This is a genomic window from Pedobacter gandavensis (genome assembly GCF_032677645.1).
Taxonomy (GTDB): domain Bacteria; phylum Bacteroidota; class Bacteroidia; order Sphingobacteriales; family Sphingobacteriaceae; genus Pedobacter; species Pedobacter gandavensis_A.
In genome coordinates this window covers 1-57,671 of the sequence record NZ_JAVTSB010000006.1, presented here as the reverse complement: position 1 = coordinate 57,671, position 57,671 = coordinate 1, and the positions used below count along the sequence as shown (strand labels likewise).

Below are 57,671 nucleotides of genomic sequence, written 5' to 3'. Positions count from 1 at the left end.
AGAAAGACGCTTTCAAAGAAATCATGCCAGACTTGTTAAAAAATACCACAGACGACCTTTCCAAAGCGAAAGCAGTCTATGCTTACATCGCGAAAAACATCAAATCCAATGGATACATCGGCATATACAGTGAAACTGAGGTCAAAAAAGCCTTAGAAACCCATTCGGGTAATACCGGAGATATTAATCTGGCCTTGATCTCGGCCCTGACGGCTGCAAATCTCGATGCTGAAGCCTTGATTCTCTCTACCCGTAGTAATGGGGAACTAAATCGCCTGTTTCCGGTGATCAGTAGTTTCAATTACGTGGTGGTGAAGCTTAATATCGGTGAAACCAGCTATTTATTGGATGCTTCAGTTCCTTTATTACCTTTCGGTATGCTCCCTTTAACCTGCATCAATGGGCAAGGAAGGGTAATTAACTTAAAAAAACCTTCCTATTGGTATGAGGTCAGCTCAGGACAAAAAGACTATACACGTTATAATTTTATCGCTACCTTATCAAAAGATGGTAAGATCAGAGGAGAATTGACTACTTTTTCTTCCGGTTATTCCGCATTAAAGAAAAGAAAGGCCATAGCAGATGCCAATTCCATCGATGCCTACGTAGAGAAGCTAGATGAGAAAATGCCAAAGATCAGCATTACTAAGCATGAAATTGAAAACCTTGACAGCCTTAATTCTACTTTAACAGAGAAATATGAATTGCTCATCGATTCTTATGATGGCGACAATATGTCGAAGTTATTCTTTAGTCCGTTTTTCATTAACCATACCAGCAAAAACCCTTTCAACCTCAACGAAAGGACTTATCCCGTGGATTTAGGAAGCAGCACAGAATCCAGAATTACGATTCAACTGACCATTCCGGAAGGTTATGCGATGGCTGATCAACCGAAAAACATGAACATTGGTCTGGCTGATAATGGGGGCCGCTACCTCACCAACACGGTGGTAGAAGATCAGAGGATTACCTTTACGCAGCTCCTGCAATTGAACAAACCGATCTATGATCCTTCAGAATATTTATCTTTAAAGGAGTTTTATAGCCAGATTATTCAGAATCAAAAAACAGACATCATCCTTAATAAAGCGAAATAAAATGAAGAAGCTGATGCTCCTGGTGTCCTTATTAGGGCTAACTATTCCCTGTTTTTCTCAGTCGGATTATGCCGTTGATCAAATACCGGCCATTTTAAAAACCAATGCAAATTCTGTGATCCGTGATATGGAAACCAAAGTAGAAATGCGGGACATTGATCAGGTGCTGATCAGCGTTAAAAAGGTGATCACGGTATGGAATAAAAATGGTGACCCAAGAGCACAGCTAGTTCTCCATTACGACAAAAGCACTGTCATTCAGCGCATAAAAGGACAGATACTTGATGAGTTTGGCAAACTCATCTATAAATTTTCACAAAGTGATTTCAACGATGAAAGTGCCGTCAGCAATGGCAGCCTGTATGTAGATTATCGTGTAAAATACTATAGTCCGCATGTGATGAACTATCCTTATACCGTGGTGTATGAATATGAATCGCGAAATAAACAAAATCTAATCCTTCCCCAATGGGAGGCTAATCCCTATCCTGATCAATCCGTAGCCAGCAACAGGTATATTTTTATCGCTAAACCTGAGGATATGGTCCGGATTAAGGAAAGTAATTATCCGGGGAAAGCAGCAGTGCTGAGTACCGAAAAAACGAAAAGCTATACCTGGGAACTGAGCAATAAACCAGCAAGGAAAAAAGAACCTTTTGCCCCTGACCCGGAAATTGATAATTACCTAACTTCCGTAAAGATTGCCGCGCAACAGTTCAGTTATTATGGTCATAAAGGCAGTTATCAAAATTGGGACGAGCTCGGAAAATGGGTCTATGAGGAGCTGATTAAAAACAGACAGGAGCTACCTGAATCTGCCATACAGGAGGTAAAAGAACTGGTTAAGGGGATGACTGATGATCAGGAAAAGGCTAAAAAGATCTACGAATATGTGCAGAAAAAGACCAGATATATTAGCGTACAAATAGGAATCGGAGGCTTTCAGCCAATGCCGGCCGCTGAGGTTCAGCAATTGTCTTATGGGGATTGTAAAGCCCTCGTAAATTACACGCAAACACTTTTGAAAAGTGTGGGAATCCCCGCTTTGTATTGTGTAGTGAATGCCGGAAACGCAAAAAAGGACATGGACCCTGATTTTGCAGGCATGGAACAAGGCAATCATATCATCTTAGCTGTTCCGCTAAAAACGGATACGCTCTGGCTGGAATGTACAAGTTCAGACGCTCCTTTTGGTTTTCTGGGTGATTTCACCGACGACAGATTGGTTTTCGCTTGTACGCCTGAAGGGGGCAAAATACTCCGGACGCCTAAGTTAAGTACAGCGATGAACCAGTTACAAAGCCATGCCGCGCTGCAAATCGACAGCCTTGGCAACATCAGCGGCCAGCTTAAAACGGTATCGATGGGCTCGCAGTATGACAATTACAACTACCTGATCGGCCAGACCAGTACGGAACAACTCAAGCTGCTAAAGGATAAATATGATGTCGACAATATTAATTTCAGTGGCTTTAAACTGAGTCAGGATAAGAGTTTAACGCCTGGCACTACGATATCTTTTAACCTGGAAATCCCGAGATATGTGGCCAAAAACAACAACCTGTTTTATCTCGAGTTGAACCTTTTTAATAAAAATCCGACTGTTCCTGAAGTGAAAAACAGAACCTTAAAAGTTTATGTGAATAGAGGTTATACGGATGAGGACGAGCTAACTTACCAGCTTCCGGCAGGATTTAAACTGGAGGCAATGCCGCTAAACAAAGAAATCAAGACTGCATTTGGCAGTTATAACGCAACGGTTAAATTAGAAGGAAAAACACTAACCTACAAAAGGAAGATTATCATAAAAGATGGGACTTATCCTGCGGAGCATTATCAGGAATTCAGCACCTTTATGAATGACATCAACGCTGCTGATCGTAGCAGAGTGGTTTACAAGCTCTAATTAGCTGAGGATAATCAGGCCCAACCCAATTCCGATGATCATAATGAGGTACATCAGGATTTCTGTAGTCGCAAACTTCTTGTATTTTTTCCAAAAGGATTCTTCTTGTTTCGGTATAGACATGGTTGTTTCGCTGGATTAGCCCTGCAAATATAAGCTTTTCCAGGCGCAGTATATGGTCTGTCATTTTCAGATTTGGGTTTTAACCTTATTTTCCAGTCTGGTAAAAAACGTGGATTACTTAACATTCGATTAATATTAAACTCATTATTTTGCGCCTCAAATCAAAATAATGAAAACAAAACATCTACTTATCTACAGTTCACTGGTTATCTTAACTTTAGCTGGTTGTTCTAAAAACACTATACCCGAAGCGATTGAAGCTCCAATAGTAAATGTACCCGCAACGTACAAGATCACAGAGGATTTCGAGAATGGAACGAAAGGCGCCTACCTTGCTGCCAACATTAGTATCGCTACCGGTACCTGGAATCTGGACAACGCTTTAATTGGCAATACACCTGAAGATCTTAAGAGCGGAATGAAAAGTGCGCGCCTGAAAGCCGGTACGCTAACCATGAATTTTGATGTCTCCGGTTTAAAAACCTTATATATCAGTCACGGAAAATTTAATAAGGATAAAGACTTCAGCTGGCAATTATTGATGTCAGAAGATGGAGGTACAACTTTCAACCAGTTGGGGAAAGACATCGAGGAAATAAACACTAAACTGGTTACTGACTCCTTTAAAATCGACGTTAAAGGAAAAGTGCGCTTCCAAATCAAGAACAAAAATACAGCTAGCCGTATCAATATAGACGACATTGTGTTTAAAGGCATTGGTGAATCGGGTATAATAGTAGGTACCCCGGATACTGATCCGGGCGAAGAACCCGCTACCCCTCCTGCTGCTGCTCCATCAAGAGGCCTTGTCGTTGATGCCGATGCGCAACCTTTGACCGGGGACGATAGCAACGCGCTTTTCGGAAATCCTTCCGCAGCAAATGGACTGAGTGCCGATAATTTCCTATTGGATATGCGTTATTATGTTCAGTCTTATAGCAGCAGTCGCGGGATCCCAAACTGGGTAAGCTGGCATTTAGATCCGAAAACCATTACTAAGGTTTCTGATAGACTAGATAACTTTGCCGGTTTCAGTGGTCTGCCTGCTGATTATTACCAGGTATCCAGCAATAGCTATTATAATTCAGGTTTCGACAGGGGCCATAATTGTCCCTCCGCCGACCGTACCAGCTCAACCGCAGCAAATGGTGCAACTTTTCTAATGACCAATATGATTCCGCAAGCACCGAATAACAACCAGGGGCCATGGGCAAAATTTGAAGAATATCTACGCCTTCAAGTCGTTTCAGGAAATGAGGTCTATATCATTATGGGCAGCTATGGAATTGGTGGAATTGGCAAGTCCGCGACTGTCAGCACAACCATTGATAATGGTAAAGTAACTGTTCCGGCGAACGTGTGGAAAGTAGCGGTGATTATCCCTAACGGCGAAGGTGACGCGAATCGGGTAAACACTTCTACAAGAGTAATTGCCTTGAATACGCCAAACATTAATACCATTGACCCGGATTGGAAAAAACATATTGTGACGGTTAGAGATATCGAAAAAGCGACAGGATACAACCTGCTTTCTGGATTGCCACAACAAGTGCAGGATGTTATCGAAATGAAAAAAGACGCTGGCAATTAAGATTAAACGCTGTTAGCCAGTCCTTATTCATTCAACAGAATTTACAAGCGGTTGTTCCTTTTTAATTGCCCCAAACAATTAAAAAGGAACAACCGCTTGTCGTTTATATAGGGGGGAGGTGATTATTTAAATACCGTCGTATCCTGTGCTAAAATGGGTAAGGTATAATTCCCAAAATCCAGACTTACCTTATTGAAACTGCTTTTCAGTTTAGCCTGGTCTTTTTGCTCCACACCGGTCTGATACAGGTAAAGATGTTGCAATTCTTTAAGCCCTTTTAGCTGAGTAATAATGCTCTGGGCGGTCACTTTTGTCCCTACCAGGTTGATCACCTGCAACTTCGGAAGTCCTTTAAGTAAGGCTAAGCCTTTATCCGTTATTGTAGTATGGCTCAGGTTGATCTTTCTCAGGTTTTCCAGTTTGGCAACAATTGCCAGACCTGCATCCGTAACAGAAGAATTGGCGAGGTTAAGCCATATCAGTTGTTTTTTCAAAGCATCCAACAACTTCAACACCTCCGGATCTGCCTTTGCAGTCACAAAACTGGCCGACAAATAATTGCTGTTACTCAACACCGGAATCACCACGACTCCTGCTTTCTTTAATTGCTCAATTGCAGCCGGATCGGCTTTCCCGACTTCTTCCTCCGGAATATCAGCAGCTACCTTTTTCTTTGAAACCGCGGCTCCGGTCTGAAAGCTCATTAACACAGGTTTTATCTCTTCCGGTTGTTTTAAATCTGCTACTTTCTTATCCGCAGTAGCGCCTTCATTGATCCACCATTGCAACAACGAAATTTCCTCAGCTGTAAGCTGTGGCTTTTCTTTTGGCGGCATATGATCATCATTAGTGATTGGCAGCAACATTCTTTTTATCAATTCACTTTCATTTGCCCTGCCAGGAACCAGGCTAGCGCCATCTTCCCCACCTTTCAGCATAAAACTGATATTGTCCATCCTCAGTTTACCCTTTTGTTTTTCGGAACCATGACAGCTATAACAGCGGTTTTGCAACAGTGGCTGTACCAAATGCGTATAGGCAATTGCTTTCTGCACATCGGGAACCGGCGGAATGGCGACTTTAGTGCTTTCCCCTTTCAGGGCAGAAGTCATATAATCAGAACCATGGGTCAGCGACCCTCCATAATGCCCGGTCAGCGTGATCAGGATAACCAAAGTTGCCGAGGTCAGGTTGAGAAACAGTTCTTTTACGCCCTTCCTGTACATCAGATAAAGCAGCACTGAGATGATAGAAACACTAATTCCCATCCAAAAATGGAGGTCTACCAGCTCTCCGTCATAATCACCACTTTCAGATAAAAGGTATCCGCTGCCGGAAGAAAAAATCGCTGCCAATGCTCCTAACAAACAGATCACAGGGATAGCAGGCCTCAGAAAAACGAACTTCGGGTTAATGGTTAGCAGTTGAAAAAGACAACCCAACAATAAAATTCCTATAGGCAGGTGGACTAGTATCGGATGAAAACGGCCAATAAATTCAGGTATAGTTAAAAGGATCATACTGCTTATTGATAGCGTTTACGTAATAGATTCATCATGAATACGTTGATTCCCCATTGATCAGCAACAGGCTGTCTGGTATAAGGTAAGGTAGGCATATAATCCGCCGGACCAAACTCCGTCAAAATAGTCATGCGTTCTCCTTTTCTTTTCTTTCTCTCCACCACCTGATCCCACCAGGCCAGGTGTGCATTCAAAGCATCACTCCATTCAGGTGCTCTGGGATCGCTCACCTGTGGTCCTTCAGAATGACCAACTCTGGAATGGATATGATCTACCCGATCCAAAACCATCGCAATTGTTTCTTTTTGATTGCCCAGCAAACTTTCATGCACGACACACCAATGGGAAATGTCTAAAGTAATCCGCAGCTCCGGACACTTTTCAATAAAATTTCTGGCTATTGGTGCCGCGTATAGCATCCTTCCGCGATGCGTTTCATGGTAAATTGGCACGCCCGAAGACTTTGCCTTTTTAACTGTATAATCGATAATCTGTTTATTCTGCTCAAATGTAAAGTAATCCTTTCCTGAGTGACAATTGATAAAAAGTGGTTTCTGGAAACTATTGTCGATGGCAGCATCTATATACTTGATAAATGAGCTCAGGTGCTGATTACTATCGTGTTCTCCAGCCCCACAAAGAAAGCCGAACTGTAAATTATTCTTTTTTAAAGCCGCAAACATCCTTTCCTGAGTTTTCAAATCGCTTCCTGGCCAACCCAGTTCTACCCCTTCATAACCGTCCTTTTTCGCCAGGTCACAAAAATCTTCTATGGAACCATCATATCCCCAGGAAGTTGCCATAAAAACCAATTCATAACCAGGTTTGGCCTTCACAAATGGAAGTTCTGAGGCTTTAATTTCGGCGAGTGGGACAAGCATGCCACCGGCCGCTGCTGTAACTGTTGTTTTTAAAAAATGTCTTCTATTTTGGTGCATTTAGTTTGTTCGTTATTTAATAAATTCTAGGCAACTATATCTCTGATCACCTTTCCCGCAACATCAGTCAGTCGGAAAGGTCTTCCCTGGAAGGGAAACGTAAACTGCTCATGGTCGAAACCCAGCTGGTTTAAAATGGTGGCTTGAATATCAAAAGGATCTACTTTACCACTAATCGCGCTATAGCCGATTTCATCGGTTTCGCCATGTGTGTACCCTTTTTTGATACCTCCACCGGCCATCCACATGGTAAAAGCTTCCGTATGATGGTCTCTTCCGTTATATGGAGCTTGCACCCCATTCCTATTTTCCATCATTGGTGTACGTCCAAATTCACCACCCCAAACTACCAGCGTATCTTCCAGCATTCCTCTTTGTTTAAGGTCTAGTAAAAGCGCGGTAATTGGTTTATCGGTACTGCGACATTTGTTTTTGAGACCGATATTCAAGGAATTGGCAGGTCCGTCGCCGTGCGCGTCCCATCCCCAATCAAATAGCTGGACAAAGCGTACCCCTTTTTCTACCAGCTTTCTTGCCAGCAACACATTGTTTGCAAAACAAGCTTTCCCTGGCTGTGTGCCATACATTTCATGAATATATGCAGGCTCATTGTTAATATTCATCACTTCCGGAGCAGAGATTTGCATGCGGTAAGCCATTTCATACTGCGCTACACGCGATTGTATTTCCGGATCATTATAGGTGGCATATTCTTCTAAATTCGATGCGTTTATGGCGTCTATCGATGCTTTTCTTAAATCCCGGCTCATGCCATGCGGATCTTTAATGAACAATACGGGATCGCCTTCGCTCCTACACTGCACACCTTGATAAACGGAAGGCAGGAATCCACTTCCCCAGATGCTTTTGCCGGCATCCGGAAAACTTCCTCCACTGGTGAGTACCACAAAGCCGGGTAGGTTTTGATTCTCGGTACCCAATCCATAAGTTGTCCAGCTGCCGATGCTTGGTCTACCCAAACGGGCACTTCCGGTATGCATCAGCAATTGCGCAGGCGCGTGGTTAAACTGATCGGTGGTCACCGATTTCAGGAAACTCACCTCATCCGTCATCGTAGAAAAATGCGGCATATTATCACTTACCCAAGCTCTGCTCTGTCCATGTTGCGCGAAATTCGCCTGTGGCCCTAACATTTTAGGCACACCGGTGATGAAGGCAAATTTCTTACCTGCCAATAGAGATGGCGGACAATCCTGTCCATTCATTTTCATCAGTTCAGGTTTAAAATCAAACAACTCCAATTGTGAAGGTGCACCAGCCATGTGTAAATAAATCACGCTTTTTGCCTTTCCTAAAAAGGGTGGTGATTTTGGTAACAAAGGATGCGCAGCATCATATAAAACAGGATTATTACCTTTGGCACCGAAACTACAGCCGCCAAATAAGGCGCCCATGGCCAGGGCTCCCAATCCCATAGCGCTTTCTTTTAAAAAATGTCTTCGGGTTTGCGCTCCTGCCTGGATCTCATTCGCTTCTTTTACCAGACGGTAGGCGTTTAGTTCATCTCTAGTCATATCTTTTAGTTTTTTGTGACTACCTCGTCAAGGTTTAACATTGCATTTGCGACGATTACCAGTGCGGCATTCTCCGGACTCTTATTCTCAGTGGCACCCATTAGTTCCGTAACCTTAGCAGGATTCACTTTATAATCTGCTAAAGCCTTACGGTATAACTCATTAAATATCTTCAGTTTTTGCGCTGGAATTGGCCTATACAACATATTCTGATAACCAGCAGCGATTTGTTTCAGGACTTCCTTACCCCCTTCTTTTTGCATCCGCGTGGCGAAATGTTTCGCCAGATCGATGTAGACGCCATCATTAAGCGTCACCAATGCTTGCAAAGGTGTATTGGTACGGATTCTACGCGGTGCACAAGCTACACGCATTGCACCATCAAAAGCAATCATGGAAGGATAAGGAGAGGTTCTTTTCCAATACGTATAAATCGCCCTTCTGTATTGATCTTCTCCGGTTGCATTGTTCCATTGATCACCGTTATAAGGAGAGCTCCAGATCCCTTCCGGCTGCCATGGCGTAACCCCTACCCCATACATTTTAGTACTCAGCATACCGCTGATAGAAAGGTGCTGATCGCGTAATTGTTCTGCGGTTAACCTCATTCTTGGGCCGCGGGCATACAACTTATTGAAAGGATCTTTCTCCTTGATCTCATCGCTTAATCTGGAATCCTGTCTATAGGTTGCACTCATCACCATCTCTTTGATCATTCTTTTTACACTCCATTTATAGTCGTGCATCAACTCCCAGGATAGGTGATCCAGCAGTCCTTTATGGCTCGGGGTCATCCCTTGCGTTCCCATATCTTCCAATGTTTCCACAATTCCGGTCCCGAACAGCTGTTCCCATAACCTGTTGGCCATAGTTCTGGAAAGTAATGGGTTTTTAACGTCTGTTAACCACATGGCCAGTCCCATTCTGTTTTTTGGGGCATTTGCAGGCATAGCATACGACAATGTTTTTGGTACGCCTGGCTGCACTTCTTTACCATGCGAAGTCCATGCACCACGCTCAAAAACGTAAGTTTTACGTAACCTGTTGTCTGGGTTTTCTACCATTACCGGGATCGTCCTTACATTGGCATTTAGTAATGCCCAGAAAGTCTGTTTATTTTCCGCATAACCGGGTTTGTTTTTCCCGGGAAACTGCTGACCGAAATGAAACCAGTCGAAAGTGACAACCACCTCTTCTTTATTCGTCGCCGTAGGATTATAATAGCTCAGGTAAACATCATGTACCCCCTTTTGCGTCTTAAAATCTACCGGAAGATTTTGAGCACCCTGGGTTGCCGGAACATTCCATTCGGCAAATACCGGCCCATCACTTCGATCTAAACGCAATTGCATTTTACCCCCGGTTTTCCCGGAGTTGTAGCGGTAGATCAATTGATCCACCTGCTCCAGGTCTACCTTTTCAATCCGGGCAACTGCATTGTTTCTAAAGAAAAGTGCAATATTGTTGTTCCCGATCACTGCATTCACCAACTTATCGGTGGTGGTAGAGTTAATACTCGGTTGCCCGGTTTTCAGGAATTTATGCAGCTCTTTTGATTTGCTTTCTGAGGCATTTTGTTTGACCCAGCTGGTTAATGAGGTTAATTTGTTATTCAACGAATCATTGTATTGTCTCAATAACGGATATTCTGAAGCCAGATCTTCGTCCCTGGAATTGTTAAAATAGGCCATGAATTTATAATATTCATCGTCTTTAAAGGGATCGTAAGGGTGACTATGGCATTGTACACAAGCAAAAGTGGTACTTAACAAGCCCTCCCAGGTGGTATTTACCCGATCCATCACTGCGGAAACTCTGAATTCCTCATTATTGGTTCCACCCTCATCGTTACTCATCGTGTTTCTGTTGAAAGCAGTAGCGATATACTGGTCGTCGGTTGGGTTTACAAAGAAATCTCCGGCAATCTGCTCCGTGATAAATTCATTGTAAGGCTTATCCGTATTAAATGCGCGGATTACCCAATCGCGGTATTGCCAGATGTTTCTATTCGCATCAGATTCGTATCCTTTGGTATCCGCATAACGCGCTACATCCAGCCACATGGAGGCCCATTTTTCGCCAAAACGAGGGGACGCGAGTAAAGAATCTACTAAAACTTCGTAAGCTTTATCGGCATCTTTTCCCTTAAAATACTGCTGAACCAAAGATTCTGAAGGAGCCATTCCGATCAAATCAAGACTTACCCTTCTCAATAGAGTAGGCTTATCTGCTTCTGCTGATGGTTTCAGTTTTTCCTCTTCCAGCTTTGCCAGAATGAACTTATCGATATTATTTCTCCCCCAGTCTTCATCCACATCAGGCACTTCAACTTCTTTGACTGGCAAATAAGCCCAATGGTCGCCCCATTTGGCACCTTGTTTTACCCACCTGGTGAAAATATCAATCTCCTCCTCGCTTAATGCCGTATGTTTATAAGGCATTCTCAATTCCGGATCTTTGGAAGTTAGGCGTTTGATCATCTCACTATCCTCAGGATTTCCGGGGATAATGGCTGGCTTTCCGCTTTTGGTTGCTGAGAGGGCTTCTTTTTCGAATAGAAAACTGAACCCGCCTTGCTTTTTCACACCTCCGTGACAGGAGATACATTTCTTGTTGATGATCGGTTTTACCTCCGTATTGAAGTCGACCGTTTTTTCATAGGGCATCAGCAGAACTGCCGAAATGACTAATACAAATAGTATGCATAGCACCCACAGTTTCTTATTACTTAAGAACTTCATGGTTAATTTTGGTTTGGTTTATTTGTGTTAACTAAAAATACCACCAATTATTAGGGCTAACAAAACTTTTTTTGGCTAAAGCTGACACTATATTGTCTAAAATATTAGATTTTGGTTAAAAAGTTGCAAATTTAACAAATGCAACCACTTCTACTTGAAACCAACACCGTACAAAGGCATACGATTTTCGTTAAGGAAATCAATGTCAAAAACCTGAGCAACCCTGTTCATTTCCATAAAGAATATGAGATGGTTTTGATCACCAAAAGCAAAGGGAGAAGGATTGTTGGCGACAGTATTGAGAATTTTGAGGAAGGAGATCTGGTACTGATCGGCCCTAACCTACCACACGTGATGTACAATGACAAGTCCTACTATGAACCAGATAATAAGCAACCTGTATCTGCTATTGTGACTTATTTCAGAATGGATTGGTTAAATGAGGAGTTTATAAATTCCAAGGAAATACCACAGCTCCATGAATTATTGCAGGATATCGGACGTGGCATCCGTGTATTTGGCGACACTCAAAAACAGGTAATCCTCCTGTTGAAGGAGTTACTGGCCAGTAATGGATTGCGGAGAATTATCCATTTATTAAGCATTATCAATCTGATTTCAGAAACAAAAGAATATAAATGTCTTTCCAGTATCGGTTATACCAATCCACACAATCAGAAAGATATGCAGCGAATCAATAAGATTTACGCACACATCATGGACAATTTCACGGCAGACATCTCCCTGGAGACTGTGGCAACGCTGGCGAATATGACACCTTCGGCCTTTTGCAAGTATTTTAAAGGACGTACGCAAAAAACCTTTACCAATTTTGTAAACGAAGTTCGGATTGGGCATGCCTGCAAACTGTTGTTCAATGATCAGCTAAGTATGACAGAAATCTGCTTTCTATCCGGCTTTAATAACCTGACCAATTTCAACAGAAACTTTAAACAATGCACAAAAGTCAGTCCTTCGGAATTCAAACGGAACCTAAAGATTTAATAGATTAGCTGTCCTGTAAGAGCGCACTTCGTCCCCCATCTATCAAATAAGTGGTTCCGCTACTAAAAGCTGCATATTCACTGGCCATAAAAACACACCAGCCACCGATCTCTTCCGGTGTGCCCAGACGCTTTACCGGATGCAAATTAATGGTCCGCTGTTTTTCTTTTTCAGGCTCCGGAAAGGAATCAAACCAATCCTGATTTCCTGGTGTATCAATAAATCCGGGGGCAATTCCTACCGTTCTTATTTTTGGCCCCCATTCTATAGCGAGGCTCCTGACCAGACCGGTTAAAGCAGTTTTACTCACATTGTAAGGAAAACATCCGGGTATGGTTGCCGAAGCATGATTGGAGGTCATGATGATGATTAGCCCGTTATTTTGCTCCAGATAAGGTTTACACAATTTGGCTAATCGCCAATGCGAAGAGAGGTTCAGGTCCATATTTTGCTGCCATTCCGATTCCTCACAATCCAGGGCACCTTCAAAGAAGTTTTTCCCGGCATTAGAAACAAGAATATCTATGCGGCCGTTAAATTGCAACAGCACCTCTTTTAAAAAAGCTTCCATTTCGAGAGGTTGGGTAACATCGGCCTGTTGATACCATACACGGGCACCTTCCGCTTTAACCGCTTTTATAAAACATTTCGCCGCTGCACTATCTTGTTGCTCCATTGCACAGCCTGCAATAGCACATCCGGCTTTTGCCAGCATCTTCGCAACGCCAAAGCCGATGCCAGAAGTGACGCCACTGATCAGGGCAACTTTCCCTTTAAGATTGATTTCAAACATAGTTATCCTATTAAACCTAAACTCCTGATTAAACGTAAAAACCTGGTCTGGGCAGCACTATTCCCGGATGCTTTTCCATTTCTTCTTCAACCAAATCTACGCCAAGTCCGGGACGATCTGATAAATGCAAATGCCCGTCTTTAATCATGTCTTTAATCGGGTAGGTAATCACGGTATCCCTCCAGGGTACATCGTTAAACATAAACTCCTGACGGAAAAAATTAGGTACCGAAGCACAAACATGCGCAGAAGCCAGGGTAGACAATGGGCCATTGGGATTATGCGGAGCCAGTAATACATTATAGGCCTCCATCATGGTTGCCATGCGTTTCATTTCAGAAGGGCCACCGCAGCGGGTAATATCTGGCATGATGAAATCGCATACGTTTTTCTCCAGTAACGGACGGATTCCATGTCGGGTATAATGACGTTCTCCCACACAAATAGATACGTTAGAGGGAATTCTATCACGCATGGCTTTTAGGGTATCCGCGCTTTCCGGCCCTGCTGGCTCTTCGTACCAGGTGATATCCAGTTCGGATAAACGCTGCGCCATTTTCACGGCTACACGATAATTGAGCATGGCATGAGTTTCGATCATAATGTCGAAATCAGGCCCTACAGCCTCCCTAACTGCCTTACTTAAATCAAAAGCGAGGTCTTGCTGTTTGGTTGTCAGTTGAAGGTTACTCGAAAGGTCTTCTCCATACAGGTAGTTCGTATGCGCAAAGGGGTCGAATTTTAAACCGGTAAAACCGGCTTCTTTTACTTTTAATGCTTGTGATACATAGTCGGCGATGTTATGACCACCACCAGTAAACCAGTAATTTGCATAAAGTTGAATATCCTTGCGAAAAGCTCCACCCAATAATTCATAACAAGGTGTTTTCAATACTTTTCCTTTTAGATCAAGCAAGGCCATATCGATGCCACTTATGGCACACATACTGGCACCAAACGGGCCCATCCAGTTGAGGTCGCGATACAGCTTAGTCCAGATAAAATCGGTTCTCATTGGATCTAATCCAATAATGCGTTCGCCCACATGTTTTACAGCATTGTAAACAATCGGACTTCCCGGCCAGTTGGTCGCTTCCCCTACTCCGGTATGCCCGGTATCGGTATATATTTTCAAAAGCGTCCAGTTGTATTTAACGCCTTCTACCAGCCAGACTTTTACCTCAGTAATTTTCATTTCAACAGCGTTTTAGGTTTATTAATGGTTCTTAGGTTTATCAATTAGTTTAGGCTTACTAAACATAATGGCCGTAAGATTAGTGAAAATTTCCGATAGCCACCCGAATTACCAGCTATTTTCTTGTTTTAGGGCTTAATGAAAATTGAAACCCGTGCAGGTATGGGGATTAAAGATAACAAGAGCAGGCCGTATCGAGAGTTGTAATACGGCCACTCTGTTTTTAATTAAATTGGGGGGTTAATTAAATTCTTAGATTACTGATCGAGTCCTCAAAACTAGTGACTCTCCCTGGTTATTCTTTACGGGAAACCGTAAAACGATCAACAGGAGTACTATCCAATACCATGTCCAGCACCCCACCTTTGTTCAGTTCCTCAAATTTAAGCGACAGCTCAGTCAAAGGACGCCCATTAAGCGTTCCGCTTTTGATATAAGGATGATTTGGATCCTGTTGCTGAACTTTAATCAGGAAATCGTTTTTACGTAAGGTCTTAGGAAGTTTAATTCTTACCGTTTCAAACAATGGCGCACCGATTAGAAAAGAAGGTTCAGCAGCAGTCAGTCCTTTTACATCAAAAAGACCCATTGCAGCCAATACATACCAGGCACCTAACTGTCCCTGATCTTCATCCTGACCATAGCCATAACCATGGATGCCATCCGTCCCATAAAATTCATTGCAAATGGCCCTCACCCATTTCTGACTCAGATCTGCTCTTCCGGCATAATGGAATAACCAGGAAATATGTAGGTTTGGCTGATTTCCGTGGTTATACAACCCTTCAATTCCTGCAAAGGCATCAATATGCTTTCCTCCGCCAAACAAGTTCTGCCGGGAAATGGTAAAAATACTGTCCAGTCGATTGCTAAAAGTTTCTTTTCCAACCAGGCTAACCAACTCTTCCGGAGCATGAGGTACATAAAAAGTATACTGCCAGGCATTGCCTTCCTGAAAACCCCTCCAGGATTCGAAAGGATTAAATTTATCCAGAAATTTACCTGCTGCATCCTTAGGTCTGATAAATTTGGTAGCTGGATCATAGAGTAATTTCCAACCTTTGGAAAGTTTAGACAACTGTTTATAATCTGCCTGTTTGTCTAATGACTTCGCAAATTGTGCCGCAGCAAAAGAAGAAAAAGAATATTCTAAGGTATGAGAAGCCCCAAAAGGAGAACCTTGGGTATTGAGTTCCGGATTACCGCTCTGGTCTTTTACATAAGGAGAGTACCCCTTTTCCACAAAAACACCTACGTCGAGTTTCCCTGCTCCGGGAATACGGCCGGTAGCTTCCAGTTCATTTTTTCGTACCGCCTCATAAGCCAATGGAACATCATAATTGCGGATGCCTACATTGTAAGCAGCGGCAATGGCCAGTCCGGTGAAATTTGTGCCCACACCAGATACGTATTTACTATTCGCAATACCATCACCAAGCCAACCCGCATCTTTGTAAACTAACAACTGACTTTGTACCCAGTCATTATAATATTCGGGATAGGCAATCGCCCAAAGCTGAGTCAGGTTCCAGAATGCACCCCAGATTGCATCTGTATTGTAATGATGGTGCACAGGCTTGCCATTTTTCAATAAGGGAATCTGACCAATGCTGCCATCATTTTTAGGATAAGCACCATTCACATCATCCGCCAATCCTCTACCTAAAAGTGCGTGAAACAATCCGGTGTAAAACTTAATCCGATCTGGCAGCAGTCCGCCTTTAACCTCAATCCGACCCAATGCCTTGTTCCAGTTTTGAATCGCCTGATCTTTTGCCTTTGCAAAGGTTAGTCCAGTGGCTTCCTTTGTCAGATTCAGTTTCGCATTGGCTACAGAAGTATAGGAAAGACCGGTTTTGATGCCAATTTTCTCCCCTTGTTTTGTTTTAAACCTCAGGTATACGCCAGCTCCCTTTCCTTTTATCGTTTTTTGTCCTTCAAACTGCTGCTGGTCGATAAATGTGCCATAAGCAGAGGGCGTTTTATCCAGTTCCGCATAAAAATACATGGTCACATTTGCCCCTTCCTGATATTTCTGAACATAGACTGGTTTAGTAACCACATATCCATAGATATAACGCCCATCATAAGTTACCTGCGCATCCAACACCGGTCCGCTTTCGCCCATCTTGTGGCCAATGTCAAAAATCACATTGGCAGAATCCGTTTCCGGAAAAGTATATTGATGAAATCCCACCCTTTCGGTAGCCGTGAGTTCCGCTTTGATCCCATAATCTTTTAATAATACCCGATAATATCCGGCTGTAGCAAACTCATCGGCCTTATCAAAAGAAGAACGATATCCGGAGCTTTTATCCTGCAATTTACCGGGATAGGTTTTCAATTGACCAACAGTCGGTGCAAATACAATCCCACCAATCTGAAACTCATGGAAATTGGCAAAACCTTCTATGGAACGATGGCGGTCGTCGTAGCCTACCGCCTCCCATCCTGACGCGTTTCCTTCACTTCCATTGGTACTTGGCGCTAATTTGGCCATCCCAAATGGAACCGCAGCAGGTGTATAGAAAAAATACCGGCTATGCGCAGATCCGATATTCGGTTTCACATATTGAACCAGATCCTTTTGTGCATACAGTACTATTGTTTGCAGACTAATTAAGGACAATAAAAGAATTTTTTTCATCAGGGTCTAAGGTTTAGGTTCTACTCCTGCGAAGGCAAATCGCAGCAGCCAGGCACATTAAATGTACATACATAGTTTTCAAATATATTTGAAATCCGCCTGACTTTCAAATAATCGGGATAATAAACAGCTGTACAACTCATAGCCAGCTCAGGAAAGATAAAAAAACAATTGTTTAGGCGTAATATTTAAATTTCACTATACTTGTATGTACATACATTCCAGAACCAAACTCATGAATAGACGAAGCCTGTTAACCTACTGTGCCCTTTTCCCTCTTTCCCTGACTGCTTTTTCCCAGCAGCCACTGTATAAAGATGCCAGTCAGCCTATAGAGATCCGGACTAAAAATTTGATTCATAGAATGACCCTTAAAGAAAAAGTAGGTCAGTTATTGAGCCCGCTGGGATGGGAAATGTACGAAAAACAGGGAAACAAGGTCAAAGTATCTCAAAAGTTCAAAGACCTGGTTGCCGAAAAACAGATTGGCATGCTTTGGGCAACTTTCAGAGCCGACCCATGGACACAAAAAACACTGGCAACAGGTCTTAATCCCGAAATGTCGGCCGAAGCTGCAAATGAATTACAGCGATATATGTTAAAGAATACGCGTCTTGGGATTCCGATATTTCTGGCAGAAGAGGCGCCTCATGGTCATATGGCTATCGGTACTACCGTATTTCCAACGGGCATAGGACAAGCTGCGACCTGGAACCAAAACTTATTAAAAACCATGTCCGGAGTCGTTGCCAAAGAAGTCCGCCTGCAAGGCGCTCATATCAGTTACGGTCCGGTGTTAGATTTATCACGTGATCCGCGTTGGTCCCGTGTAGAAGAAAGTTACGGTGAAGACCCGGTATTAACAGGAAAGCTCGCCACGGCTATCATTACTGGTTTAGGCGCAGGAAAACTGGCTGATCCTTACAGTACCATAGCCACACTCAAACATTTTGTAGCCTATGCCATACCTGAAGGAGGGCATAATGGAGCCGCTGCCAGTGTTGGAGAACGCGAACTTCGGGAGTATTTCCTTCCCCCTTTTCAAGCTGCGGTAAAAGCCGGCGCCAGGTCTATTATGGCCGCCTACAACTCCATAGATGGTATTCCCTGTAGTTCCAACAGCTTCTTACTAACTGATATTTTAATTAAAGAATGGGGATTTAAAGGTTTTACCGTTTCTGATTTAGGAAGTATTGAGGGCATCAAGGGAAGTCACCGTATTGCCAGGGATTATACCGAAGCAGCTACACTTGCGATTTCCGCAGGTTTAGATGCAGATCTGGGCGGAAACGCTTACCCGAACTTGATCGCAGCAGTAGAAAAAGGAAAAGTGGAAGCGCGTTTTATTGATACCGCAGTCTCCAGGATCCTCCGCCTGAAATTCGAAATGGGCTTATTTGAACACCCATTTGTAAATACACAAAAAGCTAAAAAAGAGATCAAAACGAAAGAAAGCATCGGGCTATCCCGTCAGGTTGCCAGAGAATCGATCATCCTGTTAGAAAATAAAAACAGTATACTCCCACTGAAAAAAGGTTTGAAAGTTGCCGTAGTTGGCCCTAATGCAGATAATGTATATAATATGTTAGGCGATTATACCTCCCCACAGGCAGAAGGAAGCGTGATTACCGTATTACAAGGTCTCCGCTCCAAGCTATCGGATGCACAGGTTACCTATGTTAAGGGTTGTGCGATCCGTGATACTACTAATACCAATATCCCTGAGGCTGTCTCAGCTGCAGCAGCATCAGATGTAATCATCGCCGTAGTAGGTGGCTCTAGTGCCCGTGACTTTAAAACGGAATACGCCGCGACAGGTGCCGCAATTGCCTCTATAGAAACGGTCTCAGATATGGAAAGTGGGGAAGGTTTCGACCGCGCTACGCTGGATTTATTAGGCAAACAAATGGAATTATTACGGGCGTTAAAGAAAACCGGAAAACCACTTATTGTGATTTACATACAAGGCAGACCATTAAACATGAACTGGGCTAAAGAAAATGCAGATGCCTTATTGTGTGCCTGGTATCCTGGCCAGGAAGGTGGTGCTGCGGTTGCAGATGTGCTGTTTGGAGATTATAATCCAGCCGGGAGATTACCAATTTCAATACCCCGAAGTGTCGGACAAATTCCTGTGCATTACAACCGAAAAAGTCCATTAGATCACCGTTATGTAGAAGAGGAAGCGACCCCGCTCTATGCTTTTGGCTATGGTAAGAGCTATACCTCCTTTGCCTATGACCAATTAAATATTAGCAAAGCAGATCCGAATGGCAATTATAAGGTATCCTTTACCTTAAAAAATTCCGGAGCTTATGATGGCGATGAGGTTGTCCAGCTTTATTTAAAAAATCAATTTGCATCAACCTCACAACCCGTTAAACAATTGAAGAATTTCGACAGGATTACCCTCAAATCCGGAGCATCAAAACTGGTAGAATTTGTCCTGACCAGGGATGATCTGTCTGTCATTAATAAGGATATGAAAAAGGTATTTGAGCCTAATAGTACCTTCACTATCCTGATCGGATCAGGCGCTGATCAAATTCAACTACAAAAACAACTATAACCAAACATGAGAAAACATACACTTTACATTTTATCCGGTGCCTTTTTAGTATTCGGATGCCATTCGGAGGGAAAAGCGCAAAAACAGCAAGACCTCGCTGCCCAAATCCTTGCAGATTCCTCCTTAACCATGGTCGATAATCTGGCAAAAGGCATCATTAAAGAGGGCTTCAATGCTGGAAGCGGTTACTCTCAGATCTGGGCACGTGATTTTAATACCCTCATTGAAACTTCTCTGGATGTTCGTTCCAAAGAAGATGTTCGGGGAGCCATCCTGATGTTTTTTGCACTACAGCAGAAAAACGATGAAATGGTAGACGGTTATGTAGTCAAAAAGGATTTCACCTGGAACGATGATACCCCATATTACTCCGATGCAGCACCAAACCATGTTGGCTTTAAAAACACGGTCGAAACTGATCAGGAAACCTCATTAATCCAGTTAGTAGGAAAATATATTCAAAAGACGGGAGATGTTGCGATATTAAAGGAAGAAGTAGCCGGTGTCTCGGTACTAGCCAGAATGGAAAAGATGATTGCTTACCTGTTGCGCGAACGCTACAACAAAAAATACGGTTTACTTTGGGGAGCGATGACTGCCGATTGGGGCGACGTACAACCAAACGACACCTTTGGTTGCGACTGGAACGAACTGTCTAATGAAGCCATTGATGTGTACGACAATGCCATGTTCATGATTGCCCTGCAATATCTGATCAAAGTTGTGCCAGACCAACAGAAAACAAAGCAATGGGCCAAACTAGAACAAGACCTTCACAAAAACGTAAGAAAACACCTTTGGGATACAAAAAACCAGAAGTTCATCCCACATATTTATCCTGGAAAATCACCTATCCCCGCTGGATTTGATGAAAACGCGATCCATTACCATGGTGGCACCGCAGTTGCCATAGAAGCCGGATTGCTTTCTAAAAAAGAGATTGCAACAGTGAACAAGCAAATGGTAGAAAACGTAAAACTTTCGGGTATGCCTAGCATTGGTTTAACCATCTACCCGACCTACCCTGCTGGCTTTTTCACAGGAGGAATGGCCAAACCATATGTTTATCAAAATGGTGGTGACTGGACCTGGTTCGGCGGAAGAATGATCCAGCAGCTCATCGCCAATGGTTTTGTAAAGGAGGCCTATGAAGAGGTCCGTCCGATGATTGATCGTGTAGTCAAAAACCAGGGCTTTTACGAGTGGTATGGCAAAGGAAATATCCCTGACGGATCAGGTAAGTTTAAAGGATCTGCAGGTGTATTGAGCAAAGCAATCCTACAGTTCAAGGATTGGGCAGCCGCAAATCAACAGAAAACTAAATAAATACGGAACACAGTTATTTAAAATCTACATAATAGGTTAGTTATGTTTGTCGGACAGTAGTAAGCCCAGGCTTACTGCTGTTTTTTTACCCATAAAAAACGCCACTAACAAAACCCCTTATTTGATGACAATTCCGGCCTGCACCTGCTTCGGAAGCTTATATAGCAAAAACAACACCGCCAACAAAGCCAGGATATTTACCCCGGTTGCGCTCATATAAGCATCTACAAAAGCTGTTTTACTGGTTTCCGTTCCTAAAAAAGAGAAAAAAGTACCGCCTGTCAGGCCAATGCCCAGGGCAATTGCGGTCTGCTGAATCGTCGAATATAAGCCTGAAGCAGATCCGGCAAGATCTCCCGGAATACGCTGCAAAGCCAGCGACATAATAGAAGGCAATACGGCGCCACATCCCATGCCGTACAACAGCAACAGCGGATAAGAAAAATACCAGTCTAAGCTTGCCATATTAAAAAGAACCACATGTAAAACCAGGGCCGTCATCATCAGTAACACCGCTGCCTGGATTACCTTTTTCCCATGTTTACTGATCAACGAAACAGAACCTACCGCGCCCAAAACATAACCTATTCCCTGAGCAACAAATAATAAACCCGTCTCAGACGAACTCACATTTAAGCCATCCTGCAACAACAATCCTGTAATTAAAAAGTACGAATCCTGAGCAATGAAATAGAATAAGGCGATAAAAAGACCTATTGTAAAATCTTTATAGCTGAATAAACTGATGTTGATTAAAGTACTTAAACCTCTTTTCATTTTAACCTGTTGATCTTTCACAAACCAAAACAACAGCAGGAAAGAAGCCACTAAAAGTCCGATGCTCCATAAAGGCCAGCCCAGTTCCCTGCCTAGGATCAAGGGATACACCAGGCATAAAAGCGCCAGACTCAGCAATACCACTCCGGAAAGATCAAAACTGCCTTTGCGCTCTGTTTTACTTTCCTTTAAAAAAAGAAAGGCTGTATAAGTTGCAGCAATTCCCAGGGGGATATTGATCAGAAAAATCAGTCTCCAGCCATCCAGAGCCTTAAGCAGCTCATTTGAAAAATGTATATCCGGTAAAAAACCACCCAGAAACTGCCCGATTACAGAGGCAATTCCGGCAACACTACCGTAAAAACCCAATGCCTTAGCCCGCATGGTTTGGTCAGGATAAAGTAACTGAATATAGGCCAGACTCTGGGGCACCATAAATGCCGCACTTACCCCTTGCAGGGAACGCGAAATATTGAGTTGCAGGGGCGTTTGCGCGATGCCACACAGTAAGGAAGCAATCGTAAAACAGCACATAGAAATCACATACACCTTTTTCTTACCATAGAAATCTCCGGCTCTGGCACCCGTAATCAGAAACACGGCATAGCCCAATAAATAACCGGCAATCACCAACTGAATATCTGCATCTGTCGCATGGATATCTTTTTTAATGGTTGGAAGTGCTACATTTACAATAAAAATATCCAGGACGGATAGAAAAGCTGCCGCGGAAAGAACGTATAGAGACCGTTTGTTATTAATTTGACTGATCATAATTTAAGGAGAATTGAACAAGACAATACGCCTTGTTGTGGCCTCAAATATCCCCCGACTTGTAAACAACGGCAAGTAGTTAACAAAATGATACTTAGTATGGAAAACAATACCAATGCTTATAACCAGGAAGTTGTAAAAGACGAATATTCAACAAATAACTGTGCCGTGACAAATGCGCTCAAAATCATGGGCGGTAAATGGAAGATGGTATTGATAAAAATCATAGCGGACGACTGCGTCTCGAGGTTTGGCGAACTCAAAAGAAAGATGGACGACATTGCACAAACCACACTAACGATACAACTCCGGGAATTGGAGCGCGATGGGATCATTTGCAGGAAAGTTTATGCGGAATCTCCACCCAGAGTGGAATATAAACTCACTGAAATCGGAATTACCTTACTTCCGGTAATCCAGGTTTTAACCGATTGGAATGACAATTATTGCAACCTAACCAGATAATCAAAGCATCAGCTGGCAACCCTAAAAAACCGCTATGAGTATTCTACAATACCCATAGCGGCCTGTACTATAGCTTATTTAACAACTGTTAAATTCTCTTTTAACACCAATTCTCTACTCGAAGAGCCGATCATGATTCTAAAATCACCCGGTTCTATAACCCTCTTCATTTCCGCATCCAACATCTTCAGCATATCCGGTGTGATTTCAAAGGAAACGGTTTTAACTTCCCCTGCTTTTAAACTCAGTCTTTGAAAACCTTTCAATTCTAAAACCGGTCTGGAAACACTGCTCAACAGATCACGAACATACAATTGAACCACTTCATCACCATCATAAACACCCGTATTCTTCAACGTAAACGTAGCGGTTACCTGCTCCGACCCGGTCATACTTTTCTTACTCAATTTCAGATCCTTATACTCAAAGGTGGTATAACTCAAGCCAAAACCGAAAGGAAAAAGAGGCTCGCCACTTAGGTTATTGTAATCATCGCCCCTACCTGTTGGCTTATGGTTATACACCAGCGGCAATTGCGATTCATGAACAGGATAAGTAATCGGTAAACGCCCAGCCGGATTATAATCTCCAAATAAAGTCTCCGCCACTGCATTTCCCCCTTCTTCACCCGGATACCAGATATTCAATACCGCAGCGGCATCTTTAAGCCAGGAATCCATGGTTATTGCACTACCACCAACCAATAATACCACCACTGGTTTTCCGGTTTTCTGCATGGCCTGAATCAGCTGTTCCTGATTTCCAGGCAAACTCAATAGCGCGCGATCCTGAAATTCTCCTTCCTTTATGCCTGCTGTAACTACAATCACATCTGCATTTTCCGCCAGTTTAACCGCTTCGGCCAATTCCTTAGCCTGCTGATCAGCAACATCATAATTCCAGATCAATTTAATATGCGCATTACCTTTAGGCTCTTTAAACTCTATACGGATATCGTAAGATTTATCCTGATCAAAAGAAAAAGGAACCAACTGTGTATGGTAAGATTGCTTTTCCCATTGATCAATTGACAACTTCCCATCCAGATACAACCGAAAACCATCATTTCCTTCCAGACCAATCTGATAAGTCCCGGATTTTGGCGCTTTAATCCTGCCTTTCCATCTGATGGAATACTGATCTGTTGCCAGGCGTTTATCCGGAGAAAAAAGCGTCCACATAAAATCTATCTGCGGGTCTGTTTTAGCTAAAACAGGCGTACCAGTTAAGGTAAGGTTATCAAAATACTCGCCGAAAAGCCCCTGTGCAGTATCCGCTTTTAAGAATTGCGGAGCAACCGGCACATATAAAACCGGATTACGGCTACTACCCTTACTATAAGTCACATTCACCTTTCCGGCTCCTCTTTTCTTTAAGCCATCCACAATATTAACCGTACCATTTCCAGATCCGCTATAGCCACCTAAACGCCCCTCCACAGCATCTTCTCCGACTACCAGTATATTTTTAACGTTTTTAAGCGGTAAAACCGACTTTTCATTTTTCAGCAACACGAATGATTGTAAAGCGGCCTGTTTTGCAATTGCCTTGTGACTTTGATCGTCCACCGCTTTTTGAGCATCCTTTTCAGACACATACGGATTTTCGAAAAGTCCGAGTTCAAATTTGGCAGTCAACACCCTCGAAACTGCATCGTCTATTCTTTGTTGCGGAATGGAACCATCCAGAAAAGGACTAATAAACAACTTATAGTGATCAAATTCCGTTTGAAAAATCACATCCAGTCCTGCGATCATCGCTTGTCTGGTTGCCTCATCATAATCTGCGGCGGTATAATGCAATACATTGGCACCACCAACAGCCCCGGCATCAGAAATCACAAAACCTTTAAAACCCCATTCTGTCTTTAATTTTTGCGTCAGCAGATAGCTGCTGGAAGTAGCAGGTGTCCCATTTACCGTATTGTAGGCAGTCATCAATGAGCGACTTTTCCCTTGCTGGATCGCCGCTTTAAAGGGTGGAAAATAAACCTCCTCCAATAAGCGTTCGTTAAAATGAATCGGGTAACTGTCACGTCCGCCATCGCCAACATTGGCCACAAAATGCTTAGGTGTGGTGATGATATTCTGACTTTCAAAGGCCCCGATAAAAGCCAGTCCCATCTGAGAAGAAAGGAAAGGATCTTCGCCGTAAGTCTCTTCTGTCCGCCCCCAACGCACATCAGAGGCAATATTGATCACAGGAGTTAAAATATCTCTGATTCCCCTTACTTTGGTTTCCTGAGCAATCGTACCAGCCACCTGCCCCATCATCGTTGGATTAAAACTGGCAGCAAGCGCAATGGCCTGCGGAAAAGCAGTAGCTCCCTTTCTCACCAAGCCGTGAAGCGCTTCATCAAATGCAATAATAGGAATCCCCAAACGGCTTTCTTTAACAAAATAACGCTGTATCGCATTGATCTTTTTAGCCAGGGTATAGGCATTTTCTTTGCTATTGTAAGTCATCATTTGTCCGGCACCGCCACCACCCTGGGAAACCGCACTCACCTGCAATCCGAAAATACCGTTTTTATAGCGGTTCTTATCTACCCCGTCCAGGTCACCGGGAATCATGAACAACTGCCAGAATTTCTCTTCGGGAGTCATCCGGGATAATAAATCACTGACCCTTTTCTCAATCGGCGCAGCAGGATTTTTATACAAAGGTTTAATTGTTTTTTTAGGAGCAACTGCGAGTGTGTCATTTGCTGATGCAACACTAAACAGGCCAAGCAGAACAGGCAACAATGCCACTCTAATCATTATAAACTTCATCAATCAATTTTAAATATTAAAAACACAGGAAAAATAAAACACACCAGGACTAGTCAGCTGGACTAAACTCAAAAGACAATGCCGCTTGCTCCAGGTTAAGACCCGCTGGAAGCACCACGGTAGTTGCACCATCCACTGTATTCCATTTCAGTTTTTTGCCATTAGCAACCATCGTCATTGCCGTACCTTTTTTAGGTGAATTTCCAGTCCAGCTAACCGTACCAGCCGGTTTCTCCCCCTCCGTCAGACAATAAATCGCATAGCGTTTTTTTCCGTCTTTACTCTGGGTAAACCAGGTTTGTCCGCTGTGGTAGTTTTTAGTAATCCGGGTATTATATATAGCCTTTCCATTTTTAGAAGTCCATTCCCCGATATCATTCAATTTAGTAACTACCGCATCAGGTAAAGTACCATCCGCCTTAGGCCCGATTCCTAAAAGCAAACTGCCGCCTTTAGCTACAATTTCTACCAATTTATGAATCACCACATCTGCGGTTTTATACTGATCATTGTTCACAAATCCCCAGGCACCGCCTAAAGTCATGCAGCTTTCCCATGGATAATTTAACTGCGTATCCGGAATCTTTTGTTCCGGTGTCTGGTAATTTTCATACGGTCCATGCACGGTTCTGTCTACCATTAATAAGCCTGGCTGTGCCTTTCTAGCCATCCGGGCGATGTTAGGCATATCAATATCCTGGCTCCATTTTGGAATATTGGCACCCCAGGAAAGCACTTCTTCATTGACCGTTTCCAGTGGTCTTACCCAGCCGCCATCCAACCATAAAATATCGACGCTGCCGTACTTCGTCATCAGTTCTTCCAGCTGATTGTAGGTAAATGATTTATACTTATTCCAGCGCCATGGGTTCTTATTGATGTCATAATTGTTATTACGGTCAGCAGTGGCATATTTAGACCACCAGTAATACTGAGAATGCCAATCTGGTTTAGAGAAATATGCACCAATCATAAAGCCTTCTTTCCGGAAAGCATCAAATACATATTTGGCAACATCAGCTTTCGGGTTACCTGCAAAAGGGCCTTTAGCGATACTAAAATCAGATTCTTTCGTATCAAACATGGCAAAACCATCATGATGTTTCGTCGTAAAAACAAGGTATTTCATGCCCGCATTTTTACCCGCTGTAGCCCATTGTTCGGGATTGAATTTTACCGGATTAAACTCCTTACTTAAACCCCAATACCATTTTTTATAATCATCATAAGAAGTTGTGCTATCCCTGTCGATCCAGTCTTCAGAGCAAATCGACCAGGATTCTATCATCCCCGGAACAGCATATAATCCCCAGTGTACAATCATCCCAAATTTTTGATCCTGCCATTTATTCAGTTTCTGTTTTACCAGCGGATCTTTCGGCCATTCATAAACCGTTGATTGCTGATGCACACCATTTTCTTGTGCCATTAATTTGGTGAAAGCACAAACCAGCAAAGCCGCAATTACAATTCGTTTCTTCATTTAATTTATATAGTTTAGGTTTAGGTTCTCCATATCTCCATCGTGTCTGTTGCTGCGGATCAGATCATCAGCGCCAAAACACTCATAAGCAAGAAATTTCCCGTTAAGATACACGCAATAGCTTAGATTTCATACTGGTAGATTAAAAATCAACACACAATACTAAAACTATTTAGTCATAGCACAGGCTAAACTCAACAAGCGGGTTTAGCCCGTAAAATTAACCTTACCTAAATGGTAATTTTAAAAGGATTCAGTAGTTTAGGCCGATCAATCTTTTTATTACAACACAAAGAACCAAATGGAAAGCAGAAGAGATTTCATTAAAAAAGCAACACTATTAACCGGCGCACTGGGCATGGCAGGAGTTTTACCAGCCTCCATACAAAAAGCAATGGCCATAAACCCGACCCTGGGAAGCACTTATCTGGATGCAGAACATGTGGTATTTCTGATGCAGGAAAACCGGTCTTTTGACCATGCCTTTGGTACCCTAAAAGGAGTAAGAGGTTTTAACGACCCTCGTGCAATCGCCTTACCCAACCAATATCCGGTATGGCTGCAAAGCAATAAAAAAGGAGAAACTTATGCCCCTTTCCGCTTAAACATTAAAGATACAAAAGCCACCTGGATGAGCGCCCTTCCCCATTCCTGGGAAAATCAAGTCGACGCCCGCAACAATGGCCGCTACGATGGCTGGCTGGAAGCGAAAAAATCCGGCAATAAAGAATATGAGGATATGCCTTTAACCATGGGCTATTACAACCGGGAAGACATTCCTTTTTATTATTCCCTGGCGGATGCCTTTACCGTTTGCGACCATAATTTTTGCTCTATTTTAACAGGAACAAGTCCTAACCGTTGTTTCTTCTGGACCGGTAAAATCAGGGAAGAGCAAAATGCAATTTCAACAGCACACCATTCCAACGGCTATATCGATGGTTCAGAACGCGTATCCTGGAGCACCTTCCCGGAACGTTTATCGAAACATGAGGTCGATTGGAAAATCTATCAGAATGAACTGAGCGTAGGCGTTGGTCTGGAAGATGAAGAAGACAGCTGGTTGGCCAATTTTACCGACAACGACATGGAGTTCTTCAAGCAATACCATGTTAAAAGGCATCCGGAACATTTGATTTACCTCCGCAAAGCGAAAACTCAGCTGGAAAACCAATTGAAAGAAAAAGAAGATCCTAAACTTCAAAAGAAACTACAATTTGTCACCAAAGAAATCGAATTCCTGGAATTGAACCCACTCGAAAAACTGAGTCCGGAGCAACAGGATTTACATAAAAGAGCTTTTGTCACCAACAGGAATGATCCGGATTTCCATACCCTGGAGTCCCATACCTACAACGACAAAGGCACCGAAAGAACCGCTAAAATCCCGAAAGGCGATGTATTGCACCAGTTCCGCAGCGATGTGGATGCCGGCAAACTACCAACCGTTTCCTGGCTCGTTGCCCCATCCAATTTCTCCGATCACCCGGGAGCCCCGTGGTATGGTGCCTGGTACCTATCAGAAGCCATAGACATTTTAACCAAAAACCCGGAAGTATGGAAAAAGACCATTTTCGTCCTTACTTATGACGAAAATGACGGTTATTTTGACCATTTACCTCCATTTGTAGCGCCCAATCCAAATGATCCGGCCAAAGGAAAAATATCCAAATCATTAGACAGTAGCGCAGAATATATTTATAAAGGCGAAAACAGTAAAAGAGAAAGTGCCGTCGGACTCGGCTTCCGCGTACCTATGGTGGTGGTTTCCCCATGGTCAAGAGGCGGTTATGTCAACTCGCAAACTTTCGACCATACCTCTTCCATTCAGTTTCTGGAACATTTCCTATCCCATAAAACCGGTCAGAAAATCCACGAAGACAACATCAGCTCCTGGAGAAGAAGCCTTTGTGGCGATTTAACCTCAGTTTTCAGACCCTATAACGGAGAAAACATCCCATTGCCAAAAACAGTAGAAAGAATGCCGTTCTTGGAAAGTATTCACCAGGCCAAATTCGCTAAACTGCCGGATAACTTCAAAAACCTGGATCAGGCAGCCATTGCAGGAATCCTGAAAAACCCAAAAGGAAACCCCAATTTACCGAAGCAGGAACCGGGGATTAAACCGGCAAATGCCATCCCTTATGAACTATATGCCCATGCAGCGCTCGATCCTACCAACAAGCAATTAAAGATCGATTTCCATGCCGGAAACAAGTTCTTTGCTGATCAGGCAAAAGGCGCTGGTTTTATCGTTTATACAGGAGATAAAAACTGGGATTTCACCGTAGATGCAGGGGATACGATAGATTACCACTGGCCATTAGCAGATTTTGAAAAGGAAGCTTACGACTTAAAAATCTACAGTGCGAACGGTTTTTACCGCAGGTATACCGGTAATGCCAATGATCCGGAAATCGAAATCGCTTTAAAATATCAGGCTGAAAAAGGCGGCACTAAACCGAATGGAAATGTGATGCTACACATCAGACGCTTAACCAAAGGCAACCCGATTAAATTAGCGATCAAAGACAACAGCTATAAAAAACCGGTGATCAATGCGGTGTTAAACAAGAGTCAGGAGGAAATATTTATCCCAATCGACCTTAAATCAAGCCATAGCTGGTATGATTTCACTGTAACTACGGATAAAAACCAAGCCTATAGCCAGCAATTTGCCGGCCATGTAGAACATTCCAAAGAAAGCTTTACAGACCCATTAATGGGGAGTATATTGTAACCAAACAGCCCATACAAAAAGCCCTTAGATCAAATGATTTAAGGGCTTTTTACTGGGGTTATATATTTTATTGATCGGTATTAGGGGTACAATCAGAGTTTAATGGAAAGTTCCAGGTGTCCTCCCAGACCTAATTCTACAATTTTCTTTAGCGTTGAAAGACGAACTTCCTTTATATTATTCTCAATTTTTGAGATATAGGATTTAGTTGTTCCAACTTTAGCCGCGAGCTGCTCTTGTGTTAAGCCCTTCTCTATACGAGCTTCATGAATTAATGCACCAATTTTAAAACTCTCATAACCAACCTCTAGTACATCACGTGTCTGAGTGCCTGCTTCACCGTAGTGTTTATCCTTGAACTGATCCAAAGTCATGATATTACTTTTTGCCGCTTTCATATTCCTCCTTTATTTTAATTGCCCTTTCTATTTCTTGTTTGGGTGTTTTTTGAGTCTTTTTTTGAAATCCATTCGCCAAAACCACCAATTTTCCCTGGTCAAAAAAACAAAATATCCGAAAGATATCACTCCCTTGTTGAATACGGATTTCAAAAAGTCCATCCGTATTTTCCAGATGCTTGAGATACGTCTCAGGAACTCTTTGAAGCTCCTCAATTAAACCCAATGTCCAGATTATTTTATCTTTTACTTTATCTCTTTGTTTCACAAAAAAATCTTCAAAGTAGTCTTTGTAAAAGATTACAGTTCGGTGCTTAGTTTTTTCAACCACAATACAAATATACAAAAGTTGCCCAAAAGTGAAACACAAATTCTTAACTTATTACTATACAGTTATTTTCCTACCGGAATTAACCGCACATTCTTCAAATTCATCACCCCGATCCCTGGTTTCGTCAAAGCCTTCACAGAAACGGTATTTACTCCTTTCTTCGCCAGCACGACCGTACCCAATTCCCAATCCTGATACTCATTCCAGGTAGCACCTGTTCCTTTTACTACCCCAGACAATGTACTGTTTCCGGCAGTCAGATTAATCGTTGAACCCGCAGATACATCCGTACAAGCCCTGCTTAACACCACCTTATATTTACCTGGTTTTGCCGTATTAATTTTCCAGGAAACCCGACCATCGAGCTCAGTCCAGCTGTATAAAGTAGCCTGTTCGCCAACAGAAAGCGCCACACTACCGGCCAATACCGCATCTCCGGCATTCAGCTTATACGAACCATCTCTTTCCGCAAAAATCCCTTGCGAAGCCAAAGAAACTCCTTCTACCTCCAATTGTATCACTGTTGCCGCATTATCTTTGAACCGTTTATCGCTAACATCCACAAAAATACCACGCTCATTAACTTCCAAAGGCAAAGCCGTTTTTGAAGCATCCCCAAGGAAAAACGCTTTAGGCAGACTTCCGGCATTCGGCGATAACGGAATATGCAGCTTATTATCCTCCGGCCAGTTGAACACATGCAGGAAAAACTTGCCGGGCTTAGTGGTAATCCTCCCCCAGTTTACCCTGCCAATGGTATTCGCTCTGGAACCATAAATCGCCTCCCCGTTTACGCGCATCCAGTCGCCGATTCCGTCCATTAAAGCGATACTTTTTTCCGGAATCGTACCATCCGCCATAGGCCCCACATTCAATAGGTAATTCCCTCCTTTAGAGATAATATCGATCATATTGATCACCAGTTCCGACTTAGTATGCCATTTCTGATTGTTCTTACTATAGCCCCAGGTGCCGTTCATGGTCATACAAGACTCCCAATCCATCCCTTTAAAACCGGTCTCCGGAATAAACTGCTCGGGAGTTACCAGATCACCATGCGCCCTGGTAAACTCACTATTGTGTTCAAATGAATATAAACGGTTGTTCATAATGATATTTGGATGGCGTTTTTTGACCATCGCCACCAAATCCTTTGCCCCCCATTTTTCCCCCTGAATTTCCGTAGAACTATAATCCCACCAAACCAGATCAATAGGTCCGTAATTGGAAAAGATCTCTTCGGCTTGTTTGTGCATATAGGCTACGTATTTCGAATTGTCGCGACCATCATTTTTCACACCTGCCGGTGCCGGCATCCCATGCTCCACATAAGCATCCGGATGGTGCCAATCTACTAAAGAAAAGTAAACCCCAACCCTTAAGCCCTGCTCATGTAAAGCATTAACGATTTCTTTAAAAAGATCTCTTCCCGTCACATCCATCCCATCAAAAGTTGTCGTTTTACTATCATGCAAAGCGAAGCCCTCATGGTGTCTGCTGGTAAAAACCACATAGCGGCAACCTGCATCTTTTGCCGTTTTCGCCCATTCCCTTGCGAAATCTTTTTTCGGTTTAAACAGCGGAATCAGCTGGTCCGCATACTCCTTAGCAGGCACATTTGCCATACTCTGAATCCACTCTACACAACCCTCATAATCTTTCCCGTTCCATGCTCCGGCGGCCCCGCTATACAATCCCCAGTGAACGAACATCCCAAAATGGGCATCCCTAAACCATTCCATTCTGGCATCCCTCAAAGATTCCGGTTCATTCGCATTACTCGCTAAACCACCATCCTGCTGTGCAAAACTGGCGGCACCTGTCAGCAGCAAACTGCCCAACAAGCAACTTTTCAAAAATTTAAGCTTCATTTCTATGTGTGTTTCTGGTAATGAATATATTTCTCTGGTCAATAAACGGGTATCAAAATCTGACACCCGCTAAACGTATTCGGATAAACAACAACTATCTTCCACCAGGCACAATTGACCCCGGCAGCAACACTTTAAAAACATCAATTGCCCTGGGGTCCGGCTTATAATACGACTGATAATAGATCACCGTCCCCGCTTTCCAACCCGAAATTACCGTCTGCTCTTCTTCCGGTTTCAACACCACCATTTCCGTCTTCCCATCCATGGCCGTGAAAGTAATTTCCGTCTTCACATTTCCGATATCCGGAACCTCCCAGTAAATATTTACCGCCTTGGAATCCGCATTATAATCAGTCCGGTTGACCGGCCTGTTGAACAGATTCTCATTATAAATTGGCCCGTAAACAATGGCATTATTCTCTTCCACATCTACCGACCTATTCCCCTTATTGTCAAAAGAATTGATCACAAACGTATAACTACCCTCAGAAAGATTGTTGATCAATGCTTTCACCGTGTCTTTCGGACTGTGGGAAACCTCCTTAATCACCATAGAATCCAGTCGGTTATTCCAGTACACCACATATTTCGACACCCGTTGATCCGGACTGGAAGGCCAGGTGAGCAACAACCGCTTGTTCCCTCCATAATGAGCCACCGCCGTATCTATACCCGGATAGATCTTCTCCCCTTTGGGGATAAAAGATTTGTATTCATCCCCCTTATCGCAGGCGCTGAAAACCACAGCGATGGTGATCAATAAATAAATTATTCTTTTAATCATGATGTTATGCTTTTATAAAAATCCATATAATTAATTACCGCCCCAGAACGTCAGTTCCATCATATGCAGCTTCCCTGAATTGGACCAATTCTGATGACATTCAAATCGGATATAACGAACATCCGGTCCACCAACAGGAAAGATATACTCCTCTCCGGCTTTCGCATAAGCCACATCATCCGCAGTATTGGTACCTAGCGGACTCTTAGAGGGCTTAATCGACTCACAATCCATTAATTTCACCCAGCCATTATAAGACCCATCCTGATTAGGATTCACACTTCCCCACATCGTCCATAACCTAGGATTTCCCCATTGATACAATAAGTCATCATGCCTTTGCCACATTTTAAAACGACTCAATTTAGTCACTACCCCCAAATCAAAAGTGATCCTGATGGGCATCGGAATCCCCTCAATAGAATGATATCCAGTATCGAATTTATTGTCCCAAAGTCTGGAAACCACCCAGCCATATTCCGGCGCATTATCTCCCGGCAGACTAAACTCCCTATACTTCGTTTTATCCAGTAGTTTTTCGAAAATCGGGTTAAGTTTCACCCATAGCGTGTCCGAATAATTGTTGTATTTATCGCGTACAAAAACCCCGAAATCTCTGGATAGCGTATCAAATCCCCTGGCCACTATATTGCCTTCCTCCGCAGAGGTATACAGCGTTTCTGCAGGGTAAAACTCATTATTTTTATTTTTGGTAATGATAGAAATCGCCACATTAGATTTCGTTTCATTGGTAAATGCAGTACTGGTACCTCCGAAATCACGCAACAGCTTTAAGCTGGCAAAAACATCACGGAATGGCGGTGTTTCTGGCTTCACCACCACAACTACCGGATCCGATTTCTCTTCTGAAGAACTGACCGCATACAATTTAACCGTATACTCACCCTCCGTATTAAACCCATCTACAACCAACTGATTGTTATAAACAGAAGACTTCGCCTGTCTGGTTTTATGCGTTACTTTATTAATCTCGTACTCCGCCATAATGTACAATGGAGTTCCCACACCAACTTTAGGAAGCACATAAGTAATAGTGGCACCTCCTTTAAAGTTATCGATGGTCACATTGGTCACCTGACCAGGTTTACCAGCAGCAGCATTGATCGGCATCTGCGTCTCTACTTTAGCACAGGAAGCCAGTAAAAGCAAGGCTGATAGCAGCGAAACAGCCATTGAGCTATATTTTTTGTATTTCATTTTTTATCGAATTAAATAACCTTACCAACCTGGATTTTGCACCAGGTTCTTATTTGCAATGATTGAATTTTCTGAGATCGGGAATAGGTAATCCCGTTGCTTAAATACTCCCTGATGCAATACTTTAACCCGGTAGTACGTCTGATCAGTCGTTCCAAGTATATTCCAGCCTGTAAAAGGTTGATTCAGATAATCAGCTGCCGTTTTCCAGCGGCGAATGTTCCAGAAACGTTTCCCTTCCAGGGCCATTTCTATTAAAGATTCCCTTTGCAACGCAATCCTAAGTCCTTCCTTTGTACCCGGTTTTCCAGCTCTGATCGAATGGGCCGCATACGACGCAACAATCCCATTTAAACCCGCTCTTTTACGTACCAGATCGATGTATTTATAGGCCTCAGCCGATGGTCCCTCAGATTCATTTAAGGCTTCCGCATACATCAGGTACAATTCTCCCAGGCGCATTACCGGCCATGGGTAACTAATTACCGTATAAGCACGGGTGTCCGGATTAATGGAGTTGGCATAATTCACTAGTTTTTTAGGAAAATAACCACTCGGATTATAATTGGTAGAGTTGCCAACACCTGCGGTTTGTCCTAGCTTATGCTGTACATAATAAGGATTTTTATCGTCCAGCTGACCGCTACCATACCACACACCACCATCAAAACCAAGATCTGCATAAAAGCGGTTCTCCCGGTCAAAGTTGATTTCAGCAGTGCTTACGCCTACCTTAATATTATACCGGTCACTTTCTACCGCGACCCTCAGCTTCGTTAACCGTTGCGCGTAATTAAAAGAAGGATCTTCTTCAATAGGCACCCCATTTTTACTATAAAAAAGATCCGCCATTTTGATTGGAACTGCCAGATTTTGATCTATACTTTGTATAAATCCTACAGGTGAAAGCTGTGCCTGTGCATTTTTCTGGAAACCATGACCATCATCTGTGGTATACGAATTTGAAGCAGCCCATATGATTTCCGAATTCCATTTTTCCGTTACCGCAGCACGAACACTCATCTGAGTTTTCGTTTCTTCCGACAAATCATAGGTATTGATCCTTGGTTTGTAATAATAAAGCGCCAATCCATTTCCGGCACAATTGTCGATTGCAGCTTTACAAGCAAACTTTGCTTTCTCCCATTTCTCCGGCATAAAAGTAGGATTGAACAACTGAAGACCCCTTTTATCTTTAAAACCAGCATAATCCGGATTGCCGTTAAACAACGGACTCGCCATTGTCACCAATACCTCCGCTTTCACACTCAGGGCAATCCCCCTGGTGATTCTCCCCAATTCAGAAGCCTCACTCATCAATCGATTTGGAAGATCAGGACTCGCTTCATCCAATAGGGAAACAATGTAATTTGTGACCTCATCCACAGGATCTCTGTACACCAAAACCTCTTCTATAGAACTGGAAATAGGTTTATTAACCTTGATGATCGGAATAGGCCCATACATCCTCAACAACCAATAATGGTAATAGGCTTTCAGAAATTTGACCTCCGCAATCCACCTTTTCTTCTCTAAATCGCCCAGATCATTCACTTTATTGATATTCTCAAAAAACACATTACAATTCCTGATGGCCTGAAAATAAGGGACACCTTTAGTCCCGCCATCCCAGTAATTAGCATAGGGAGAAACGATATTTTGTGATCCAGTGGGGATAGCGAACAGCTCAGTATCCAGGTTACCAGAGAATAATGCCGGATAAATCACCGCAAATTCATCACTAGCCATAATACCTGGATTTAGTGCAGGGTTCCCTAGTTTCGGCAAAAAACTATAGCAGGTAAAAAGGTATTTTTCGGCTTCATCCCTACTCCTGAAAGCATAATCAATAGTCGCCACATTATCCGGAACTACATTCAGGTACTTCTTACAGGAAAACAGGGAAATCAGCAGAACTAAGGAAAACAAGTATTTAGTGTTCTCAAATTTTTTCATGTACGTATTGTTATTCATCATACAATGGATTAGAAATTGACATTTAAACCAATATTAAAGACCTTTTGCAAAGGATAGCCCAGGCCATTACCACCCATTTCCACATCCCAGAGTTTGAAACTGCTGATGCTGGCCAGATTTGTTCCATTCACATAAATCCGAAGGTTATCCATCTTTAGCTTTTTGATAAATGATTTGGAAAAGGAATAGCCAAATTCTACCGATTTTAACCTTAAGAAAGCACCGTTTCTCATAAACCAGGAACTGGTTTGGTAGTTATTATTGTTTAGGGCGTTGCTGATAGATAATCTAGGCCACATGGCATATAAATCTCTGTTCTCTTCCGACCAGTGACTTTCTGCATAGGCTTTTAGCAGTGCATTCTCCCCATAATTACTTTGCGCAATATCTACAAATGGGGCTGTCGCTTTGGAATCAATCCAAAAAGATTCTCTTCCGATCCCTTGTGCAAAGGCCGATAGATCAAAGTTTTTATACTTCGCTGTAAAACCAAATCCGTAAACAATTTCAGGCGAAGTTGGTAGTCCCAATGGAACTGCATCCTCCTGAGTTACCTGCCCGTCGCCATTTACATCCGTATATTTAAGATCACCCGGCCCATAAACACCGAAATTCTGTTTGGGCGAATTGGCAACATCGCCATCATCAATAAAAAGACGCTCGGCAATATATCCCCAATTCTGACTCACCGATTTACCGATGCGGCTCCGGTATGGAGTCAGCGAATAATCAGGCTCTTCAAAAGCGGTAATTTTACTGGTAGAATAGGTCATATTTGCCCTTACGGTGACCGATAAATCGGTACTGATCATCTTGTTGTAATCCAGCGACAAGTCCACACCGGAAGATTTTGCCGCACCAACATTGGCATAGGTAACAGAAGCAAGCCCCATGGTCGTAGGAATAGAATTTCTGGCCATTAAAATATTGGTTCTATTCTGACGCCAATACTCAGCCACTATATTCAGGTCCCGTTTAATTTCGATTTCCATCGCAAGGTTGGTCTGTTTCGAGGTTTCCCAGGTAATGTCATCATTCCCATAAGCAGAGATAGAAACCCCCGGTCTGTAATAAGCATATTGATCAAAACCGAAAGAGGCACCTCTTCCGCTGTCATTTAAACTAACATTGGAAAGGTAAAAAAAGCGCTGATTTGGAGAACCAATGGCATCATTTCCAACCAGTCCGTAAGAGCCTCTGAACTTAAGTTTGGTAATGGTATTGGCCATCCCTTCCCAGAATTTCTCATTAGAAACCATCCATCCTGCGCCAATAGTCGGGAAAAACCCAAACTGCCTGCTCACATGAAAACGTTCCGAGCCATTGTATCCAAAGTTGAACTCCACAAAATAACGGCTGTCATAACTGTAGGTTGCCCTGCCGGAAACGCCAAGATTCCGATGCGGTAGCGAAAGCACCAGCTCATCTTTACTCACATCCAGGTTTTCCTCAATCGTGCTAATCAAACTTGCCGATACGGCACTTTTTCCGAAAGCACGGGAATAATCCATCGCAGCCAGGAGGTAAAGATTTGCGGTCGCATTACGTGTTGCCCCCGGATAGCTTAGATATTCCGTCGGACCAGCCTCTCTGTTTAACAGGTTTAGGGTATAGGTTTTTGTATAAGCATCCCAGGAGCCTATATTGTAGAAAAACGGATTGTAACTTCTGGTTACCGAGAAGTAAGAATACCGGTTGGTACTTCCTATCGCACGAAAGGAAAGTCCTTCTGTGATGGCATCCATTTTTTGGTTCAGTTCGAGTTGCGCCAACATCCTCGAAGAGGAAGACTGCCGGTAGCCCTTCACCATATCCGCATAGGGATTAATAAACTGTCCCCTGTCGCCGGAATTACCGAACAGAATATGCTGGGTAAACCGATTGGCGCTATCCGCCGGATAAAAAGCCGGAAATGCTGTAGGACTTGCCTGCATAATCTTGTTATACACACCCGTTCCACCATCAATCGGCCCCTTATAATCATCAAAAGTTCCGGATAACCTCACCACCAACTCTGTGGTCGGAGAAAGATTAATGTTCACATTAGACCTTAACAAATAGGTATTCAGCTTGATGTTATTATTGAAGTTGCTAACCTTCGGGACTTTTAAAATCCCGTTATCTCTGTTAAAACTCCCCGACACATAATACTGTGCAACCTGAGCACCACCACTTACACTCGCATTTGCACGCTGGTTCATCGTGTTCTTTTGTAGTAACATCTCCTGCCAGTCTACCACCGGATAAAGCAAAGGATTTGTACCCAGAATGGTATTGTCTATTTGCGTCTGCGTATATTTTTCTGTCAGATTTCCACGGGTAAGTTGCGCCTCCCTGTACATTTGCATATAGGTAACCGGATCTGCCAGTTCGAGATCTTTTGTAGCCGTAGAAAGGGAATTTTCCAGACGTACATTCACCTTTGCCGGACCAACTTTACCTTGTTTGGTGGTTACCAGAATCACGCCATTCGCACCCCTTGCGCCATATAAAGCCGTAGCACTCGCATCTTTCAATACAGAAAAGCTGGCAATATCATCCACCTGCATCCTTGCCAGATCTGTTGGCGTTAGCTCGATGTTATCGATTAAAATCAAGGGCACATTGTTGACGCCAAAAGTCGTAATCCCACGGATAAAGAATTGCGCGTTATCTGCTCCGGGTTCGCCGCTTCGCTGATAAGCAATCACACCGGCAATCTTTCCGGCTAATGCCGTAGTCAGGTTACTCGATGGCACCTTTAGTTCGGAAGGTTTGATGGTCGTAATCGAGCCAACCACATTTGATTTCTTCTGCGTACCAAAAGCCACCACCTGTACCTCATCCAGATTCGCTTTATCTTCTGCCAAGGTCACGTTGATGGTCGCCTTGTTTGCCGGACGTTCTATCGTGATATAACCCACCATTTTGAAGACTAAAATCGCGTTTCCGGGCACTTGTATGGAATAACGCCCGTTGATATCGGTGCTGGTTCCTATGCGGGGCTTTCCTTTCACAAATACAGACACGCCCGGTAAACCCTGTTTTAAACTATCTGTAACAGATCCCTGGATCACCGTATCCGCTTTGATTTTAGTTGCCACACGTACCGGTGTAGTTTCAAAAGGGAACCCCTCCTGAACGGTAACGGCTACCATCTTTTGCGAAAGGTTAAAAGCAAGTCCGGTTTTTGAACTTAACTCCTTTAACAACTCTACGATATTCCGGTCTTTTTCTTCAATAGTGATCGATTTCACCTGTTTGATGTCCTTCGGACTATAGGCGAACCGTAATCCTGAAAGTGACTCAATTTTGGAAAAAACGTGTAGAATAGGCTTATTGTCGAAGCCAATCGAATAGGTCTTCTCCTTCTCCGATATATTGGCCTGTGCAGTCGTAGTCATCACAATAGAAGGATAAATGAGCACAGTCAGCAATATCGAGCAATAAAAGAACCCTCTTGAACAGAGTAATTTTCTTTTTTTCATACAGCTTGGTTAGTTTATTTGGTTGGTTGGTTGGTTGGTTGGTTGGTTGGTTTACTATTTCTTTTTAGGGTCAGGGCGGAAAACAATTTTATTATCTTTCAATTGCCAGTCCAGCTGATTGATGTAACTGATGGTATTCAGAATACCAGCCAGCGGTACTTTTGAATAATCCCCCGTTATGCGCTTAAACTCGCAATCACATTTACTGAGGTCAATTTCTACCCCATAAAACAGTTGAAGCTTACGGACAATGCCAGCCATATCTTCATTGTTCAGGATCAGTTGCTGTAAAGACATTTCTTCCAGTTCCTTTTCATTAAACACGCCTTTTTTGCCGGTACCCGTTTTATTATTTACAACCAGAGAAGTCCCTGGTTCAAGCATCATAGATTTATGCAGCTCCGGTTGTTTAACTTTTACGCTTCCCGTCATCAGGTACACGAAAGATTCCTCATTATCTTTGAAATCGCGAACGAAAAACGAAGTACCTAAAGCGGTGGTGGTGATGTGCTCACTATACACCACAAATGGCTTATCCTTCAAAGGAGAGATTTTAAGGTAAACCTGGCCAGATACGGCGATCTTCCGGTCTTTCGCATTATAATCTCCAGCGATTACCAATTTACTCCCCGGATACAGGAGTGCTACTGTTCCATCTCCCAGGGTAACACTTTTACGGTTATTCAGTAAGGTGGAAATAGTTTTACCTGTTATAGATTCAAAAGCAAAATGTTGCTGTTCCTGTTTAGAGAAAAGGATTAAATACCCGCTCACAAGCACTAAAGAAGCCGCGATACCCATTTTAACGAGCGCATGGAAAGAACGCAGTTTCCTAACCTTCATCTCTCTTTGCTCCCGCTCATTCTGCTGATCAAAACTTAATTTGAACTCCAGAAATCTGGCCTCCACATACGCTTCCGGCAACTCGCCGGTCAACAATAAAACATGCGTTTTAGCGGCCTTACAATTGGCAAGGTGTAAGGGGTGCTGCGCGATATAATCATTCCATTTTTCTGTTGCAGCGTCATTATTGTTTAAGCAATAATCAATAAAAGTAGGATCGGTAATTAAATCTTCCAGGGTTAGTAAAGGTTGATACATCAATAGGTTTTATGGTTTGGTATAGTGTAGTGTCCATCAGTGGCCATTTCTACTTCCAATACCAGAAAGTATTTTTCAACTAACTGATTATCAGCAAGAAAAAATTCAGAAAAGAAATAGATTGGGGTAATTCCGGAATCACTTATAACTTAAGCAGGTATACAATGATATAGACAGGGACTTTTAAATCGTCTTTTAGAAACCTTAATGCCTGATGCATATTGTTGTAGGCCGTTTGGGTGGCCATACCGGTTCTTTCAGCAATCTCGTCATAATTCAGGTTTTCATAATACCTGAGCATAATGAGTTCTTTCTGGCGGACACTGAGCTTGTCGATCGCCTTAAATATGCGTTGTTTCATTTCCTCTTCCAGCTGTAATTCTTCAATACAATCCACAATAGATTGCTCATAGAATGCTAAAACAGGCAATACTTTTTTACTTTCAATAATTTTCTCCTTATTGATCTTTCTGCGGATATAAGTAAACAGATAGCTTTTTACATTCGAGACAGGTTTTAGATTAGAGCGGCTATCCCAGATCTCCAGAAAAATCTGGTTGATGGCATCTTCCACCGTCTCCCGTTCTTTGCAGACCAGAAAGCCATAATTGTAAAGTGGACTATACAGCGTTTTATACAAGGTAAATAACGCTTGTTCCTCCCCATCTTTTATCCTCAGCCATAAAGATGGTAAACTATTCACCTCAGACGCTACGCTCTGCACGCAACACTCCGTTATCAGACTTAAACTTATTTCTCATCTATCAAAATCAATAAACATCAGCTCTTATACACCCGGTAACCGGAAAAATTTTTAATCCCTGATCCTGTTTCTTCCTAACCTGACCTGGTTTTTTCCTGAAAAATCACCGTTATTTCTCAATCCTAAACATAACAATATTTTTACAAATTATTTAAGCTTTACGCACACAAAGCGCAAATAATCAGGTTTGCTACAAAAATCTGAATACCATTTACCTCCGGTAAAACCAGCATTTAACCCCTGTAAAACCACTTGGAGTACCTGCAATAAACAAAAGCATCATAACCCAAAATGAAAGCTCACAAAAAAGGGGCAACAAAGCACCTTTAAAACACTTTGTCACCCCTTTTTAAGGAATTTATGTTGTTACTTCAGCAACTTCTGATACCTCAGCAGCGCTTCTAAAAAGTAATAATCTGCATAGACTAAAGGCACATCAATCTCGGAATTATGAGGCATACTCCCCACAGAATGTTCCAGGATAAATCCAGCATTTGTACCAGGTTTTGCTAAATAACCATTACCCGACAAAGACTGTAACATCAGCTCTGCCTGCTTAAAATATTTACTGCCATCAGGTACAAAGGTGCTGAGTTCCAGTAATCCGGAAGCAGTCAATGATCCTGCTGAAGCATCTCTTGGAATGTAATCCAGTTTTTTGGCATCATAAGCCCAATCTGGTTGATAACCGGCCTGATTCACATTAAAGTCCCAGTAAGGAATCTTATCCTTTGGCAAATTAGGATGGTTGATGTAAAAATCTGCTGCTTTTTGAGCCGCTTCCAGAAAACGTTTGTCTTTCGTTTCTCTGTACATCATCGTGAAACCATAAATCGCCCAGCCTTGTCCTCTGGACCAGGTCGAATTATCCGAATAACCCTGATTGGTTTGCTGATGAAGTACCTTTCCATCTGCATCATAATCTACCACATGGTAAGTACTGAAATCTGGTCTGAAATGATTCTTCATCGTGTTTAAAGCATGGCTCATCGCCACCTCTTTATACTTAGGATTCCCCGTTAATTTAGACACATAACAAAGCATTTCCAGATTCATCATGTTGTCGATGATCACCGGATATTGCCAGGTCGTCTTTTTATCCCATGATTTTTTAGCATTCCATGATTTGATCAGACCCACTTTAGGATCAAATCTGGTTAATGCAGATTCTGCCGACTGGATTAATATCTTGTGGTATTTTTCTATTTTCTCCGGATCTTTTTCAAACCTTAAGGCATTGCCATAAGAACAGTACATCACGAAACCAACATCATGGTGCTGCGTTAGAAACTGTCCCTTTTCAAGCGCTTCTGTCCATTTGGTAGCCGCAGCTTTCCATTCCGGCTTTTGAGTATACTCGTATAAATACCATAATCCCCCTGGGAAAAACCCGCCTGTCCAATCCCATACATCAGTTGACCTGACCGAGCCATCTTTATTTGTGGTTCGGGGAAATTGTGTGAGGTTCGTAGAAGTTTTCAATAATTGACCATACTGCTTTTCCGCAACAGCAAAATCCTTTTTAATCATCGCTGTTTTCGGCGACAATAATAAGAAGGAAGAGGCAGTTACGGATACTGCTAATGCGGACACCAGCAATAGCCTGCTTCTTTTCATTTTAAATTTGGTTAGTTTCATTCGTGGTTATTAAAGGTTACTCAGTATAAATTCTTCTTCCGTTTAATTCAGTTCTGTTTAATTCAGTTCATGCACCCAATTAATTTCCCTGAAATTACTACATTCAAATTTGAGCATCAGGATGATAAAAAAGGGGGGATTATTTAATCTAATTGAGGGTAATATTCAGTCAGATTCTTGATTTCAACCCCATACACCCCCAATTCCAATTTATTTAAGCGTCACCGTAGAACCGGCAAATGCCTGCTCAGGAAAACTTACCGGGTAAGCGATAGTCTTTCCATCCTTTAGATTGGTAATGCTGATCAACGCAGTACGTTCTTTTTGCAATGGGTCTGCTACCGAGATCATCATCTTTCCATGGACTGACTTAATCAAAAGTGCGCAAGGCTTGTCCGATTGAATAATATACGTTGCCGTTTTTAATACACCCGGCTCATAAAATATCGCTTGTAGCATATTTAATTTTTCATGACTTACCGCCTGAATTGCTGGCGTATTAGACAAGATCTTAATACCGGAATTATTGAAATTAACCAATGGTTCCGAATTCTTAATCCCTGGTAAAACCACATAGGTATACTTTGTACCTTCCGGATTTCCACGTTCAGGATTTACACCATGATCAATCCATAATTTAAAAACATTCCCTGAAAGCTCCGTTTTTGGGTGGGAGTTGTTAATCTTATACCAGTTCCCTTTTTGGACATTACTACTCAAATTTACTGCTAAAGATTCAGGAAATACATAGCCTACACCATCGTGTAAAATCCAACTCTGCTGATCACTTTTAAAGACCTCCGTTTTACCTTTTCCGAATTTACCTTTTATTGCAGAACCTGTCAGATCACTATTTAACCAGCTTTGGTTAACCGTGGTTACGATGGGCTCCGCCGCATTACTGCGAATCCCTGCTCCCAGGCAAACTATTTCCTGATCAAAGAAGAACCATGACTTTTTTGCCGCAACACTATCATAATCTAAGGCATAAGCACTTGCGCCATATTTACCATCAGAAACACCACCAGCGAAAGCATTACTGCCATCTTCACCCCAGAACTTCGAAGTCAGGCGGTCTTCCGGATAGTCTCTGCTTGTGGTTCCAGGGATCTTGTCCCATTCCCAAACAGGCATAATATTGTAATATTCCGGTCCCCGAACCTGAATATTCGTTGCCCCGTCAGACAAATACCTACCGAATAAATTCTCCTTGTTTCCAGATTCGCTGCGTTTGGTACGGTTGCTCACCATCCTTACATTAAATGAGTAGCCTGGCCTTGCATGGATCACATAATCCCCATTCCAAAATTGCTTATGTAAGGGTTCAACTTTATACCCTGGCTGTTCCGTACTATCCGTCCGTAAAATTGCTGCTTTCCATTCTTCCGCAGCTATGGGATCAACCAAAGCAGCAATCCTCAGTCTGCTTTTTTCAGTATTCTTTCTTAGAATATCGGGCCTGCTAATCCCACGACCTTCTACATTAAAATCCATATAACTCCCTCTTATCGCTTTTAAATAAGACTCGCGGTAATACTTAGAAAACAACTGCAACTTATCATTGCTAATTGCATAAGGCGTTCCCTGCACATAATTGATCATTTTTAGCACCCCGGTAATAAACACCGCGCCATAGCTTGATATCTGTAACTGCGGACCATGTTGCAAATAAGAAAAATCATACTGCAAACCCTCTTTGTAATGAACCAAACGGATTGGATCAAACAAATCAGCAGTAGACTTAGCCAGGAGCGCATGGTCATTAGTTAGCAGAGCTCTGTAAAAATAATGCAGGGCGATATCTGTTTTATTGGCACCGGTTTGTTTTTCAGGATTACCGCGTTTCATTCTTTCGATCAATAAAGCCTCTAAATCTGCCGGGATGCTGTTTTCTCCGTTTCGCAGGGTAATTAACAATTCTCCCAAAATCTGAGGCGTCGCAATTTCATTGTGCCACCAATTGCTGCTTTTCGGATCCTGATCATACCAGAACTTAAAGGCCCTGGTCATGGCATCAAGTACCTGACCGCTCCTGTAATAACGGCTGTCTTTCGTCACATAAGCCTGAACAAAGCTTTCCAGTTTGATTAGATGCGCTCCCGGTTGCCAATTGGTAATGCTTTTATCAGTATAATCTATCTCCTTCCAGCTTCCGTTACCCTGCAAAGTAGCCAGGTTTTCTGCTGCGGATTTATTGACCTGTTTTAGCGGTTTTCTAAGATCCAGTACTATTCTTTGCATAATCAGTCTGGTAGTATCAGCAGACTGTGCCTTGACCAGTCCGGAGGTTAGCATAATTAGCGCCAATAGAACTGATAATAATATTCTCTTCATTGAGTGTAAATTTGGTTGGTTTAATTAAATTTTAACACCTCTACTGTCGTAGCTGACTCAGACTTCACAGACACTAAACCAAAGAGCCACAGAACAATCCATTGGCAACCGATAAGTGATCAAAAGATAATCCGGCAAAAGATAGCCTGAAAAAGCAGCAGAGAATTATGGTCAGCAATACCCGCCTGGCTATTTTATAAAGGTGAATAGGTTTAGTCATTTCCGTTTTAAATATACAAAATAAAGCATTCCAGCAGAATCGTGTTTATATTAGGCCTAAACCATTTCCCTTCGCGGAAAGAAAACGCAGAAAGAAAACATCATCCCAAATAAACAATAAAGATGAACAACAAAACACTGATTGGTGTAGACCTGGGCGGCACTAATGTACGCTCTGGCCTGGTAAAAGGGCAAGAAATCATTAAAATCGACAGCGACCGGATTTCCTCCAAAAGCGATGAAAACCTGGTTATCGAGCAGGTGATCAATTCCATCAGCAGGGTGATCAATCCTGAGGTGGAAGCTATTGGAATTGGTGTTCCCGGCATTCTGGACACCAAATCAGGTATTGTTTATGACGTACAAAACATCCCTTCCTGGAAGGCTGTTCCCTTAAAATCCATTCTGGAACAACGTTTCCAGATCCCTGTTTTCCTGAACAATGACGCCAATTGTTTTGCTGCAGGAGAATGGCAATATGGCAAGGGCAAAGGCAAGCAAAACGTAACTGGCCTGATTCTCGGTACTGGCGTTGCTGCAGGTCTGCTCTGCAATGGCAAGCTTTATGAAGGTCGCAATTGCGGTGCAGGGGAATTCGGAATGATCCCGTATCTGGATCACAATTACGAATGCTATTGCAGCGGCAATTTCTTTAGTCATTTCCACCAGATTTCCGGAGAAGAACTCTCTAAAAGCGCAGCAGCAGGAGATCCTGCAGCCTTACAGATTTTCCAGGAGTTCGGAAAGCACCTGAGCTGGCTGATTAAAACCATACTCTATGCGGTAGATCCGGAAATCATCGTATTGGGTGGTTCCGTAAGTAAAGCCTTTCCCTATTTTGAGGCTACTTTATGGAAGCATTTACAAGACTTCCCGTATCAGCCAGTCCTAAAAAACATTGAAATCACAGCTACTGAGATTGACAATATTGCCATTCTTGGTGCAGCCGCATTGTATTTTAACCAGGAATCATAAAAAACAACTGTATAGCAGGGAGCTTTGTATTTCGGCTACAGCATTTCTGTCGCAATTTCCCCCTTTAAATGTCTGCTTTTCCCTACCTGCGCCTCCTCAACTTTCTTTAACTTAGTTTATACAAAACCGTAAAGCTAAATTATCATGAAAAACTTCATTTATCCATGCTTAACCATCAGAGGGAAGATCACCGAAGCAGCCGAATTTTATACCGAAACATTTGGGGAAGGTAAAATTGGCACGACCAACCCTTTTGTGGTACAAATCAACCTGAGCGGACAAACATTTATGTTGCTCAATGAGGGTCCTTCTACTGATCCAAATCCTGCCATTTCCTTTATGGTGATGTGTACCAGCGGAGAAGAGACTGAAAAATACTGGAATAAATTACAAGACGGCGGAAAGATTATGATGCCTATGGATAGTTATCCATGGAGTCCTAAATATGGCTGGATTCAAGACAAATACGGAGTTTCCTGGCAGTTATACACCGGAACAAAAGACGATTCCGCACAGAAGTTCTGTCCGACCTTAATGTTTACCGGTGATAAAGCTGGTAAAGCCGAAACCGCGATTAATTATTATGCTTCCCTATTTCCGAATTCGGAGATCCAGGGTGTCCTGAAATATGCAGAAGGCGAAGGCGACAGCACCGATTTTGTAAAACATGCACAGTTTAAGCTGAATGGCTATACGATGATGGCGATGGACAGTTCCGCAGCACATGATTTTACTTTTAATGATGCCATATCATTGGTAGTTAACTGTGAAACTCAGGAAGAAATCGACAAATATTGGGCGGAGTTGACTTCAAAAGGAGGTTTTGAAGTAGCCTGTGGTTGGTGTACTGATCAATTTGGCATCAGCTGGCAGATCATTCCTAAATCAATTGTACAAATGATTAGTGATCCGGAACGCGGTCAGCGCGCTATGCAAGCCATGATGAAGATGAAAAAACTGATCATTGCAGATTTAGAAAACGCGTAAAACAACAATGCCCTGAGCATCTGTGAAGATGGACAGGGCATTATGTAACTTATTCTTTTACTGGTTCCGGGGCTTTTCCAATCAACTCCATAAACTGATCTAGCTTAGGGGTGATGATGATTTCTGTACGTCTGTTTTTCGCTCTTCCTGCTTCGGTATCATTGCTGGCAATCGGGTTATACTCCCCTCTTCCGGCAGCGGTTAGCCTTTTAGGAATCACTCCGTAGTTGTTTTGTAAAGACTGAACTACAGAGGAAGCTCTCAGTGTACTTAAATCCCAGTTGTTGCGGATGTTGACTTGTGAAATTGGCACATTGTCCGTATTTCCCTCAATCAACACATCATAACTCTGGTAATCTTTAATGATTTTGGCAATTTTGCTTAAGGTTGCACCTGCCTGATCAGAAATTTCATAACTTCCTGATTTGTATAACATCTGATCAGAAAGTGAGATATAAACTACTCCTTTTAATACTTTAATATCTACATCACTCATTTCTTCCCTACTCAAAGAACGGGTCAGATTGGTGGTTAATACCAGATTCAGGGAATCACTGGTGTTTTTAGTGTTCACTAAATGCTGGATATATTTATTAGCTACGTTAATCTCGTCTACCAGTTTGGAAATATTGGTATTTCCCTGGCTGCTTGAAGTTAAACATTTGTTCAATGCAGTTTGTAAGGCTTTCACATTTTCGCGTTGTGCAGCAATTTGTTCTTCCAGACTTTTCACACGGGTTGTAGAACTGGCAAGTTCCTGATTCACGCCCTGGTTTTTCTCTTGCAATTGGGTGTAGCTGGATTGCAGATCTGCAAACTTCTTATTGCTCACACATCCCTGACCCAATAAGGCCACAGCTACTAATAAAGACGGTAATATGGGTATTCTCATAATCTTATAAATCTTGATACAATAACAATGGAACGTCTTAATGGTTTCTTTATTACGAGCAATTTAAACAAATTTGTGCTAAAAACTAATTTCTTAGCTCCTAAAATATTTCATTCGCAACGAAACTATTTTTGCTCTACAAACACCAGTTCACTAACCATTGCGTTACTACCAGAAACAGACTCAATTTTTATGCCGAGTTTTCCATCATTGGTATCTTCTCTCATGACGAACAGTTTAATCCATTTTCCTTTTTTATCGAGTGTACCCGTCATGAACTCCCTGCCATCGATCCAAATTTTCGCAGATCTGGATTCATTATTCCAATCTTCGAAACGGAGGTATAGCTCCCCTATCACCCCTTGTGGCGGATTTATCGTGATTTCAAGATTTTTACCGTACCAGGCGGATTTTCCATCCCATTCCCAAATTCCTTCTTCACCTTTCATTTGATACTTCGAATTACGTTTCAATACCGGCAATTTTGTCCCTGTTTTCACATAAACTAAAGCGTCTTCAAAAGCGGCAGGCACTCCTGATGCGGCTTCTTTGATAAAAGGAAACGTTTTCTTTAACAAACCCGTATCCACACTAGTTTCAGGATTAAAATCTGGTGTGTTCATATACTGAAGCAAACTGTACTTCAATTGTTTGGCCACCGGATTTTTCGGAGTAGCGATATCATAACCACAAATCAAAAGTTTTCCTTTTCCAACTTTACATTCAAAAACCGCAGCCAGCTTTTCATTCAGGTGAAAATCACTGATGGGTTGTACAATAGGTTCCAGGTTTTTAGGCCAGTCTTTCATTATAAATGATCTCCCTTTACTAATGGCTTCCCATTGCCAATCACTAAATGATCCTGTCGGAAAACCGCTTAAAGCAGGATGTTTATCATTGATTAAGGCGCCAAGCGTGGTGTTTTCCTGTCCGGGGAAGAACACATTCGACCAAAACAGCGGGGTAAAGAACAAGGGTCTGGATACTTCAGAATTTCCAAGTTTGGAAGCGTAAAGGAGTACCGTTTTACCATTTTCCAATGCTTTCAACGTATTTTCATCCAGAACATTCGTTTCTAACACCTTATTTTCAAATGCCTGATATTTAGCATGAGCTGTTGCTGATGTTGGCTGTTCCGTATTTATTGCAGGGTTATAAATCCAAAGGTCCCATTCATTTCGGAAGCTGGTACCTGGCAGACTAACCACCAGTTTTACCTTTGTTGCCCTGGTGATCCTGTTCATCGCCATTTCTATTGCTCCAAAGCTTTTTAATTCCCCTCTTTTGATCAGGGTTTTGCTTAAAGTTCCTGCTCCCCATACCTGCTGATCCTCCCCTATAATTTTCCAGTCGAGCGCAGTATTCAGGTCTCCTCTTCCGTAATTTGCGACTTCCAAATCAGTGGTAAAAGTCTCCGTATTCTCCCATACAAATTTCTTTATTCTTGCCAGAGGCACCACCTCGTTGTTGTATTGTTTAAAATAACTGGTATCCGTAGTTCCTTTATCTTCATAAAAAGCATCAAGCCATCCGACCAAAGCTTCTCCTTGACCCTGATAATCCTGCATACTCAAAAGTTGGAACCCTCCGCTGGAAGGTGTACGGTAAAAGTTTTCAATTAAACTCTTATAAAGTATCTTTTGAACAGCACCACTGGCCTGATGAAAAGCAACATCTTTATTCTCCAACCCATTTGCGATGGCTGACTCCCTGCATACTTCCAGGTTTCTGGCTTTTAATACACCAGTATACTTATCAATCTCCGACCATAACGGGTACACTGGAAATTGTCCTACTTCATGCGCGAAAATCGGAATATTGCTCTTCGAATAGTTTTTTTCGAGGTCATAATCACTTCTTCCACCCTGCAAACCATAGGTGCCGCCTACATTAGGAATGTTATGAGTGGCAGAATAATCATCTACCGGCATAATTTTTCTAGCCGTAGATACGGCATATAATCTCCTGTTGTCTTTGCTTTTCAGTTTTTCAATCCATTTTTCCATCACGATGAAATCAGAATTTCCCAGCTCATTCCCGATACACATCATGGTAAAGGAAGGGTGATTTCCATAGGCATCCAGCATACGCTGTAACTCATTTTGGGTGTATTTATCTGCGGAAGGATTTTTCCCTAAACCTTGTGGAAGTCCTTTGGTAAGCATATCCGGCCTGTCTTTTGGCGGTTCGGTCATCCACCAGTCGATCCAGATGGCTTCTGCTTGTATATAAATTCCCAATTTATCTGCGGCTTCAAAAGCGGCTTCCGGCGGACACCAGGAATGAAAACGCGCATGGTTTAAACCATAAGACTTATAAACTTTAAAAATACGTTCCCAATCTTTCACATCGGTAGATGGGTATCCGGTAAGCGGAAAATGTACGCAATCCAGATTACCACGCATAAATACCGGAGCATTATTGATCAGCACTTTCGACTTCGAATGTCCGATACTCCTAAAACCAAAATCCACCGATTTATCATTTTTATTTGCGAGTTTTACCTTAATCTGGTAGCGATTTGGAGTAAATTCGTCCCATAATTTGATTGGAAAATCAAGCGCTAACACCTGATTTTGCGAAGCTTCCGGCAACAAAAGCCCCTTCTTAGTAAAAACTATTTTATTGGTTTGCAGGTCTACGATGTGGTAATCCAGCTTCATCTTCTGCGGATTCTTTACCTTTAATTGCAGTTTCAGTTCACGTTTTTCTGCATCGGGATATACCTGTAAATCCTGGATAGCGGTACTTGCTTCTGCGCGTAACTCTAGCTTGCCGACTGCACCATTCCAGATACTTTGAGTGTACTCGGTATAAGCATGTCCCTTATCTCCGATATTGTGAATCAGATCATTATTAATCCGGATACTCAACTGATGTTTTCCAGGTGTAAGTTTCCCCAGACTATGTAGGTGTGGAACACCAAGACCATCCTGTGTGGTCATTAAACGCCCATCTATCCAGACTTTAGATTCCCACATCACTCTTTCCAGAAACAAGGAAATCTCTTTGTTTTTCCAGGATACCGGGATATTTATGGTTCTGTTGTACCAAGCCGGTCCGACGTACTTATAGGCTCTGGACAGAATTCCATAATCAGCACCTACTGTTTTCGTTCCTTTTTTTGCCTGATCGGTGGTTCCCGGAAGCGCAATTTTTTCCTTTAATTCCTGGTCAAACCATTTGTCTTTTTCGCCTTGATTGGCTTGGTCGAGCTGAAAGTTCCAGGTTCCTGCCAGGGATATCTGATCCTGAGCAATCCCTTTATTTATTAATATAAACAGAAGTCCTACAACCGCTAAAAATCTAATTTTCATTGCATTTAAAATTTAGGTGTTCTGCTGATTTTCATTTCTCAGCTAAGAAACACAAACTTAGCTTAACCCTGGCAATCTTAAATGGATAGAATCTTTTTTTTAATGGACTATATTATGATTTGTTTATTGGCAATAAAAAGGCCTGTTTGATCATATGCTTTCAAAAACACCAATTAATTCACAATCTTATGGTATATCAGCCATCGAATAAAAGAGATTTCTGTAGCCTTGGGACCTGAAGATTTAATATTATTTCCCAAGAATCTTTAGCAAAAATATGGGAATTCTACCACAGAATTACAAATTCAAGAAAGAAATCAAAAAGGATTCCAAAATCTGATATATGTTTCGTAACTTCCTGTATTAAAAGGGGATTCATCACGTTTAAAAACACAACGTAACCGACTATGCATGAGATATTAATTTATACCTCACATATCATCAGTTATATCAGCATTGGTATCATCTGTTATGGCGCAGCAATTGGTCTTTTTCATTTTGTAAGGAATGAGTTAAACCGTTTGGGGAAAGGCTTTTCTTTACAAAGAACTGTCCAAATTAAGATCGAGGTAGGTTATTATTTGTTGCTCGGTCTGGAGTTTTTAATTGCTTCGGATATTATTGATACGATCGTGAATCCTTCGTTCCAGGATCTGGGAATTTTAGCCGGCACCGTGGTCATTAGAACGGGCTTATCTTACTTCCTGAACAAAGAAATCGACGATCTGAAAGGTGATAAAAAACACCTCAGCCCTCTTTGATTTAAGTAGAATAATTTAATCTGTTTTTAATATCTGTAATTAACTTTTCTAGTATATTTAAGCATTAATGCCAATCGTCATGGATCAATCAAATAAAAAAGACACCACACAAAGTAGTGCAGAGATCACCAAAACTCTGGCAGCACATACTGCTGAACTTAAAAAAAAGACAGAACTTGTGAACCATAGGTTAGACGAATTGAGAGCTGAGACAGACAAGTTTTTACACCCTGAAAAAGGGCCGCTAAAAAACAAATAAACCAGATGATGTACGCTGTTGTCATGCCCTGATCCATCAATTCCCCTTGGTAGTTCCCTACACTACCTGCTCCTATTATTCCAAAAAACCAAGCTCAGTTTATATTCCTGCCGACCTTCCTTAAGCATGCCTTAAAGTTCCGTATAAGATGCGCAGCTACTGACTTTACATTGACGAAATAATTACCAGGGTATTTCTCCTTCTTTGATTGGAGGTTGATAGGGCCTCATTGGGCTTATAGCCCTATCAAAGTACTGGATAACAGCTGATAACTTTCTTTTAATACTTGAATAAATAAAGTGTCATTAGGAGGATACCCCGAAGTTTATGACTATCTTCATGCTCATCATACCAAACAATACTTTACTCAACCTCAAACCTTTAACCTCTCTAACATGGCAATAGCTTCAAACGGTCCACAGGGCCACCTTAACGGAAAAGTAGGCAATCTGGTGTTTTACATGCTCAATGGGCAGCCTGTGGTACGTTTAATCGGCCGAAAAGGGAAACCGAGTAAACTTCAGCTGGCCAATTATCAGGAAATGGCCGTTACCACCAAACTATTGAGTGGAATGGGCAGTTTTATTAAGCTCGGTTATGGTTTACAGGCCAAAGGAACGGTTCATAATGCGCACAATTTAGCTACCTCCTATCATAAAAAACAGGCTTTAACCGGCGAATATCCCAATATCCGCATTGATTACAGCAAGGTGAAACTGAGTCAGGGCGTGATGCCGGAAACCGCAGATTTAAAGATCGAAAAAGTAGCCGGCGGACTAGAAATCACCTGGGATCCGACACATACCTACGAATTAAAGCACAACGACAGCGTAATGGTGATGATTTGTTGTCCGGAAACCGGGAAAGACAAAGAATACCTGAATATCGCCAGAAGATCCGAGGGGAAATGTTTTATTCCTTTGTATGAAGACGTATTGAATCAACAGATAGAACCTTATATTTCTTTTATTTCTGCGGATGGAGAAAGCGTGTCCGACAGTGTTTATCTGGGTAATTTGAATGGTTTGGGTAAAACTGAGACCGAAAAAAGGGAAGAAGAGAAGTACAGGCTGGTAAAAACAAGATTTGATCAGTTGGAAAGTAATTATTTGGCGCAGTTGAAAGAAAATTACGGTCTCAGGGCCGATACCAAAGCTTTTAAATGTTTAGAAAAAGAATATAAGGTGCTCAAAAACCAACTGGACCACTTACCCGGAAAGCCTGGTTAAACAGAATTCAAATCCCTATTCTATTTTAGGCTGATTTAGGCTGAAAATCAAAACCCAAAGCTTCAAATATTTTGTTGGTTATGGAACAATACGTCCGGAATTAATCATAAATTGATTCTGAGGGCTTGAATTGTGCTGTCTTTTTTGCTCAAAAGTCGGTTTAAGGTCGAAAAACATTTTTTGATGTACTTATCATGAAGAATCATATGCCTTAACTCAAATTAGTTTCATAGCTTTGACACAGAAATTATCAAGAAATTACCATGGCAGTATTACATAGAAAAGAAGAGAAAATTGAAGTTGTATTAAGTAAGCTTCCAAATGAGTATACTGATAAAGAATTTGTAGAGATGTTTGTTCAGCTTTATTCTAAAGACTGGGGAAAAATCAAATCAAATTACATCAAACATTCACAAGATAAAGAGCCTGGAACAGTGATCATTATGCCTAAGCCTGAGCTTTATCTAAAGAGCATTTTAGAGACTTATTTGGAGAACAACAAGAAATAATATAGTTCGCTTTTCATTAAAGCGTATCAATAAAGATGAATAAAGCTCAACTTAGGTTGGGCTTTATTCATTTAAAAGGATTTCTGTTTATTTAAACAGTTCTTGCTACATCTTCTTGTAAGCCAATTTACAAGGCCGTTTCTGTATCATAAATCTTATGATAATACACATAAGAGATCGCGAGAACGAGGAATACAATCCATGGGAATATCGCCTCCATTCCGAAGCCATCCACTGCCCAATGGCTGATGGAAGCAAAAATAAAATCAAAGCCAAAACCTGCGTAAGCCCATTCTTTGACACGCTTAGGTGCTTTAGGGATAATCAGTATAATTGCGCCAAGTATTTTAAAAACAGTGAGCGCGATTCCGAAATACTCCGGGTATCCCAAATGTCGGATGCCTTCTTTTGCCATCTCCGTTTGAGAAGTAAATGCTGGCATAACTCCTTCAAATAAGAAGATGAGGATGGTGGCGGTCCAGAAGATAATCTTGTTTCTTTTCATCAGTTTATGTTGTTTTTATTGGTTTAGCAAATTGTTTAACTTTATCAGCCTAAGGCTTTTTCCAGCAGAAGACATCAATCTTTTTTGCTCGTATACATAGCGGTTATCCTTTCATTGATTACGCTATTTTCATGGCTTTTGGATTTCAGTTAAATTAACTTATTCAAATTTATATAGTAAAAAGCAATTTTAACAAGTGTAAAAGCGACATAATCAGGGGGGAAATAGGACAGGCAGCTCTCCCTATTTCTCTTTCTCTCTGGTCAGGCTAAAAAACACAAATTTTCAGATCGAAAAAGAAAAATATGCGTTTGAAACGGACGATATTTTAAAAAACCATTCGCTTTCGGGAATAGATTCCCCGATTTATTGTAATTATTTAGATGAAAAAAGGGAGGAAAAACAGCCTTAAAACCCCTTAAATAGGTGTTTCAAAAAAATATAGAAATAATTGCATCTAAATTTGGAAAACCAGTTAAGATTCGTACTTTTGCAGCGGAGAGTTGGCAGAGTGGTCGATTGCGGCAGTCTTGAAAACTGTTGACTTGTTAAAGGGTCCGCGGGTTCGAATCCCCCACTCTCCGCCACTAGGTGACTAGATTTCGAAAAAACCTGCAAATCATACGATTTGCGGGTTTTTTCTTTTTAAACCAAAGCCAAATAAAGCATCAATTCACATATGGTTGGTGAGTCATTCGGTGAGTAGTTGAAGGTATTTTTAGGTACTCACCGAATAGACCTTATTTCATTGATAATGAACAGGTTGAAAATTTCAATATCTTGACTGGCAGTAGTAGCAAAGCTAAATTTGTTTAACTTTTTAATGTGCAACATTATGAAAACTAATTTCAGCCTACTCTTCTACATGAAGAAACAGAAAAACTATCAAATTGGAGCGATTTCCCCTATCTATCTAAGAATCACCATTGACGGAACAAGGTCTGAGGTAACTACCGGTAGATCCATTGATCCTCTACAATGGAATCCAAGGCTAGGCAGAGCCAAAGGCTACAAAGAATCGGTTAAATCATTCAACTTCTATCTGGACGATTTACAGGTCAAGATCCACGAAGCACATTCCCAACTCACCAAAGAAAACCAGAAGATCACTGCTCAGGTGCTACGCGACAGATTTCTTGGGAAAGATAAAGATCGCCCAACTTTGTTAGAAGTATTCAAAGAGCACAACAGAAAGATGGAATCATTGGTAGGTACTGAATTTAGCAAGGGAACTATGGAAAGATACCGCACCTCTTTAAAGCACACTATTGAGTTCCTGAACTGGAAGTATAAAATTGATGACGCTGAGCTTACTATGGTGAATCATGAATTTATAGCCGAATATGATTATTATCTACGCTCAGTCCGTAAATGCGCTAATAATTCTGTGGTAAAGTATTTGAAGAACTTCGGAAAGATCATTCGTATTGCGTTATCCAATGGACATCTTACAGCTAACCCCCTATTAAATTACAGACACACCATTAAAAAGTTAGATCGCGTGCATTTAACTGAAGAAGAATTACTGGCCATTAACAAAAAGAAAATGGCTACAGAGCGACTAGAGCAGGTCAAAGATGTATTTCTATTCTGTTGCTATACCGGACTCTCCTATATTGATGTGAAGCAGTTAAAGAACAGTAATATTGTAATTGGAATAGATGGTGAGAATTGGATCTCCATAAAAAGGCAAAAAACTAACGTCCCTTCTCATATTCCTTTATTACCTATGGCCAGTGATATACTAGACCGTTATGCTAAAAATAAAGTGTGTTTGAATATGGGAATGCTACTTCCAGTATTAAGCAATCAAAAAACGAACAGCTACCTAAAAGAAATCGCTGATTTCTGTGGCATCAATAAACCGATTACTTTTCACATCGCGAGGCATACTTTCGCGACTACAGTAACGCTCCTCAATGGTGTTCCTATTGAAAGCGTATCGAAAATGCTGGGGCACACTAATATCCAGACCACACAGCATTATGCAAAAATGCTGGATATAAAAGTGGGAAAAGATATGGCCATACTAAAGAAGGTTTATGCTGATTTAATTTAGGAGCCACACAATATAAAAGGGCTTTAAGCGTCTTTATACATGAGAGCGTTAATTTAAAGCGGGAATGAT

General features: G+C 42.0%; 40 protein-coding genes and 1 tRNA gene (1 of these 41 running past the window's edge). 16 read left to right on the top strand and 25 right to left on the bottom strand.

Features of this window, described 5'->3' with window-relative positions:
* Positions 1-1,100: the 3' portion of a DUF3857 domain-containing protein gene (locus tag R2Q66_RS11165; protein WP_316748876.1), read on the top strand. The gene continues 874 nt to the left of window position 1, outside the view; only the last 1,100 of its 1,974 coding nucleotides appear in the window; the start codon falls outside the window, past its left edge; the stop codon is at positions 1,098-1,100.
* Between the two features lies 1 nt (position 1,101).
* Positions 1,102-3,006 carry a DUF3857 domain-containing protein gene (locus R2Q66_RS11160; RefSeq protein ID WP_316748873.1) on the top strand — a complete coding sequence of 635 codons (1,905 nt, stop codon included), beginning with the start codon at positions 1,102-1,104 and terminating at the stop codon, positions 3,004-3,006.
* Here the strand turns inward: R2Q66_RS11160 and R2Q66_RS11155 are convergent, their stop codons facing one another.
* A complete protein-coding gene (locus tag R2Q66_RS11155) occupies positions 3,007-3,129 on the bottom strand; it encodes a hypothetical protein (RefSeq protein WP_316748871.1) in 123 nt (40 codons plus the stop codon). It lies immediately after the preceding gene.
* Positions 3,130-3,298: 169 nt separating this feature from the next.
* Here R2Q66_RS11155 and R2Q66_RS11150 point away from each other — a divergent pair, with 169 nt between their 5' ends.
* Positions 3,299-4,720 carry a DNA/RNA non-specific endonuclease gene (locus tag R2Q66_RS11150; protein ID WP_316748869.1) on the top strand — a complete coding sequence of 474 codons (1,422 nt, stop codon included), beginning with the start codon at positions 3,299-3,301 and terminating at the stop codon, positions 4,718-4,720.
* Between the two features lie 122 nt (positions 4,721-4,842).
* Here R2Q66_RS11150 and R2Q66_RS11145 read toward each other — a convergent pair whose 3' ends face one another.
* The 4 genes from R2Q66_RS11145 to R2Q66_RS11130 are packed head-to-tail and all read right to left on the bottom strand — an operon-like array spanning position 4,843 to position 11,457.
* Positions 4,843-6,240 carry a c-type cytochrome domain-containing protein gene (locus tag R2Q66_RS11145; RefSeq protein WP_316748868.1) on the bottom strand — a complete coding sequence of 466 codons (1,398 nt, stop codon included), beginning with the start codon at positions 6,238-6,240 and terminating at the stop codon, positions 4,843-4,845.
* 5 nt (positions 6,241-6,245) lie between these two features.
* Positions 6,246-7,181, bottom strand: a complete 936-nt coding sequence (locus R2Q66_RS11140) for a sugar phosphate isomerase/epimerase (protein WP_316748865.1) — start codon at positions 7,179-7,181, stop codon at positions 6,246-6,248.
* Between the two features lie 26 nt (positions 7,182-7,207).
* The gene (locus tag R2Q66_RS11135; protein WP_316748863.1) at positions 7,208-8,716 is read right to left on the bottom strand and encodes a DUF1501 domain-containing protein; all 1,509 of its coding nucleotides are present in this window, start codon (positions 8,714-8,716) and stop codon (positions 7,208-7,210) included.
* A 5-nt stretch (positions 8,717-8,721) separates the two neighbouring features.
* On the bottom strand, positions 8,722-11,457 hold the full coding sequence (locus R2Q66_RS11130) for a DUF1553 domain-containing protein (protein WP_316748860.1): 2,736 nt from the start codon (positions 11,455-11,457) through the stop codon (positions 8,722-8,724).
* 138 nt (positions 11,458-11,595) lie between these two features.
* On the opposite strand from R2Q66_RS11130, the gene R2Q66_RS11125 reads away from it, so the two are divergent.
* Positions 11,596-12,462 carry an AraC family transcriptional regulator gene (locus tag R2Q66_RS11125; RefSeq protein WP_316748858.1) on the top strand — a complete coding sequence of 289 codons (867 nt, stop codon included), beginning with the start codon at positions 11,596-11,598 and terminating at the stop codon, positions 12,460-12,462.
* A gap of 4 nt (positions 12,463-12,466) precedes the next feature.
* On the opposite strand, the gene R2Q66_RS11120 is transcribed toward R2Q66_RS11125, so the two are convergent.
* The 3 genes from R2Q66_RS11120 to R2Q66_RS11110 all read right to left on the bottom strand — a co-directional run bounded on the left by R2Q66_RS11120 (position 12,467) and on the right by R2Q66_RS11110 (position 17,097).
* Entirely contained in the window at positions 12,467-13,255 is a 789-nt protein-coding gene (locus tag R2Q66_RS11120; protein WP_316748856.1) for an SDR family NAD(P)-dependent oxidoreductase, read from the bottom strand.
* Positions 13,256-13,283: 28 nt separating this feature from the next.
* The gene (locus R2Q66_RS11115; RefSeq protein ID WP_316748854.1) at positions 13,284-14,450 is read right to left on the bottom strand and encodes a mandelate racemase/muconate lactonizing enzyme family protein; all 1,167 of its coding nucleotides are present in this window, start codon (positions 14,448-14,450) and stop codon (positions 13,284-13,286) included.
* Positions 14,451-14,745: 295 nt separating this feature from the next.
* Positions 14,746-17,097 carry a GH92 family glycosyl hydrolase gene (locus R2Q66_RS11110; protein ID WP_316748852.1) on the bottom strand — a complete coding sequence of 784 codons (2,352 nt, stop codon included), beginning with the start codon at positions 17,095-17,097 and terminating at the stop codon, positions 14,746-14,748.
* A gap of 235 nt (positions 17,098-17,332) precedes the next feature.
* Here R2Q66_RS11110 and R2Q66_RS11105 point away from each other — a divergent pair, with 235 nt between their 5' ends.
* Positions 17,333-19,666, top strand: coding sequence for a glycoside hydrolase family 3 N-terminal domain-containing protein (locus tag R2Q66_RS11105; RefSeq protein WP_316748849.1), 2,334 nt, complete (start codon positions 17,333-17,335; stop codon positions 19,664-19,666).
* Between the two features lie 6 nt (positions 19,667-19,672).
* The gene (locus tag R2Q66_RS11100) at positions 19,673-20,992 is read left to right on the top strand and encodes a hypothetical protein (RefSeq protein ID WP_316748847.1); all 1,320 of its coding nucleotides are present in this window, start codon (positions 19,673-19,675) and stop codon (positions 20,990-20,992) included.
* A gap of 117 nt (positions 20,993-21,109) precedes the next feature.
* Here R2Q66_RS11100 and R2Q66_RS11095 read toward each other — a convergent pair whose 3' ends face one another.
* The gene (locus tag R2Q66_RS11095; protein ID WP_316748845.1) at positions 21,110-22,543 is read right to left on the bottom strand and encodes an MFS transporter; all 1,434 of its coding nucleotides are present in this window, start codon (positions 22,541-22,543) and stop codon (positions 21,110-21,112) included.
* Positions 22,544-22,642: 99 nt separating this feature from the next.
* Here R2Q66_RS11095 and R2Q66_RS11090 point away from each other — a divergent pair, with 99 nt between their 5' ends.
* Positions 22,643-23,008 carry a helix-turn-helix domain-containing protein gene (locus R2Q66_RS11090; protein WP_316748843.1) on the top strand — a complete coding sequence of 122 codons (366 nt, stop codon included), beginning with the start codon at positions 22,643-22,645 and terminating at the stop codon, positions 23,006-23,008.
* Positions 23,009-23,082: 74 nt separating this feature from the next.
* Here the strand turns inward: R2Q66_RS11090 and R2Q66_RS11085 are convergent, their stop codons facing one another.
* Positions 23,083-25,782 (bottom strand): glycoside hydrolase family 3 N-terminal domain-containing protein, encoded by a 2,700-nt coding sequence (locus R2Q66_RS11085; protein ID WP_316748841.1) that lies wholly within the window; start codon positions 25,780-25,782, stop codon positions 23,083-23,085.
* Positions 25,783-25,831: 49 nt separating this feature from the next.
* The gene (locus R2Q66_RS11080) at positions 25,832-27,265 is read right to left on the bottom strand and encodes an alpha-L-fucosidase (RefSeq protein WP_316748839.1); all 1,434 of its coding nucleotides are present in this window, start codon (positions 27,263-27,265) and stop codon (positions 25,832-25,834) included.
* A gap of 301 nt (positions 27,266-27,566) precedes the next feature.
* On the opposite strand from R2Q66_RS11080, the gene R2Q66_RS11075 reads away from it, so the two are divergent.
* Positions 27,567-30,005, top strand: coding sequence for a phosphocholine-specific phospholipase C (locus R2Q66_RS11075; RefSeq protein WP_316748837.1), 2,439 nt, complete (start codon positions 27,567-27,569; stop codon positions 30,003-30,005).
* A 92-nt stretch (positions 30,006-30,097) separates the two neighbouring features.
* Here the strand turns inward: R2Q66_RS11075 and R2Q66_RS11070 are convergent, their stop codons facing one another.
* The 11 genes from R2Q66_RS11070 to cslA all read right to left on the bottom strand — a co-directional run bounded on the left by R2Q66_RS11070 (position 30,098) and on the right by cslA (position 45,890).
* The gene (locus R2Q66_RS11070) at positions 30,098-30,403 is read right to left on the bottom strand and encodes a helix-turn-helix transcriptional regulator (RefSeq protein ID WP_316748835.1); all 306 of its coding nucleotides are present in this window, start codon (positions 30,401-30,403) and stop codon (positions 30,098-30,100) included.
* A complete protein-coding gene (locus tag R2Q66_RS11065; protein WP_316748832.1) occupies positions 30,384-30,671 on the bottom strand; it encodes a type II toxin-antitoxin system RelE/ParE family toxin in 288 nt (95 codons plus the stop codon). Before R2Q66_RS11065 ends, R2Q66_RS11070 begins: the two co-directional genes overlap by 20 nt.
* A 125-nt stretch (positions 30,672-30,796) precedes the next feature.
* Complete coding sequence (locus R2Q66_RS11060) at positions 30,797-32,605, bottom strand: alpha-L-fucosidase (RefSeq protein ID WP_316748830.1); 1,809 nt, start codon at positions 32,603-32,605, stop codon at positions 30,797-30,799.
* A gap of 94 nt (positions 32,606-32,699) precedes the next feature.
* Entirely contained in the window at positions 32,700-33,392 is a 693-nt protein-coding gene (locus tag R2Q66_RS11055; protein WP_316748828.1) for a DUF4998 domain-containing protein, read from the bottom strand.
* Between the two features lie 30 nt (positions 33,393-33,422).
* The gene (locus tag R2Q66_RS11050; RefSeq protein ID WP_316748826.1) at positions 33,423-34,610 is read right to left on the bottom strand and encodes a DUF5000 domain-containing lipoprotein; all 1,188 of its coding nucleotides are present in this window, start codon (positions 34,608-34,610) and stop codon (positions 33,423-33,425) included.
* 21 nt (positions 34,611-34,631) lie between these two features.
* On the bottom strand, positions 34,632-36,566 hold the full coding sequence (locus tag R2Q66_RS11045) for a RagB/SusD family nutrient uptake outer membrane protein (protein WP_316748824.1): 1,935 nt from the start codon (positions 36,564-36,566) through the stop codon (positions 34,632-34,634).
* A gap of 29 nt (positions 36,567-36,595) precedes the next feature.
* Positions 36,596-40,054 (bottom strand): TonB-dependent receptor, encoded by a 3,459-nt coding sequence (locus tag R2Q66_RS11040; RefSeq protein ID WP_316748822.1) that lies wholly within the window; start codon positions 40,052-40,054, stop codon positions 36,596-36,598.
* A 54-nt stretch (positions 40,055-40,108) separates the two neighbouring features.
* The gene (locus R2Q66_RS11035; RefSeq protein WP_316748821.1) at positions 40,109-41,155 is read right to left on the bottom strand and encodes a FecR family protein; all 1,047 of its coding nucleotides are present in this window, start codon (positions 41,153-41,155) and stop codon (positions 40,109-40,111) included.
* Between the two features lie 142 nt (positions 41,156-41,297).
* The gene (locus tag R2Q66_RS11030) at positions 41,298-41,879 is read right to left on the bottom strand and encodes a sigma-70 family RNA polymerase sigma factor (protein WP_316748818.1); all 582 of its coding nucleotides are present in this window, start codon (positions 41,877-41,879) and stop codon (positions 41,298-41,300) included.
* 405 nt (positions 41,880-42,284) lie between these two features.
* Positions 42,285-43,556: a glycoside hydrolase family 88 protein gene (locus tag R2Q66_RS11025; RefSeq protein WP_316748816.1), complete on the bottom strand. Its 1,272-nt coding sequence runs from the start codon at positions 43,554-43,556 to the stop codon at positions 42,285-42,287.
* A gap of 210 nt (positions 43,557-43,766) precedes the next feature.
* Positions 43,767-45,890 carry a chondroitinase-AC gene (cslA, locus tag R2Q66_RS11020; protein ID WP_316748815.1) on the bottom strand — a complete coding sequence of 708 codons (2,124 nt, stop codon included), beginning with the start codon at positions 45,888-45,890 and terminating at the stop codon, positions 43,767-43,769.
* A 342-nt stretch (positions 45,891-46,232) separates the two neighbouring features.
* Here cslA and R2Q66_RS11015 point away from each other — a divergent pair, with 342 nt between their 5' ends.
* Both R2Q66_RS11015 and R2Q66_RS11010 read left to right on the top strand, forming a co-directional pair.
* Complete coding sequence (locus tag R2Q66_RS11015) at positions 46,233-47,084, top strand: ROK family protein (RefSeq protein ID WP_316748813.1); 852 nt, start codon at positions 46,233-46,235, stop codon at positions 47,082-47,084.
* A gap of 144 nt (positions 47,085-47,228) precedes the next feature.
* Positions 47,229-48,071, top strand: coding sequence for a VOC family protein (locus R2Q66_RS11010; protein WP_316748811.1), 843 nt, complete (start codon positions 47,229-47,231; stop codon positions 48,069-48,071).
* 49 nt (positions 48,072-48,120) lie between these two features.
* Here R2Q66_RS11010 and R2Q66_RS11005 read toward each other — a convergent pair whose 3' ends face one another.
* Both R2Q66_RS11005 and R2Q66_RS11000 read right to left on the bottom strand, forming a co-directional pair.
* A complete protein-coding gene (locus R2Q66_RS11005) occupies positions 48,121-48,963 on the bottom strand; it encodes an OmpA family protein (RefSeq protein ID WP_316748809.1) in 843 nt (280 codons plus the stop codon).
* Positions 48,964-49,088: 125 nt separating this feature from the next.
* Positions 49,089-52,280, bottom strand: a complete 3,192-nt coding sequence (locus R2Q66_RS11000; RefSeq protein WP_316748807.1) for a sugar-binding domain-containing protein — start codon at positions 52,278-52,280, stop codon at positions 49,089-49,091.
* A 407-nt stretch (positions 52,281-52,687) separates the two neighbouring features.
* Here R2Q66_RS11000 and R2Q66_RS10995 point away from each other — a divergent pair, with 407 nt between their 5' ends.
* The 4 genes from R2Q66_RS10995 (at position 52,688) to R2Q66_RS10980 (ending at position 55,038) form a co-directional block, all read left to right on the top strand.
* Positions 52,688-53,041 (top strand): DUF1622 domain-containing protein, encoded by a 354-nt coding sequence (locus tag R2Q66_RS10995; RefSeq protein ID WP_316748805.1) that lies wholly within the window; start codon positions 52,688-52,690, stop codon positions 53,039-53,041.
* Positions 53,042-53,120: 79 nt separating this feature from the next.
* On the top strand, positions 53,121-53,300 hold the full coding sequence (locus R2Q66_RS10990) for a hypothetical protein (RefSeq protein ID WP_316748803.1): 180 nt from the start codon (positions 53,121-53,123) through the stop codon (positions 53,298-53,300).
* A gap of 395 nt (positions 53,301-53,695) precedes the next feature.
* On the top strand, positions 53,696-54,529 hold the full coding sequence (locus R2Q66_RS10985; RefSeq protein WP_316748801.1) for a DUF6266 family protein: 834 nt from the start codon (positions 53,696-53,698) through the stop codon (positions 54,527-54,529).
* 263 nt (positions 54,530-54,792) lie between these two features.
* Positions 54,793-55,038: a hypothetical protein gene (locus R2Q66_RS10980; RefSeq protein ID WP_316748799.1), complete on the top strand. Its 246-nt coding sequence runs from the start codon at positions 54,793-54,795 to the stop codon at positions 55,036-55,038.
* Between the two features lie 127 nt (positions 55,039-55,165).
* Here R2Q66_RS10980 and R2Q66_RS10975 read toward each other — a convergent pair whose 3' ends face one another.
* Positions 55,166-55,543, bottom strand: a complete 378-nt coding sequence (locus R2Q66_RS10975) for a DoxX family protein (protein ID WP_316748797.1) — start codon at positions 55,541-55,543, stop codon at positions 55,166-55,168.
* A gap of 497 nt (positions 55,544-56,040) precedes the next feature.
* Here R2Q66_RS10975 and R2Q66_RS10970 point away from each other — a divergent pair.
* Both R2Q66_RS10970 and R2Q66_RS10965 read left to right on the top strand, forming a co-directional pair.
* Positions 56,041-56,130 (top strand) — tRNA-Ser (locus tag R2Q66_RS10970).
* Between the two features lie 248 nt (positions 56,131-56,378).
* A complete protein-coding gene (locus R2Q66_RS10965) occupies positions 56,379-57,602 on the top strand; it encodes a site-specific integrase (protein WP_316748795.1) in 1,224 nt (407 codons plus the stop codon).
* Positions 57,603-57,671: the final 69 nt, after the last annotated feature.

What these genes read in the sequence shown, in the direction of transcription:
- R2Q66_RS11115 (WP_316748854.1), bottom strand. Translation starts at nt 14,450, where the DNA reads ATGAAAATTACTGAGGTAAAAGTCTGGCTGGTAGAAGGCGTTAAATAC.
- R2Q66_RS11070 (WP_316748835.1), bottom strand. Translation starts at nt 30,403, where the DNA reads ATGAAAGCGGCAAAAAGTAATATCATGACTTTGGATCAGTTCAAGGAT.
- R2Q66_RS11125 (WP_316748858.1), top strand. Translation starts at nt 11,596, where the DNA reads ATGCAACCACTTCTACTTGAAACCAACACCGTACAAAGGCATACGATT.
- R2Q66_RS11155 (WP_316748871.1), bottom strand. Translation starts at nt 3,129, where the DNA reads ATGTCTATACCGAAACAAGAAGAATCCTTTTGGAAAAAATACAAGAAG.
- R2Q66_RS11055 (WP_316748828.1), bottom strand. Translation starts at nt 33,392, where the DNA reads ATGATTAAAAGAATAATTTATTTATTGATCACCATCGCTGTGGTTTTC.
- R2Q66_RS10985 (WP_316748801.1), top strand. Translation starts at nt 53,696, where the DNA reads ATGGCAATAGCTTCAAACGGTCCACAGGGCCACCTTAACGGAAAAGTA.
- R2Q66_RS10980 (WP_316748799.1), top strand. Translation starts at nt 54,793, where the DNA reads ATGGCAGTATTACATAGAAAAGAAGAGAAAATTGAAGTTGTATTAAGT.
- R2Q66_RS11010 (WP_316748811.1), top strand. Translation starts at nt 47,229, where the DNA reads ATGAAAAACTTCATTTATCCATGCTTAACCATCAGAGGGAAGATCACC.
- R2Q66_RS11015 (WP_316748813.1), top strand. Translation starts at nt 46,233, where the DNA reads ATGAACAACAAAACACTGATTGGTGTAGACCTGGGCGGCACTAATGTA.
- R2Q66_RS10965 (WP_316748795.1), top strand. Translation starts at nt 56,379, where the DNA reads ATGAAAACTAATTTCAGCCTACTCTTCTACATGAAGAAACAGAAAAAC.
- R2Q66_RS11100 (WP_316748847.1), top strand. Translation starts at nt 19,673, where the DNA reads ATGAGAAAACATACACTTTACATTTTATCCGGTGCCTTTTTAGTATTC.
- R2Q66_RS11145 (WP_316748868.1), bottom strand. Translation starts at nt 6,240, where the DNA reads ATGATCCTTTTAACTATACCTGAATTTATTGGCCGTTTTCATCCGATA.
- R2Q66_RS11105 (WP_316748849.1), top strand. Translation starts at nt 17,333, where the DNA reads ATGAATAGACGAAGCCTGTTAACCTACTGTGCCCTTTTCCCTCTTTCC.
- R2Q66_RS11060 (WP_316748830.1), bottom strand. Translation starts at nt 32,605, where the DNA reads ATGAAGCTTAAATTTTTGAAAAGTTGCTTGTTGGGCAGTTTGCTGCTG.
- R2Q66_RS11040 (WP_316748822.1), bottom strand. Translation starts at nt 40,054, where the DNA reads ATGAAAAAAAGAAAATTACTCTGTTCAAGAGGGTTCTTTTATTGCTCG.
- R2Q66_RS11075 (WP_316748837.1), top strand. Translation starts at nt 27,567, where the DNA reads ATGGAAAGCAGAAGAGATTTCATTAAAAAAGCAACACTATTAACCGGC.
- R2Q66_RS11110 (WP_316748852.1), bottom strand. Translation starts at nt 17,097, where the DNA reads ATGAAAAAAATTCTTTTATTGTCCTTAATTAGTCTGCAAACAATAGTA.
- R2Q66_RS10995 (WP_316748805.1), top strand. Translation starts at nt 52,688, where the DNA reads ATGCATGAGATATTAATTTATACCTCACATATCATCAGTTATATCAGC.
- R2Q66_RS11035 (WP_316748821.1), bottom strand. Translation starts at nt 41,155, where the DNA reads ATGTATCAACCTTTACTAACCCTGGAAGATTTAATTACCGATCCTACT.
- R2Q66_RS10990 (WP_316748803.1), top strand. Translation starts at nt 53,121, where the DNA reads ATGGATCAATCAAATAAAAAAGACACCACACAAAGTAGTGCAGAGATC.
- R2Q66_RS11090 (WP_316748843.1), top strand. Translation starts at nt 22,643, where the DNA reads ATGGAAAACAATACCAATGCTTATAACCAGGAAGTTGTAAAAGACGAA.
- R2Q66_RS11045 (WP_316748824.1), bottom strand. Translation starts at nt 36,566, where the DNA reads ATGAAAAAATTTGAGAACACTAAATACTTGTTTTCCTTAGTTCTGCTG.
- R2Q66_RS11085 (WP_316748841.1), bottom strand. Translation starts at nt 25,782, where the DNA reads ATGAAGTTTATAATGATTAGAGTGGCATTGTTGCCTGTTCTGCTTGGC.
- R2Q66_RS11135 (WP_316748863.1), bottom strand. Translation starts at nt 8,716, where the DNA reads ATGACTAGAGATGAACTAAACGCCTACCGTCTGGTAAAAGAAGCGAAT.
- R2Q66_RS11005 (WP_316748809.1), bottom strand. Translation starts at nt 48,963, where the DNA reads ATGAGAATACCCATATTACCGTCTTTATTAGTAGCTGTGGCCTTATTG.
- R2Q66_RS11080 (WP_316748839.1), bottom strand. Translation starts at nt 27,265, where the DNA reads ATGAAGAAACGAATTGTAATTGCGGCTTTGCTGGTTTGTGCTTTCACC.
- cslA (WP_316748815.1), bottom strand. Translation starts at nt 45,890, where the DNA reads ATGAAGAGAATATTATTATCAGTTCTATTGGCGCTAATTATGCTAACC.
- R2Q66_RS11095 (WP_316748845.1), bottom strand. Translation starts at nt 22,543, where the DNA reads ATGATCAGTCAAATTAATAACAAACGGTCTCTATACGTTCTTTCCGCG.
- R2Q66_RS11140 (WP_316748865.1), bottom strand. Translation starts at nt 7,181, where the DNA reads ATGCACCAAAATAGAAGACATTTTTTAAAAACAACAGTTACAGCAGCG.
- R2Q66_RS11050 (WP_316748826.1), bottom strand. Translation starts at nt 34,610, where the DNA reads ATGAAATACAAAAAATATAGCTCAATGGCTGTTTCGCTGCTATCAGCC.
- R2Q66_RS11000 (WP_316748807.1), bottom strand. Translation starts at nt 52,280, where the DNA reads ATGAAAATTAGATTTTTAGCGGTTGTAGGACTTCTGTTTATATTAATA.
- R2Q66_RS11160 (WP_316748873.1), top strand. Translation starts at nt 1,102, where the DNA reads ATGAAGAAGCTGATGCTCCTGGTGTCCTTATTAGGGCTAACTATTCCC.
- R2Q66_RS11130 (WP_316748860.1), bottom strand. Translation starts at nt 11,457, where the DNA reads ATGAAGTTCTTAAGTAATAAGAAACTGTGGGTGCTATGCATACTATTT.
- R2Q66_RS10975 (WP_316748797.1), bottom strand. Translation starts at nt 55,543, where the DNA reads ATGAAAAGAAACAAGATTATCTTCTGGACCGCCACCATCCTCATCTTC.
- R2Q66_RS11120 (WP_316748856.1), bottom strand. Translation starts at nt 13,255, where the DNA reads ATGTTTGAAATCAATCTTAAAGGGAAAGTTGCCCTGATCAGTGGCGTC.
- R2Q66_RS11150 (WP_316748869.1), top strand. Translation starts at nt 3,299, where the DNA reads ATGAAAACAAAACATCTACTTATCTACAGTTCACTGGTTATCTTAACT.
- R2Q66_RS11025 (WP_316748816.1), bottom strand. Translation starts at nt 43,556, where the DNA reads ATGAAACTAACCAAATTTAAAATGAAAAGAAGCAGGCTATTGCTGGTG.